The sequence below is a fragment of the Maritalea myrionectae DSM 19524 genome (genome assembly GCF_000423365.1).
Classification (GTDB): domain Bacteria; phylum Pseudomonadota; class Alphaproteobacteria; order Rhizobiales; family Devosiaceae; genus Maritalea; species Maritalea myrionectae.
This window is the reverse complement of record NZ_AUHV01000003.1, coordinates 225,118-282,788: the sequence shown is the minus strand read 5'-3', so window position 1 is coordinate 282,788 and position 57,671 is coordinate 225,118. Positions and strand designations below refer to the sequence as shown.

The following is a 57,671-nucleotide window of genomic DNA, read 5'->3' as shown; positions in this document are numbered from 1 at the left end:
AGGTGATCAGCAGATCAAGATTGGCGGGCATCAGGCGTCGTCTGCCTCGATCGTGTCGATCATGACCGCACTCTATTTTAGCGTGCTCAAGCCCGAAGATCGGGTGGCGGTGAAGCCGCACGCCTCACCTATTTTTCATGCGATCCAATATTTGATGGGCAATCAAGAGCTGGACCGGATGAAAAATTTCCGCGGCTTTGGCGGGGTGCAATCTTACCCCAGCCGCACCAAGGATATTGATGATGTGGATTTCTCCACCGGGTCCGTTGGGTTGGGTGTCGGCATCACGGCCTTCGCCTCCATGATCCAGGATTATATTCAGCACAAAAGCTGGGCCGCCGAAAAGCCAATGGGCAAAATGGTGGCGTTGGTGGGCGATGCTGAAATGGATGAGGGCAATATTTTTGAATGCCTTCAAGAGGGCTGGAAGCACGATCTGCGCAATGTGTGGTGGATTATCGATTATAACCGCCAAAGCCTTGATGGGGTGATCCGCGAAGGTTTGTGGAAACGGCTGGAGCCGATTTTTGAGGCGTTCGGCTGGGAGGTTGTGCGCCTTAAATATGGCGTGAAGCAACGCGCGGCGTTTGAACAGCCCGGCGGCGACAAGCTGAAAGAATGGATCGATAACTGCCCGAATCAGCTTTATTCGGCGCTGACCTATCAGGGCGGGAAAGCGTGGCGTGCCCGTTTGCTGGATGAGATTGGCGACCAAGGCGATGTGACCAAGCTGATCGAGAGCTAGTCCGACGAAGAATTGGCCGAGCTGATGAACAATCTGGGCGGCCAGTGTGTGGAGAGCTTGGTGGAAGCTTTTGAAAGCATCGATCATGATCGACCAACGGTGTTCATCTCCTACACCATTAAGGGTTGGAGCACGCCATTGGCGGGGCATAAGGACAATCATGGCGGGTTGATGACTACAACCCAGATGGATGAATTTAAGCGCCAGATGGGCGTGGCCGACGGCGAAGAGTGGGAGAAATTCTCACTTGTGAAAGACGCGGCGGCGACTCAGAAGTTCTTGGATCAGGTGCCGTTTTTTGCCAAAGGCACGCGCCGCTTCTCAGCGCCATCAGTTGAGGTGGGCGCGGCGGTTGAATTGACCGATCGGGAGATTGCCAGCCAGGCCGGGTTTGGCAAGATTTTGGATGAGATTGCCAAGAATAACCCGACCTTGTCAGAGCGGATTGTGACTACGTCGCCTGATGTGACGGTGACGACCAATTTGACTGGCTGGGTGAACCGCAAGGGTCTGTTTGCCCGCAACGAGCTCAACGATGAGTTTAAAGATCAGCGAATTCCATCGGCACAGAAATGGGCGTTTTCGCCCGATGGTCAGCATATTGAGTTGGGCATTGCCGAGATGAATTTGTTCTTGCTGCTGGGCGCGGCGGGGCTGTCTCACTCGGTGTTTGGCGAGCGCTTGCTGCCCATCGGTGCGGTCTATGATCCATTTGTGGCACGGGGCTTGGATGCGCTGAATTATGCCTGTTATCAGGATAGCCGCTTTATGATTGTGGGCACGCCTTCTGGCGTGACGCTGGCCCCGGAAGGTGGCGCGCACCAATCCATCGGCACGCAATTGATCGGCATGAGCCAAGATGGGCTGGCGGCGTTTGAGCCTGCCTATGTGGATGAACTGTCGGCCATTATGCACTGGGCCTTCGACTATATGCAGCGTGATGGTGAGGGCGATCCGGACGAGCGCACATGGTTGCGCGATGAAACGGGCGGTTCGGTGTATCTGCGCCTGTCGACCAACCCAATTGAGCAACCGCAATGGCGCAAGGATGACGCGTTCAAGCAGGGCGTGATCGACGGCGCCTATTGGATGCGTGAGCCGGGACCAAACGCTGAGATCGTGATCGCCTATCAAGGCGTGGTGGCCCCGGAAGTGATCGAGGCTGCTGGCCGCATTGGCGAAGACCGTCGCGATATTGGCGTTTTGGCCTGCACCTCAGCTGACCGGCTGAATGCGGGGTGGACCGCAGCGCAACGGGCGCGGCGGCGCGGGCAGACTGATGCCCAATCCCACATTGATCGGCTCTTGGCACAACTGCCGCCTCATTGCACGATCATCACGGTGACAGACGGGCATCCGGCGACTTTGGGCTGGTTAGGCGCAGTCGCTGGCCATCGCACGGTGCCGCTTGGCGTGGAGCATTTTGGGCAAACGGGCACCATTGCGGATCTTTACGCTCATTATGGCATCAATGCCGATGCGATTGTGAGCGTGGCGCAAAATATTGTGCAGGGGCGTCCGGTCCGGCATTTGCGAGAAGTCATTTAGGCGCTTTCGGGGCTTGATAAATCAAGGTGAGGCTTTAACACTAGAGCCTCACGATTGTCCCTGTCTGTCCCAAAGAGTTTAAAATGAAACGTTCCCGCATTAATGAAATTATGGCTGAAGCCGATGAGATGATCCGGTCTTTTGGCTTTGTGCTGCCGCCCTTTGCTTATTGGACGCCGGAAGAATTTAAGGCCAATGCCGAAAAGGCGCGGGCCTTGATTGATGCGCGGTGCGGTTGGGATATTACTGATTATGGCGCGGGTCGTTTTGATGAAATGGGCCTGTTTCTCTTTACCCTGCGCAATGGCCGCCTGGCGGACCTGCAGCGCGGTGGCGGCATGTGTTATGCGGAAAAGCTATTGATCTCGCGGCAGGATCAGCTTTCGCCCATGCACACCCATGTGATCAAAGCCGAAGACATCATCAATCGCGGCGGCGCGACAATGGTGATTGAGCTATTTGGCTCCGACGATGAGGGCAATTTTGCCGAAGATCGCGGTGGCGTGGTGCTGTGTGACGGCATTGAACGGCCTTTTGAACCGGGCGAGAAGCTGAAATTTGCGCCGGGCGAAAGCGTGACCCTGATGCCGGGCGACTGGCATGCCTTTTGGGGCGAGGGCGGTGATGTGCTGATTGGCGAAGTCTCCACCGTCAATGACGATGAGACCGACAATATTTTCCGCGAGCCGATTGGGCGGTTTGCCGAAATTGAAGAAGATGAAGCGCCCACGCATTTGCTGGTGAGTGATTATAAGAGCTATTTGGGGTAGTTTGCGCCACGCCCGGCGTCATCCTCGGGCTTGGCCCGGGGATCTAGTCAGGGGCTAATCAAGACGCACAAAGCTGATGAATTGCCAGTGGATAATCCAATCTGGATTCCCGCCTTCGCGGGAATGACGGCGTTGTGGCTTGTTGCGGCCCCCGCGTCACCCCAAGACTTGATCTTGGGGTCCATTTCACGCTGGCCGGGGTGCAGGGAAGTGGCGATGGGGGTGCGTCGGCTTTCCGCATCATAGCACTAGGTGCTGAGCCGTTGCCCTCAAATGGATTGCAAGATCAAGTCTTGCAATGACGTCGGTGCGATTGGCAAGTGAAGTGCTGTCGCCTGCGAGTTTCCAATTAAAATACCGTCGATTTCACCCGTGCGATGTGGGCGCGCATTTCGGCTTTGGCGCCTTCGACATCTTTGTTTTTGATGGCGTCGACGATGCGTTTGTGGCCTTCCAGTGAAATCACTTGGCGTTCGCGGTTGTCGTAGATTTTGGTTTTGGGGGGCAGAAGCGAGCGGTTGATGTTTTGCGCTAGCTCATAGAGGGTGGCATTGCCGGTGGCGGCGGCGAGGGTTTCGTGAAACTCATGATCGAGTTTTCGTAGCTCAATCCCATCACTTGTCTGGCCCTGTTTATCGAGAATCGCTTCCAGCATTTCGATATGTCGGGCTTCGCCCATTTCTGCGGCGAGGGCGGCCAATTGGGGCTCCATGATTTCGCGCAGTTGGAAAATTTCAAGGGCGCGCCGAGACCCTGTGTTGGTGGTGACGGCCAAGGTGCGCATCAGATCGCCGCGGGTGGCGGATTGGATGTAGTTGCCGCTGCCTTGACGAGCAGAGAGCACACCTTTTTCCTGCAGTACGCGGATGGCTTCGCGCAATGAATGGCGGGACACATTGAAGATTTCAGCCAATTGCCGCTCAGGGGGCAAGGTGTCTCCCGGGCCGAGATTTTTCTCTTCGATCATGACGCGAATTTTTGCGATCACTGCCTCATAAGCGCGCTCTGGCGCTGGCTTTTGGGCAGTATCTTGCATGTCGGGCTTTGGTGAAGGTGCCAAATTGTTCCCCGCTTTCAATTGGTTTTTATGATTTTTAGCGTAAATCCAATGAAATGCAATGTTTGCATGAGCTTAATTCACAATCCGAGTTCTCCAGTGGCTCAAAATCGAGCTTGTGGTGTGTTGACGCGAAGGGCTTTGCAGTCAATATTGGTGCAACCAATTCAATAAGATACCTGCTCGAAAGGGCGATAGGGAGGCCAAGCCATGCAAGCATTTACAACCCGACCAGAAATTCGTGGTGATTTTGGCGTTGTGGCCAGCACGCACTGGATTGCCAGTGCTGTTGGCATGGCGGTGCTGGAACGCGGCGGCAACGCGTTTGATGCGGCGGTGGCCACCGGATTTTTGCTGCAGGCTGTGGAGCCACATTTGAACGGGCCGGGCGGCGAGGTGCCGATGATTATCGCCAAGGCAGGCGAGGCGCCACAGGTGGTGTGCGGGCAGGGTGTTGCGCCGGAAGGGGCGACCATCGCCCATTACCGCAATGAGGGCTTTGATATTATGCCGGGCTCGGGGCTGCTGTCCGCGGTGGTGCCTGGGGCGTTTGACGCCTGGATGATGGTGCTGCGCGATTATGGCACCATGAGCGTCGAGGATGTTTTGAGCTATGCCATTCATTATGCCGAGGCGGGCATTCCGCTGGTGCCCAATATTGTGGGCACGATTGGCAAGGTGAAAGATTTGTTCACTGATCATTGGAAAAGCTCCGCCGCCATCTATTTGCCAAACGGCAACGTGCCAAGCTTGAACGGCAAATTCACCAACCCGCAATTGGCGGCGACTTATCGGCGGATTATTGAGGAATCGAAAGTGGTGAGCGGCCGTGAGGCGCAAGTGGATAAGGCGCGGGACGCGTGGTATCGCGGTTTTGTGGCCGAGGCCATTGGCGATTTCTTTGCCAATAATGAGTTGATGGACACATCTGGCCGTGCACACAAGGGCGTGTTGACCGCCGATGATATGGCCAACTGGCAGGCCAGTTATGAAGCGCCGCTCAGCTATGAATATGGCGGCTATGAAGTGTTGAAAGCCGGGCCGTGGACGCAGGGGCCCACCTTGTTGCAGCAATTGGCGCTGCTCAAGGGCTTTGATCTGGACTCGCTGGATGAACGCGACCCGCAATTTGTGCATCTGGTGACCGAAGCCAGCAAATTGGCCTTTGCCGACCGCGAAGCCTATTATGGCGATCCGGACTTTGTGGATGTGCCGATGGATGTGTTGCTGAGCGATGACTATAATGATGCGCGGCGGCAATTGATTGGCGATATGGCCTCCCTGCAATTGATGGCGGGGCAAATTGGCGATGCAGCGCCGTTCACCATTGATCGCCCCAAGGGCCAGACCGAAGAGGGCCGCAACAATACCAGCATGGGCGAACCGACAGTGGCCAAATTCGACCATCAGGAATTGGGCGAGAATGGCAGCGTGAAGGGCGATACCTGCCATCTGGATATTATCGACCGCTGGGGCAATATGGTGACCGCCACGCCAAGCGGTGGCTGGTTGCAAAGTTCGCCTGTCGTGGAGGGCTTGGGCTTTTGCCTGACCAACCGGGCGCAAATGTATTGGCTTGATGAAAATGCGCCGAGTGCCTTGGCGCCGAAGCGGCGGCCGCGGACAACGCTTTCGGTCAATATGGCGCTGAAGGATGGTCAGCCGGAGCTGATCTTTGGCACCCCGGGCGGGGACCAGCAGGACCAATGGTCGCTGCATTTTTTCCTGCGCCATGTGCATTTCGGCCTGAACTTGCAGGAAAATATCGATTCACCGGGCTTTTTCACCAACCATATTACCTCCAGCTTCTATCCGCGTGAGATCGATGCCGCGCATTTGGAGGTGGAAACCCGTTTTGGCCCGCAAACTATTGAGGCCCTGCGCGCGAAGGGCCACAATGTGGTGGCTGATAGCGACTGGGCCATTGGCCGGATGACCGCAGCGCAGACCAGCGGCGGCTTTTTGCGGGCGGCGGCCAATCCGCGGCAAATGCAAGGCTATGCGGTGGGGCGCTAATTGGCGCCGATTAGGGCGGAATTCATGGTGGAAATATGCCGTGATAAATGCCATGCTTTGCACGTCGGTGGGATGACACTTCCAATCAAGGGACAGTTTTAAAATTGGCAGAGAAGTATGATGTGGCCATTGTCGGCGCAGGGATTGCGGCGGCAGGCATAGGTGCGCAACTGGCGCAGCGTGGGCTGAAAATTGTTCTGCTCGAATCAGAGGACCGACCCGGCGTGCACAGCACGGGCCGATCCGCTGCGATTTTCGTGCAAAATTATGGCAATGACACCATTCGGGCGCTCAGCCGCGCGTCATTCCAATATTTCCAAAATCCGCCGAAAGAGATTTTCGATTATTCCGTTTTGGGTGATCGGGGCATTTTGTTTGTGGCCAATGAAGCGCACAAACCGCATTTGGACGAGTTGCTGTCGGCCGGCGAGGGGTTGATCCCTATCAGCGTGGAGCAGGCGATCGAGATGATGCCGCTGCTGAACAAAGAGCAGCTTGTGGCCGCAGCGCACGAACCCAATGCGAAAGATCTGGACGTGGCGGGCCTGCATCAGGGCTGGCTAAAGCAGATCAAGCAAAATGGTGGTGAGGTGCGCACGGACAGCGAAGTGCTTTCCGGCAGTAATGCATCGGGCCATTGGGTTTTGGAGACAAAGTCCGGGCCAGTCGAGGCGGACAAAATCGTCAATGCTGCTGGTGCGTGGGGTGATGTGGTGGCTGAACGGTGTGGCGTGCGCCCGGTTGGTTTGCAGCCCAAACGGCGGTCGATTGGTGTTTTGCCCTCGCCACAGCCGGAACAATCCATGCATTGGCCAATGCTGGTTGATGCCGGGGAGACTTGGTATATGAAGCCCGATGCGGGGCAGTTTCTGGTGTCGCCCGCCGATGAGGATCTGGTCGAACCGCATGATGCCTTTGTTGACGATATGGTGCTGGCCGAAGGGCTTTTTCGCTTTGAAGAGATGATGAATTTTGAAGTGACCCGGCTGGAGCATAGCTGGGCCGGACTGCGGGTGTTTCCGCCAGACGGTACCCCAATTTCTGGTTATTCAGCGGACCAAAAAGGCTTTTTCTGGCTTGCAGGGCAAGGTGGATATGGCATTCAGACCTCCGCGGCCCTGTCAGAATTGGCAGCCTGCCAATTGATGGAAGTGGAATTACCTACATTTGCAGAGCAATGGCTGGTGGACAGCCTTTCGCCTGCGCGATTTGAACACTAAGAGGAAGAAAAAATGAGCATTAAACGCATCGAACCCGGTTCACGCATGAGCCAAGCTGTTATCTTTGAAAATATGGTCTATTTGGCGGGCCAAGTGGGCACGCCTGCTGCGAGCATTGAAGAGCAAACCAAAAGCATTTTGGACAAGATTGACCGTTTGCTGGCTGAATCTGGCACGTCTAAATCAAATGTGCTGAAGGCGGAAATCTGGCTTTCAGACATGAAGCATTTCAACGAAATGAATGCAGTTTGGGATGCATGGATCGATCCAGCCAACCCACCTGCGCGCGCGTGTGGCGAAAGCAAGTTGGCGACGCCTGATTTTGATGTAGAGATCATGATCACCGCCGCTAAAGTTTAGCAAAAATAGGGCTGCTGATGCCAATTGCGCATTTGTTTATGCAAAAGGGTCAATTGGCAGCCCGGTTTGTTTGCGGTATGACTTGCTTTAGGGTTTAAATAATGCGCGTTGCGCACAACCTAAAGGCATAAGGTTTCAGGGGAACAGCATGGCAGAAATCGAACGCGAAGCAATGGAATATGATGTGGTGATTATTGGCGCGGGGCCCGCGGGGCTTTCGGCGGCGATACGCATCAAGCAAAAAGCGGGCGATGATGTTTCTGTGGTGGTGCTGGAAAAAGGCTCCGAAGTTGGCGCGCATATTCTGTCCGGCGCGATTTTGGATGTGTCCGGCCTCAATGAATTGATCCCTGATTGGCAGGAAAAAGATGCGCCGATCAAAACCGCCGTCGGCACGGACCATTTCCATGTGTTTTCCGATAATAGCAAAAAGACCATTCCGCACGCGTTTATGCCGCCGCTTTTGAGCAATAAGGGCTGCTATATCGTGTCCATGGGCAATGTGTGCCGGTGGATGGCCGAGCAGGCTGAAGCGATTGGCGTTGAGGTGTTCCCAGGTTTTGCGGCGTCTGAACTTGTTTATGGCGAGAATGGCGAATTGGCGGGCGTTGTGGCCGGCGAATTCGGCCTGAACCCGGATGGCACGCCGGGGCCAAACTATGAGCCGGGCATGGAGTTGCGCGGCAAATATGTGTTTTTCTCAGAAGGTGCGCGCGGGTCTCTGTCGCAGCAATTGATTGAGAAGTTTGATCTGGCGAAAGATGCTGACCATCAGAAATATGGTCTGGGCATGAAAGAGATTTGGGAGATTGATCCGGCCAAGCACAAGCTTGGGCATGTGGAACACTCCATGGGTTGGCCGCTGGACAAGGATGCGGGCGGCGGCTCCTTTATCTATCATTTGGAAGATAATCAGGTTTATGTCGGGTTTGTGGTGCATCTGGATTACAAAAATCCGCACTTGTTCCCGTACGGTGAGTTCCAAAAATTTAAGCACCATCCGCATGTGGCCGAGCTGCTGAAAGGTGGTCGCCGCACCGCCTATGGCGCGCGGGTGATTTCCGGGGGTGGTGTTCAATCGCTGCCAAAAATGGTTTTCCCCGGCGGCGCGCTTTTGGGCTGTGCGGCAGGCACGCTCAATTTTGCGCGACTTAAAGGCAATCATAATGCGATGCTGTCTGGCATTGCGGCGGCTGATGCTGTGATTGAGGCCTTGGCTGATGGGCGCGCGGGCGACGAGTTGACCGCTTACGAGACTGAAGTGCGAACTGGCCCGATCTACAAAGATATCGACAAGGTGCGCAATGTGAAGTCTTTGGGCAAAAAGGGCACATTGGGCGTTATGCTTTCGGGCATGGATATGTGGTGGGCCTCACTGTTCGGCAAGCCGCTGTTCGGCACGCAGAGTCACGGTGTTTCCGATGCGGAAGCCACGGGCAAAGCGGCGGATTATCCAAAGCTGACCTATCCAAAACCGGATGGGGAACTGAGCTTTGATCGGCTGACCAATGTGAGCTTTTCGTTCACCAACCACGCGGAAGAGCAGCCTTGTCATTTGAAGCTCAAAGATCCGTCAGTGCCGATTGAAAAAACGCTGCCGGAATATGATGAGCCCTCGCAGCGCTATTGCCCGGCCGGGGTTTATGAAGTGGTGGAGCAGAAGGGCGACGATGGCCCGAAATTTGTGATCAACGCCCAAAACTGCGTGCACTGCAAAACCTGCGATATCAAAGACCCGGCCCGCAATATTGTGTGGACCACCCCGCAAGGCGGTGAGGGACCGAATTATCCGAATATGTAGGTTGCGATTTCGGCCAGAGGCGCACTTGCTGTGTGGATTGGCTTGAATGACGCTGCCCGTCATTACAAACCCATGTCATTACCGGACTTGATCCGGTAATCCATTTGCGTTTGGCCAGTTGGCGCAGACATGGGCCAAGACCATAACTTTCGATCACAAGACTACAAATGCTGCATGGACCACCGGATCAAGCCCGGTGGTGACGGGTGAGGGGAAATGCGCGTGTGGGGGCTTCGCCTTAGGTTCCCAAATGGTGACCTTTTGGCCACCATTTTTTCTTTCCAAACACCTTTGGCTTATTTTTGATGAAAATTTTTAGATCACATCTTGCCAAATCTAAATCCGGCTGACAGATTTTCAGCCATACTAATTTCTGGCCTCACGCGCGATTTGCGCCTCTCAGGCGATCCAGAACTATATGATCGAGGGATTTAGCTGTGGCACAAGTGCAAAATGCCCAGGGCGCGGGCAATATGTGGACGGATGAGGCGCGGGCGACGTTTAAGTTGGCGTGGCCGTTGGTGTTGGCGCAATTGGCGCAGATCGGGTTGAGCACGTCAGATGTGATTATGATGGGCTGGCTTGGGCCTGAATTTTTGGGCGCCGGGGCGCTGGCGCACTCCTTTATGTTTTTCTTCCTGATTTTTGGCATGGGGCTGGTGACAGCTGTTGCGCCCATGATGGCGAAAGCCATTGGTGAGGAAGATGAGGTTTCGGTGCGCCGCACGGTGCGTCAGGGCTTTTGGGTGTGCATTGCGTTCAGCACAATCGTCATTCCCTTCATGCTGCAAATTGATCATATCTTTTTGCTGCTGGGGCAGGAGCCAGACATTGCCGTGTTGGCGGAGACCTATGCCCGGGTTGGGGCCTTTCAGTTTTATCCCTTCCTGCTGTTCGCGGTGATGCGTTCGTTCTTGGCGGCGCATAATATCACCATGGTTGTTCTGTTTGCCACGTTGGTGGGGATCGTGCTCAACATTATTGGTAATTATGGCCTGATGTTCGGCAATTTTGGCCTGCCGCGGCTGGAGCTGTTGGGGGCTGGTATCTCAACTGTGATTGTGCACAGCGCCACCTTCCTGTTTGCGCTGTTTTATGCGCTCGCGCTCAAGCGCTTTAAAGATTACAATTTGTTGCAGCGCTTTTGGAAACCGGATTGGCAGCGCTTTTTCGATGTGATCCGCGTGGGCGTCCCCATCGGTTTTATGTTGATGGCGGAGGTCGGCATGTTTTCCGTGGCCGCCTTTATGATGGGCTGGCTGAGCAAGCCGGAGCTGGCCGCCCATGCGATCGCGCTACAGATCACCGCGATTTCATTTATGGTGCCACTGGGCATTAGCCAAGCCACAACGGTGCGTGTTGGCATTTGCCATGGGCGTCGGTCGCCCATCGGGGTGATGGTTGCTGGCTGGACCAATATCGCCATGGGTGTTGGCTTTATGGTGTTCACCTGCATGTTGTATATTCTGTTTCCTGGGTTTTTTGTCCAGTTCTTCCTGAATCCGGCCGACCCGGAGAATGTTGCGGCGTTCAACTTTGCGGTGACCTACATCATGATTGCCGGCGTTTTCCAATTAGTGGATGGCGGGCAGGTGATGGCTGCGGCCTCCTTGCGTGGCCTTTCAGATACCAAAGTGCCGATGGCCATAGCTTTGTTTGGCTATTGGGTTGTGGGCATTCCCGTGGGTTATTTGCTCGGCTTCGTGTTTGAATGGCGCGGCATTGGCGTGTGGGCAGGCATGGCGCTTGGCCTTGCGGTGGTGGCTGTGTTGTTGACCATACGGTTTGCGCAGCGCGATCGGCTGGGCTTGGTGCGATATGGGTAAGTTGCTGCTCAACCAATTGTCATTTGGTTGCGTGGCAAATTCGATGTAGAATTGGATTGCGCCCACATTTATTTTAAGGTTAAAATGATTTAGGGCGCATGCGGCTTAGAATTTCGGCTGCCCTGAACAAAGGTATGACGCATCAACCGCTTGACGGTTGCACGGGGGAGGGGGAAGCTATCGCCATGACAGAGAAGTTGCACAACATTATTGCGCCCTATGTGGGCGAAACAGGCGGCCTGATTTCGGCGATGCACGCGGTGCAAGCAGAGTTGGGTTATTTGCCTGAGGATGTGCTGCCCGTGGCGGCAGACCTTTTCAACCAAACCAAAGCCGAAGTGAAAGGCGTGATCAGCTTTTATGCTGATTTCCGTGACCAGCGGGCGGGTGCAAATCATGTGCGCGTTTGTGTGGCGGAGAGCTGCCAGTCTGTAGGGTCACGTGAGCTGGTGACGGCGCTGGAGGAGCGCTTTGCCCTGAAGCTGGGCGAAACGGATTTGGCGCGGGATCTGACGATTGAGCCGGTTTATTGCCTTGGGCTTTGCTCGGTGTCGCCTGCAGCCGAAGTGAACGGCAAATTGGTGGCTAAGGCTGACGCAGACAAAATCGCCAAGCGGGTGGAGGCATAGCATGATCAAAATTTATGTGCCTTTAGACAGCGCCGCCGTTGCCCTTGGGGCCGACGAGGTGGCCGAAGCGATTTTGAGCGAAGCGCAAAAGCGCGATGCCTCTGTGCAATTGGTGCGCAATGGCTCGCGCGGGATGCATTGGCTGGAACCGCTGGTTGAGGTTGAGCAGGAAGGCAAGCGGGTCGGCTTTGCCAATGTGGATGAGGGCGATGTGGCCGCTCTGTTTGAGGCGGACTTTTTGACCAAGGCTGAACATGAAAGTTGCATTGGAGAAGTGGATGAACATCCATTCCTGGCGAAGCAGGAACGGCTGACCTTTGCGCGCTGCGGCATAATCGATCCGTTGGATATAGACGCTTATGAAGAACATGGCGGCTTAGCCGGGTTGAAGCGGGCTATTGAATTGAACCGCGAGGAAATTGTTGGCGATGTGATGTTGTCCGGCTTGCGCGGGCGCGGCGGTGCTGGCTTTCCGGCGGGCATCAAATGGAAGACCGTGAGCGAAGCCGAGGCCGACCAGAAATATATTGTTTGCAATGCCGACGAAGGCGATAGCGGCACTTTTGCCGACCGGATGATCATGGAAGGTGACCCGTTTTGCCTGATCGAAGGCATGGCGATTGCCGGGTTGGGCGTGGGCGCCACCAAGGGCTATATCTATCTGCGCTCGGAGTATCCGGTCGCACTTAAAGTATTGAATCAAGCGATCAAAATTGCCCAAGAAAACAATCTGTTGGGCGACAATGTTCTGGGATCGAATCAGGCATTTGATCTCGAAGTGTTTGTCGGTGCGGGCGCTTATATTTGCGGTGAAGAGACCTCGTTACTCGACAGTTTGGAAGGTAAGCGCGGACAGGTGCGGGCGAAACCGCCGCTGCCAGCGCTGGAAGGCCTGTTCGGCAAGCCGACCCTTGTGCACAATGTGATTTCCCTGTGCAGTGTGCCGATCATTCTGGCCAAAGGCGGTGAATATTACGCCGATTATGGCATGGGCAAATCCAAAGGCACATTGGCATTTCAACTGGCGGGCAATATTGCTCAGGGCGGTTTGGTGGAGAAAGCCTTTGGCCTCTCGCTGCGCACTTTGATTGAAGATTTTGGTGGCGGCACGCGGAGCGGTCGACCGTTTCGCGCCGTGCAGATTGGTGGGCCATTGGGCGCTTATTTGCCGGAGGACCTGTTAGATCTACCGATGGATTATGAAACGCTGGCCGAACATGGGGCAGGCGTTGGTCATGGCGGGCTGGTGGTTTTTGATGATCAGGTCAATCTGCGCGAGCAGGCGCATTATGCCTTTGAATTCTGTGCGGAAGAGAGCTGCGGCAAGTGTACGCCGTGCCGTGTCGGCGCGGTGCGCGGCACCGAGGTGATGGAACGCATTGCCAAAGGCGAGGATTGGGCGCAAAATATGGTGCTGCTCGATGACCTTTGCGAGTTGATGGTGGATGGCTCTTTGTGCGCCATGGGCGGGATGACCCCGATCCCCGTGATGAGCGCGAAAAAGCACTTTCCAGACGATTTTGAGCCAGACCAAGCTGTCCGTGCAGCGGAATAGGAGGACGATATGTCGATCCTGAAAGAAAAAGATTTTGGCACCCCCGCATCGAAGTCCGACAAGCAAGTGTCGGTGACCATTGACGGGTTTGAGGTGAATGTGCCGGAAGGCACCAGCGTGATGCGCGCGGCGGCGACGGTGGGCTTGGATATTCCCAAACTCTGCGCCACCGACAGCATGAACTCGTTTGGCTCATGTCGCTTATGTCTGGTGGAGATTGAGGGGCGCAAAGGCACCCCGGCGAGCTGCACCACGCCTGTGGCCGATGGCATGAGCGTGTCCACCCAAACGCCGCGCCTCGAAAAACTGCGCCGCGGGGTGATGGAGCTTTATATCTCCGACCACCCGCTCGATTGTTTGACCTGCGCCGCCAATGGCGATTGCGAATTGCAGGATATGGCGGGCGAGGTTGGCCTGCGCGATGTGCGCTATGGCTATGAGGGGGCAAATCATTTTGATGCGCCCAAGGATGAGAGCAATCCCTATTTCACCTTTGATCCGAGCAAATGCATTGTGTGTTCGCGCTGCGTGCGGGCGTGTGACGAGGTGCAGGGCACTCTGGCACTGACCATTTCTGGTCGGGCGTTTGACAGCAAAGTGGCGTTGGGCACCGAAGATTTCTTCTCCTCTGAATGCGTGTCTTGTGGCGCTTGTGTGCAGGCCTGCCCGACCGCGACCTTGGAAGAAAAGGCCGTGATTGACCATGGGGTGCCAAACCGAACTGTGTTGACCACGTGCGCCTATTGCGGCGTTGGTTGCTCGTTCAAGGCGGAGATGCGTGGTGATCAGGTGATCCGCATGGTGCCGTATAAGGACGGCAAGGCCAATCATGGCCATTCCTGCGTGAAGGGCCGTTTTGCCTGGGGCTATGCCACCCATAAAGACCGGATCACGCAACCCATGATCCGCGACAAGATCACCGATCCATGGCGCGAAGTGAGCTGGGACGAAGCGATCAAATTTGCCGCTGACGGCTTGAAGAAGGCGCAAGAGAAATATGGGCGTAAGTCCATTGGCGGCATCACCTCATCACGCTGCACCGCGGAAGAAGTGTGGGTGGTGCAAAAAATGATCCGCACCGCTTTTGGCAACAATAATGTGGATACCTGTGCACGCGTCTGCCATTCGCCCACCGGCTATGGCTTGAAGCAGACATTTGGCACGTCCGCCGGGACACAGGATTTTGACTCAGTTGAAGAAGCCGATGTGATCATGGTGATCGGGGCCAACCCGACCGATGCGCATCCGGTTTTTGCGTCGCAGATGAAGCGGCGGCTGCGCCAGGGGGCGAAGCTGATCGTGGCTGATCCGCGCAAGATCGATTTGGTGCGGTCTGCGCATATTGAGGCAGATTACCATCTGCCACTGAAGCCGGGCACCAATGTGGCCCTGATCAATGCGATCGCCCATGTTGTCGCAACAGAAGGCTTGATGGATCAGGGTTTTGTGGATGAGCGCTGCGATTTGCAGAGCTATAAGGAATGGTTTGATTTCATCACCGATGAGATCAATTCGCCCGAAAGCGTGGCCGCGGAATGCGGCGTGGATGCGGATGCGATCCGCGAGGCGGCCCGGCTATACGCTACGGGCGGCAAGGCTGCGATTTATTATGGCTTGGGTGTCACCGAGCACAGCCAAGGCTCCACCATGGTGATGGGCATGGCCAATCTGGCGATGGCCACTGGCAATATTGGCGTGCGCGGCGTGGGCGTGAACCCGCTGCGTGGGCAGAACAATGTGCAGGGCTCATGCGATATGGGTTCCTTCCCGCACGAACTTCCTGGTTATCGCAGTATTGAGGATAACGAGGTGCGCGGCAGCTTTGAACAGGCTTGGCAGCGCGAGTTGGATGGGGAACCGGGTTTCCGCATTCCCAACATGTTCGATGAAGCCATTTCTGGCCATTATAAGGGCATGTATGTACAGGGCGAGGATATCGCTCAGTCTGATCCCAACACCAAGCATGTGGAGGAGGCTTTGCGCTCGCTCGATATGCTGATTGTGCAGGACCTGTTTTTGAATGAAACAGCGCGGTTCGCCCATGTCTTCTTGCCGGGCACCAGCTTTTTGGAAAAAGACGGGACGTTCATTAATGCGGAACGTCGGATCAACCGTGTGCGGCCGGTGATGAAGCCTGCGACTGGGCTGGAAGAATGGGAAGTGACGCAGCGGCTCGCCAATGAGATGGGCTATGCTGAAATGAACTATGCTAATGCCAGCGAGATCATGGATGAGATTGCGGCGCTGACGCCGACATTTGCCGGGGTGAGCTTTGAGCGACTGGATCGCGAAGGCTCAGTGCAGTGGCCATGCAATGATGATGCGCCGGACGGTACGCCGATCATGCATGTCGATGGCTTTGTGCGCGGCAAGGGGGCCTTTGTGGTCACTGAATATGTGCCGACCACTGAGAAAACCAACCGCAAATTCCCGCTGATCCTGACCACGGGTCGGATTTTGAGTCAGTATAATGTCGGCGCGCAGACGCGCCGGACTTCCAACATTGATTGGTGGGGCGAGGATGTGTTGGAAATCCATCCCAGTGATGCCGAAACGCGGGGCATTCGCGATGGCCATTGGGTGTCCTTACGGTCACGCAAGGGTGAAACCAGCCTGAGGGCTGTGATTTCCGAGCGGATGGCACCGGGTGTTGTTTATACCACCTTCCACCATCCGGAGACGGGCGCAAATGTGATCACCACGGAAAATTCAGACTGGGCCACCAATTGTCCGGAATATAAGGTGACCGCGGTGGAAGTGGCCCCGGCCAACCACAAGTCCGAGTGGCAAGAGCAATATGAGTTGGAAACGCCAAGTTTGCGCCAATTGATGGACGAGTCGAAAGAGCCGGCTGAATAGTGGCGGACCATGAGCAAGAGGTGGCGCGGGCTGTCGAGATCGACATTGATGGCACGCGCGATCAATGGCAATTGGCGAATGAGTGCCCGTTGGCCCTGGTCTATCACCAGCGCAATTATGCCGTGATGCTGGCCAGTCCGCAGGATTTAACCGACTTTGCCTATGGTTTTTCCATCAGCGAACGGGTTGTGTCCGGTGCATCCGAGATCAAATCTGTGCGGGCCGAGACAAATGTGCTGGGCATTGATTTGCATATGGAGATTGACGAGAAGCGGCTGGAGCGGCTGGATTTAACCCAGCGACGGCGGCATCTTGTGGGCGCATCCGGGTGCGGGTTGTGTGGGCTGGACAATGCGGACCAGTTTTTGGCGAAATTGCCCAAAGTGACTGCGGTGACGCCAGCCAAGGACGCGATGGACAAAGCCATGGCCGCCTTCTCGGCGCATCAACAGCTTAATCAGCAAACCCACTCGGTGCACGGCGCCGCGTGGGTGTCGCTCGCCGGCGACATTGTTGCGGTGCGTGAGGATGTGGGCCGCCACAACGCGGTGGATAAGCTGCTCGGGGCACGGGCGCGAGCTGTGTCGGCGGGCGAGGCTTTTCCTGACGGATTTTTGATGGTCTCCAGCCGTTGTTCCTTTGAAATTGTGGAAAAGGCGGCGCGGCATAATGTGGGGGCGTTGCTGTCGATTTCCGCACCGACCGCATTGGCGCTGGATAAGGCGGAAGAGGCGGGGCTGCAGCTTTATGCGCGCGCGCCGAGTGGGATTGCGCGGTTTTAGGCTCACACCGCCGCTTCAGCTTACTTCCACGTCATTCCCGCGTAGGCGGGAATCCAGATGGGACTATCTGCGGGCAAGTCGTTGGCTTTGTGTGCCTTGGGTTGCGCTTGACTGGATCCCCGCCTGCGCGGGGATGACGAATGTGGGTTGAGGAGGGCCTAACTATGATTCCAATCATCCGGATCGTCGGAATTGTTGGGCGACAGGCCGATAATGTCGCCATCGGTGGAGCAGCCGAGGCCGAGCACGGTGCGGTTGGCATAGCCGAAATAGGCGGTCACTTGGTTGATCTCTAAAATCTCCCCGTCATCATAGCCTGCATCACGCAAGGCGGCGACATCGGCTTCCACCATTTCGCCGGGCTGGTTGTTGAGCTTTTGCGCGTAGGCGAGGGCGGCCAATTCTTGATGGGAAAGCGGGGCGCTTGAGATGTCATGGCGCGCAATAGCGGCTTTAATCGCGTCCGCGCGGTCGTCATGATTGAGATTTCGCTTCATGCCGACGAAATGATGTTCGAAGCAGTAATTACACTTATTGAGGAAACTGACATAGGTGCCGATGCATTCCAAAAACCACTTTGGAATGGTGTTGTTGGCGTGGTGGAGCACATATTTATAGATCGCCATATGCCCTTCCATCGAATGGGGGCGCAAAGAGTGCATCATCATGATGTTATCGACATTATTGTCGGGCCCGGTCACACGTTGATAAAGCTGCTTTAACCGACCGGTTGCCTGATCGAATGGAATTGTCTTGATCCATGCCATAAATCTATCCCCCCAATGGTATTTCTATCGTTTGGCTATATTGTCGGACAATAATGTAGATTTTTACGCATTTATACTGAAAAATTCACTGAAAACTGGTAGAATTGCATTGCAATTTGGTTGCAAAGAGGACTCTTTCTTTTTAGCGTGCGCGCTAGGGCGAAAATTTTTGGGGGTAACTGGTGTCAGAATCCAGCGTAGAATCTGTTGTGCAGATGATCACTGATGCGGTGCGGACCGGGCGTTTGGCGCCGGGGATGCGGTTGGTCGAGGCTGAGTTTACTCAAAATCTGGGTGTGAGTCGCAGTACGGTGCGTGAAGGCTTTCAGCGTTTGATTGCTGCGGGGTTGCTGATTTCAGAGCGCCATCGTGGCGTGAGCGTGCGGCAATTTTCGCGTAAACAGGTGCAGGACCTATATGTTTTGCGCGGCACGTTGGAGGCTTTAGGGGTTGAATTGGCCACGCCATTTGTGCAGGCGTCGCCGGATCATGTGCTTGATTTGCAGCGCCAAATGGATGCGGCGGAAGAGGCGCGTGACCTGACTGCATTTTCCCAACTCAATACTGAATTTCACCATTATTTGGCGGAGCTGGCTGATAATGAATATCTGCAAAGTGTGATTTTGCAGTTTGAAACGTCAATCTATTGGCTGCAATTTCGCGTGTTGGTGGACCAACAATCTGTGTTTCGCACCAACCAAGATCACCGCGTTATTGTGGAGCATATGGTGGCGGGGCGCAGTCTTGAAGCGGCAGCCGCCATGCGCCAGCACATTCTGAATGCGGGCGACATGGTGCAAGCCTTGCCCAGCAGTCATTTCAAGCTAGAGCCCGCGTCCCAAGCCTAATATCGATTTTGAGTGGTGGCGTTCGGTCTCTGCTTGACAGAAATGTGGTTTTTGATATTGTCAGACAATAATGGTAGACAATAAATTGGGGGATGGGATGGTTGACCAGCAATTCGGGCAGGATTTTGAGCCGATTGACTTACCTGACTACAAAGAGATGCCGGTGGCGGACATGCGCGAAGCGGCAAAGGCTTTTTATGAGGACATTAAGCAGCGGCACACGGTGCGGGAATTTTCTGACCGGCCTGTGCCGCGCGACATCATCGAAACGTGCTTGAAGGCTGCGGGCACGGCGCCGAATGGCGCCAACCATCAGCCGTGGCACTTTGCGGTGATTGGTGATGCAGACATGAAAAAGCGCATCCGCGAAGAGGCTGAGATTGAAGAAACAACCTTTTATGCCGGACGCGCGGGCGAAGAATGGCTGAAAGCGCTAAAGCCTATCGGTACGGATCGGTCCAAGCCGTTTTTGGAAAAAGCACCTTGGCTGATCGCTATCTTTGGCGAGCGGCGCAGCTATGGCGCAGATGGCAAGAAATATAAGAATTATTATGTGCCCGAATCTGTATCCATCGCCACGGGCTTTTTGCTTGTCGCTTTGCACAAAGCTGGCTTGGCCACGTTGACCCACACGCCCAACCCGATGAGCTTTTTGAATGAGATTTGCGATCGGCCGACATCGGACAAGCCGTATATCTTGTTGGTGGTGGGGTATCCGGACGAAAACGCCAAGATCCCCCGTCACGCGACGGAGAAAAAGCCCTTAGAAGAGATCGCGACCTTTTATGAATAAAGGTTTGGCCTGATCAGCCATTGAGCCTCGGCTCTAAGCGAAGAAAGGTCAGCTCTGGACAGCTGACCTTTTTCATTTACAGGTCGGAAAAATTCTCGACCATAAAGTCGATGAACACACGTGTTTTCAGCGGCAATCGACGACGGTGGGGATAGAGCACATAAAGCGGTGTTGTATCGATCACTTCATCTTCCAGCATTGGCACGAGGCTGCCCCGCTCCAACGCTGGGTTGAGGATGAAGGTGGGCAGATAACAATAGCCAACACTTGCTTCGGCCAAGGTGACAATGGTGTCGCCATTGTTGGTGCTGGTGCGGATGGTATCCGGCGCGACGCGGAAATTTTGCCAGTTTGGCGAGTTTTGGCGCAAGGAATAGGTGATCGAAGGCCAGTTTTTCAGTTCGCTCACATCCTTTGGCTTGCCGCCCATTTTCTTTATCAGCTCCGGTGAGGCGGCCAGCTTATGGTGTGTTTCGGCGAATTTGCGCACGATCAGCGAGTCCGATCCTGTCGCGCCAATGCGGATGGCCATATCCATGCCTTCCTCAATGATGTCGACATAGCGGTCAGACATGTGCAAATCGACCTGCACCTTATTGTGGCGCTCGAGAAATTTAGGCAATAGCGGGGCGACATATTGTGACCCGAAAGTGACCGGCACCGCGATGCGTAGGCGGCCTTGTGGCTCCAGGCTTTTTTCGGCAAACCGGCTTTCGATTTCGGCGTTTTGTTCCAAAATATTGCGGCAATGCTCGAGATATTCGCTGCCCGCTTCGGTGAGTGAAACGCGCCGTGTGGTGCGATTCAGCAGCCGGACATCCAGCCGTTCTTCCAAAAGGCTCAGGGTGCGCGATACGATGGCTTTTGAACACCCAAGCCGTTCTGAGGCGGCCGTGATCCCGTGGTTTTCGGCAACAGCGACAAATGTCTGCATTGCGTTGAGCATGTCCATTATATTACCCCTTCAAACAAAAGGTCAGGATTAATTATTATTCAGCTAATCTTCGCGAACAATGTCAATTGGACGATTTGCTATATTGCTCTTTAATCTAATGCGTAAAATTAGCTTATCTGTTCACATATACGGAACAATAGAACGGTCGGATCAGTTCCATAAAAAAACCGCTCAGGAATTTCCCGAGCGGTTTCCAATGCTTTGTTTTTGATCGGTCAGGCTAGACCAAAAAGCTATCCGCGCTGACGAAATCATAGCCCAAATCGCGGGCCACTGGCGCGCAGGTGACTTTGCCATCGCAAACGTTCAAGCCGTTTTTCAAATGCGCGTCGTCTTTCAACGCTTGCTTCCAACCTTTGTTGGCGATTTGCACCGCGTGGTGCAATGTGGCGTTGTTCAACGCGTAGGTTGATGTGCGGGCAACCGCGCCGGGCATGTTGGCCACGCAATAGTGCACCACATCGTCGATGATATAGGTTGGGTCAGCATGTGTGGTGGCTTTTGATGTTTCAAAGCAACCGCCTTGGTCAATCGCCACATCCACCAACACAGCACCTTGCTGCATGGTTTTCAACATTTCGCGGGTCACCAATTTCGGTGCTGCCGCACCGGGGACCAATACGGCGCCGACCACCAGATCAGCCTCTGCCACCAGTTCTTCCAAAACCGCTTTGGTGGAATACACCACTTTCGCACTGGCTTCGAAATGGTTCGACAAGCGCTCGAGTTGCGCTGGGTTGCGATCCAGAATGGTCACGTCAGCGTGCATGCCAACAGCCATTTGCGCGGCGTTAAAGCCAACAACGCCACCGCCAACAACAACGACTTTAGCCGGATGTACGCCAGGTACGCCGCCCATCAAAACGCCGCGACCGCCATGTGCTTTTTCCAAAGCGGCAGCGCCGGCTTGAATGGACATGCGACCAGCCACTTGGCTCATTGGCTTGAGGAGGGGCAAGCCGCCAGCGCTGTCGGTTACGGTTTCATAGGCGATGCACACGGCGCCACTCTCTACCAAGTCTTTTGTTTGCTCGGGATCGGGTGCCAAGTGCAGATAGGTGTAAAGGATTTGGCCGGGCTTGAGCATGGCGCGCTCATTGGCTTGTGGTTCTTTGACCTTTACGATCATATCGGCAATGTCGAAAACTTCTTTTGCCGTGCTCAAAATTGTCGCGCCAGTTTGGGCATAAACTTCATCAGCTGCGCCGATGCCGTCGCCTGCGTTGGTTTGGACATAAAGCTCATGGCCGTTTGCGATCAACTCAGCCACGCTCTCTGGCGTCAAACCAACGCGATATTCATGGTTTTTGATTTCCTTGGGTACACCGATTTTCATTGGAAACTCCTCCGCATTTGAATTTGAGGACAAGTATAGGTCAACTTCAACCGGAAAAAATTGCAATTTTGTGTACGTACAACTACAATACCTGTAAAATTTCTCGTCTTTATGGAGTAAATCGGCATTTTTTCCCTTGATCAGCTAGATAAGCGAATAATTCGGTCTTTGCAGGCAGATTGCCGAATTTCAATGCAGGAACTTGGCGAGCAGGTCGGGTTATCGACCTCTGCATGCCACCGACGTGTGAAACTGTTGGAAGAGCGAAAGCTCATCTCCGGTTATCATGCCCACCTTGATCCCGATATTTTGGGCTTCGGCATGTTGTTTTATGTGGAGGTGAGTTTAACCGACCAGAGCGAGGCGACTTTGGTTGAGTTTGAGGATGCGGTGCGCTCGGCACCGGAGATTCTTGAAGCATCGTTGGTGGCAGGGGCGTCCGACTATTTGTTGCGGCTGGTGTGCGAAGATGCAGATCACTTTGAACGCCTGCACCGTACGCGCCTTTCGCGTTTGCCTCACGTGGCGCGCATTCAATCAAACCTGGCCATTCGGGTGGTGAAACCCATGACTGGCTTGCCGGTTTAGCGCCTCGCCTGTGCGCGGGGGCGCGTGCGCCCCTCACGCCGTATTGTTGCTATCGGCCAGCCACGCGACCTTCGGGGCGATATTTATCCATCACCTGATCCAGCATATTGTTGGTGATGTCGGCATTGGCCTCTTGTAAGCAAGGGAGCAGGATCGCCTTGTTTGCTTTTTCCCGTGCACCGGTTGGATTTGTGCCTTTGGGGGCCGGGTTCACATCATTAAAGCAGGCAACGAATTGGTCGGCGGTGATGTTGAGGTCGGCGGCAATGGCCGCAACGGGGCGCTTTGGATCATTGTCCAACATGCCCGGGCCTGCGGCAAATGCAGGGGAGGTAAGCGCGGCGACACAGAGGGTTGTTGCAACGAGTTTTTTCACATTGATTGATTTTTGCATTTCAGATTTCCTTTTTTCGCCCCTTGGCAAAAACCTAGGGGGAACGCGGGTTGGGCACAACTTAAGGATTGGTCATTTTGCGGTAAGGTTGCGGCAATGTTGGGCGCAATCTGCGTGAGGAAATCTTGGTTTGGCCATTGCTCTTAGCCCCGGTTTCGCTTAACAGAGGGGCAATATTAAAGCGGTTTTCGGAGTTACATTCTCATGGCGCGTCAATTTATCTATCACATGCATGGCATGTCCAAAACCTATGCCGGCGGCAAGAAGGTGTTGGATAACATTCATCTGAGCTTTTACCCGGACGCCAAAATTGGTGTTTTGGGCCCAAACGGTGCGGGTAAATCTACACTGTTGAAAATTATGGCTGGCATCGACACAGAGTTTCAGGGTGAAGCGTGGGTGGCCGATGGCGCCAAGGTTGGCTATTTGCCACAGGAGCCGCAGCTTGACCCATCTTTGGACGTGCGCGGCAATGTGATGCTCGGCGTTAAAGAGAAGCAAGACATCATCGAACGTTATAACGAATTGATGATGAACTATTCGGACGAGACAGCGGAAGAGGGCGCTCGCCTTCAGGACCAGATCGATGCGGAGAATCTGTGGGATTTGGATTCACAGGTTGAAATGGCGATGGAAGCCTTGCGCTGCCCGCCAGCTGATGCGGCCGTTGAAAACCTTTCCGGTGGTGAAAAGCGCCGTGTGGCTTTGTGTCAGCTCCTGCTTTCAGCGCCTGATTTGCTGCTGCTCGACGAACCGACCAACCATTTGGACGCGGAAACCACCGCCTGGCTGGAAAAGCATTTGCGTGAATTCCCCGGCGCCGTGTTGATCATTACCCACGACCGTTACTTCCTCGACAATGTCACGGGCTGGATTTTGGAATTGGACCGCGGTCGCGGCATTCCTTATGAGGGCAACTACACGGCCTATCTTGAGCAAAAGGCCAAACGCTACAAGCAAGAATCTGCTGAAGATGCTGCGCGGAAGCGGGTTTTGGAACGCGAACAAGAGTGGATGGCTGCGTCTCCGAAGGCGCGTCAGGCGAAGTCGAAAGCGCGTATTAAAGCTTATGATGAGTTGGTTAAAGCCAACGAAGCGCGGACCCAGTCCAACAAAGCACAAATCATTGTGCCGCCTGGCCCACGTTTGGGTGATTTGGTGATTGAAGTTGAAGGCTTGAAAAAAGGCTTTGAAGATCGCTTGTTGATTGACGATCTCAACTTCAAACTGCCTGCGGGTGGTATTGTGGGCGTGATCGGGCCGAACGGCGCGGGTAAATCAACCCTGTTTAACATGATCACCGGCCAAGAGCAGCCAGATGAAGGCAGCATCACCATCGGTGAGACGGTTAAGCTGGGCTATGTGGACCAGAGCCGGGATTCTTTGGACGCCAACAAAACGGTGTGGGAAGAAATCTCTGAGGGCAATGACATCATCACGCTGGGCAAGCGCGAAATGAACAGCCGGGCCTACACGTCAGCCTTCAACTTCCGCGGCGGCGATCAGCAGCAAAAGGTTGGCAATTTGTCAGGCGGTCAACGCAACCGCGTTCACTTGGCGAAGATGCTGAAATCTGGCGCGAACGTGCTGCTGCTCGATGAGCCGACCAACGATTTGGATACGGAAACTTTGGCGGCGCTGGAAGAGGCGTTGGAAGAGTTTGCCGGTTGCGCCGTGATCATTTCTCACGATCGGATGTTCCTCGACCGCTTGGCAACGCACATGTTGGCGTTTGAAGGCGATAGCCATGTTGAATGGTTTGAAGGTAACTTTGCGGATTATGAAGAAGACAAAATCCGCCGTTTGGGCCCCGATGCGGCAAACCCAAAACGTGTGTCGTATAAACCGCTTACGCGATAAATCGGTTATTCTGATTCAATGAGACGCCCCGCATTTGCGGGGCGTTTCTTTTTAAAACACCACCATGTTTTTAAAGTAGCTCGGCAAGTCTGCTGTGGCGATGTTGGTCAAATCCTTCGGCACATCATCGTGCAGCTTTTCTTCCAAATGCTTGTTGAAGTGCTTGCGCATTTCGCCAAGGCTTTGGGGTGGCGCCGCGATGATCAAGCGATCAAATTTTTTCTCCTGCGCCGCTTTGTTCATATGCTCAGCGACCTCGCGGGAGAATTTTTGATGCTCCACATCATCAGGATCGGTTTGTTGTTCCATCGCACTGCGTCCCTCACCAGCAGAGGGGAAAGTGCGGCCACGATCATTGGCGACAATGTCGCCAGTTTTTAGCGCTTCGCGCGCATGTTCGTGGTCGGAAAGCGGCGTCAGCCCTTTGTTGGGGCCCGTGTTTTCGTACACTTTCGCTTCGGTGCCGTTGGCAACGAGCAGCCATGTGATTGTCGGTTTCATAGAATTGCCCTTTCCTTTTTGAGTTAAGGTGCACAAGATAAACGCACAGAGTCGGGATCGGGTTTCATTCACAATCGAGATTTACGGCTCGTGTGCTTGGGGATGTTCATCATGGCAGAATTTACGGTTGAAACCAATGGTGCAGCTCTGTTCGGCGTTGAACAGGGATATGGCGCACCGATTGTGTTTCTGCATGCCGGGGTGGCTGATCACCGTATGTGGCAACCGCAATTGGATGCGTTGGGGCTTGAGCTGCAGGCTATTGCCTATGATCAGCGCGGTTATGGCCGCACCCAAAGTGCTGATGTTGCCTATTCTGACGTCGATGATTTGTTGGCCGTGCTGGATCATTTCAAAATTGGACGTGCCATTTTGGTGGGGTGTTCGCTCGGCGGTGGTTTGGCGCTGGCCTTCGCTTTGACACACCCGGATCGGGTGGCGGGGTTGATGCTGGTTGCAGCGTCTATTCCCGGTGCGCCCGCTGTTGAGCGTGATGAAGCTGAACTGCAGCTCGCGACAGAATATCAGGCCAAAAAGGATTTAAACGACCTTATTGTGCTCAACCATTTTGAAGCACGTTTATGGCTGGATGGGGCGCATGGTGCCGAAGGGCGGGTGCAAGGGCAATTGCGTGAATTGTTTTTAGATATGAATGAGTTGCAGCACAATCATCTCCCATTGAATCATGCAACGCCACGGCCTGAATGCTATTCGCGTCTGGGGGAGCTTCGTGTGCCGGTATTGAACGTGGCTGGAACGTTGGATTTGACCTATTTCGCGTGGTTGAATGACCAGATTTCAGATGCACATCCGCATATGCAAACCGAACTCATCGCTGATGCGGGGCACTTGCCGAATTTGGATCAACCCGAAGTTTTCAATGCGGTGCTGAGTGAATTTCTGGCCGGGGTGTGAGCCACCGATCGTTTCCATTGATGGGGACTATTTAACAGTTTGATTGGTCAAACCAGTGAAAAAGGTGTAATCGGACCGCACACCCTTTGAAAGGCTCATTGATGACCACTGATGAAACAGCACGCCAGACGCAACTGGGCGCCATGGCGGCGATTTCTGCTTACACCTCTTGGGGCGTTTTCCCGCTCTTTTTTCGACTGTTGGGCGACGTAAGCCCCTATATTGTCGTGGCGCACCGGGTCTTGTGGTCCGCCCTTGTGGTGGCGTTGTTTTTGTATGCCGTGAAGCGGTTGGGTGAAATCACGGCTGTTTTCAAATCAAGAAAATCGGTGCTCTTGCTGATTGCATCGACCATCGCGATTTCAATCAATTGGGCCATTTTTGTGGGCGCGGCGGGCACCGAGAATGTGCTTTCAGTCAGCTTTGGTTATTTCATGACGCCACTGGTGAATGTGGCATTGGGCATGATTTTGCTGGGCGAGCGTCAAAATAAATTTCAAACCGCTGCCATTGGGCTGGCGGTGATCGCGGTGGTTGTACAGGCCATTGGGTTGGGCGGTATTCCCTGGATTTCCCTAGCGCTGGCCAACAGTTTCGCCTTTTACGGCTATTTCCGCAAAACAGTGGATGTCGGCGCTGCGCCGGGTTTGTTGCTCGAAACCTTGCTGATCGCGCCATTTGCTGTGGTGCTGTTGATGGTGATGGGGCCAGCCTATCCCATGGCGACGCCAGAGGCCGGGTTGCTGATCTGGTTCTTATTGTTCATGAGCGGGCCGTTAACCGCGGGGCCGTTGATCTTGTTCTCCTTTGGCGCAAAACGTTTGCGCATGACCACGATTGGCATTTTCCAATATATCGCGCCCTCCATGCACTTTGTGTTCGCCGTTTGGCTGTTGGGTGAGCCGCTAAATGCGGCGCGGATGTTTAGTTTTGTGTTGATTTGGATATCATTGGCCATCTTTACCTATGACTCATTTACCCGCCAGCGACAGGCGTCGCGGGCGCGCAAGAAAGTGCTTTTATGACCAAGCTGCCTGCCCAAAAATTTACCGCCGAAATCGCAGATTTGTTTTTGGCCGCCGGGGACGATTTTATCTCCGCGTCGGTGCCTGAACTCGAACTGAGTTTTGAAGGGATTGTGGGCGATCATCATGCTGGGTTGACGCGCAAGTCTGGCGGACGCGAGCCTTGGTATAAGCGCGGCACTGAAATGCGCAATGAGCGGCAGGTGTCCCTGTTGTCAGTTGAAGAAGTTGCCATCATTGCCGAGCGGTTGGATGTTGAGCAAATCGATGCCGGGCGTATTGGCGCGAATATGCTGGTGCAGGGATTGCCGCAATTCTCGCAAGTGCCGCCGCGCACGCAAATCTTTTTCCCGTCAGGTGCCGTGTTGCGGATTGATGGCTATAACGCGCCCTGCAAAATCGCGGGCGCCGCGTTACAGGCAGACTATGAGGCGCGCGAGGATATTGAACTCGGATTTGTAAAAGCGGCTGAAGAATTGCGTGGGTTGGTGGCTTGGGTGGAGCGGCCAGGCATTGTGCGCCAAGGCGATGAGATCAAGGTGCGGGTGTGGCCGCAACAGATTTATAATCCACGCGTTTAGCAGGCATGGTTAGGCAAGCGCTGGCCAATGCGCTGCCAAGCGTTGCGATTTGACGCAATTGTTGCTTTTGGGTTGAGGTGCGGCGCCACACCATCGAAATGGTGCGGTGTGCACCGGGCGACTGAAGCTCGTGCAACGCAATATTTTCACTGCGAATTTCGCGATTTAGGCAAAGGGCAGGTAAAAGCGTGACCCCGAAGCCCTTGGCGACCAGTTCAACAATTGTGGCCAATGATGTGGCGGCAAAGGGGTGGTTCTTGTCGTCGCGCTCGGTCGATAGGCTACATGCTTCAATCGCTTGATCGCGAAAACAGTGCCCCTCAGATAGTAAGAGCAATTCTTCTTTTTGCATCGCATTCAGATCGATGGGGCTTTTGAGCTGTTTTTGGCGCGCGGCCGCCAGCACAAACGGATCGTCAAATAGTACCTGGGCTTCAAACCGCTCAAGGGGTGGTTTGGTGCCAATAATGCCGAAATCCAGCTCCCCATTGGCCAGTTGATCTAAAAGCGGTTCGGTTTGCATTTCACCTAAATTGAACAATTGGGTGGGAAAGTTTTCCGCCAATGTGGTCAAGAAGTGGGGCAGGAAATAGGGTGCAATGGTTGGGATCAGCGCCCCGCGTAGCGGCGCGGACAAGCCAAAGCGGGCTTCGTGTGCCGCTTCTTCAAGGCTATCCACCTGATCGATGATCCGCGCGGCCTCTTGCAAGAACACTTCGCCAAATCGCGTGGGAATGACATTTTTGCCCAGCCGCTCAAATAGCTTTTTGCCGCAATGATTTTCCAGTACCTGAATCTGTTGCGAGAGGGCAGGTTGCGTCACATGGCACTTTTCGGCTGCCGTGCCAAAGTGCCCATGTTTTTGCACAGCGAGTGCGTAGCGCATCTGTTTTAATGTCATTGTTGCCATAAGAAAAACTTATCAGAATATAAAAATTAATCAATTTGAATTTACGCGGTGGGGTGCCTACCTTTTAGTCAGACGAACAATTTTGGATGACGAAAGGGAGAAACATGAGCAAGAAAACATTGACCACCACAGCGGGTGCGCCGATTTCTGACAATCAGAATTCGATTACTGCTGGGGAACGCGGGCCGCTGCTGATTCAAGATTATCAGTTGATTGAAAAGTTGGCACATCAAAACCGGGAGCGTATTCCGGAGCGCGTTGTGCACGCCAAAGGCTGGGGTGCATTCGGCACTTTGAAGATTACGGGCGACATTTCCAAATATACCTCGGCCAAAGTGTTGCAGCCGGGTACCGAGACGGACATGCTGGCGCGGTTTTCCACAGTGGCTGGCGAATTGGGCGCAGCGGATGCAGAGCGCGATGTACGTGGTTTTGCGCTGAAGTTTTATACTGAGGAAGGCAACTGGGATCTCGTCGGCAACAATACGCCGGTGTTTTTCGTGCGTGATCCGTATAAATTCCCTGACTTTATTCACACCCAGAAGCGTCATCCGAAAACCAATTTGCGTTCGCCAACAGCGATGTGGGATTTTTGGTCCCTGTCGCCAGAGAGCTTGCATCAGGTAACGATTTTGATGTCTGACCGCGGGTTGCCGACGGCGCCGATGCACATGAATGGCTATGGGTCGCACACCTACTCCCTTTGGAATGAAAAAGGGGAGCGTGTGTGGGTGAAGTTCCACTTTAAGACCGAACAGGGCCACGCGCATTTCACCAATGAAGAAGCTGCGAAAGTGGTTGGCGACAGCCGTGAGACCTATCAGGAAGCGTTGTTTGGCAGCATTGAGGCCGGGCATTATCCGCGCTGGAAAGTGCAGGTTCAGATCATGACGGAAGAGCAGGCGGCAACGTTTGAACACAACCCATTTGATTTGACCAAGGTGTGGCCGCACAGTGATTTCCCACAAATTGATTTGGGCGTGATGGAGCTTAACCGCAACGCCGAAAACTATTTTGCAGAGATTGAGCAGGCAGCCTTCTCGCCTTCAAATGTGGTGCCAGGTATTGGCTTTTCTCCTGATAAGATGCTGCAAGCACGTATCTTTTCATATGCTGACGCCCACCGTTATCGTTTGGGCACGCATTATGAGGCCCTGCCAGTGAACCAGCCAAAAAATGGGGTGCATCACTATCACAAAGATGGCCAGATGAACTTTATGGGTCAAAAAACGGGCCATGTGGATGCTTATTATGAGCCGAATTCAATTGATGAAGCGGCGAAGGAAGCACCGGAATATAAGGAACCAGCGCTGCCAATAAGCGGCGATGCGGACCGATACAACCATCGGGACGGCAATGATGACTTTTCACAGCCTCGCGCTCTGTTTGAATTGTTCGATGCGGGTGAGAAAGAGCGGCTCTACTCCAACATTGCAGATGCGATGGGCGGCGTGCCGCAGCATATTATTGATCGACAATTGGCCTTGTTTGATCAGGTGCACCCAGACTATGGCAATGGCGTGCGCAAAGCATTGAAGGGCTAGGTCGCCACATAATAAATAACAAATTGCTGAAACGCCGTCCCGCCCTGGGGCGGCGTTTCGTCGTTAATGAAAGATGAATCTATTCGATCAAATTTGCTGCAAACTTTATCTGAAACGCCAGCATTTACTTTAATCCACCTAAGGTAGTGTGAGAGGAATGGCGCAAAGCGCTCAAGGAGGTAGCAATGGAACTTGATCATTCCAAGGGGACAGCGTTCGCGAATTTTAGAGCGCTGACAAGCGAAACCAATACGGCGGAATGCGAGCAACTCATCCGCAATATGGCCACTTTGTTTAGCAATGTGGTTGATCGCTGCGATGATGAACAAATCGCCCAATATGACGAAGTGCTTTGTCAATTGGCCGAAATGGTAGAAAAAGAAGCCCGCGCCGAGGTTGCGCAGATACTGGCGCCGCTTTCGCGAGCGCCGGGCACTGTCGTGATCAAGCTGGCGCACGATGAAGTTGAGGTGGCTACGCCTTTGCTCGAGTTTTCTTCTGTCCTTTCAGACGATGATCTTATCGAAATCATTGAGTCGCAGACCGAGGGGCATCGCTTTGCAATTGCAGGGCGAGAAGCCGTTGCGGATCGCGTGAGTGGATCCATTTTCAACCATTCTGAAAAGACGACAATCGTTAAATTGATGGAAAATGAAAATGCAGAGATCGGCCCTATCGCTGGTCCCGCATTGATCCAGCGTGCCGCAAAAGACGATTCGATTGGCGAAAAGCTGGCCTACCGCAAAGATGTGGACTGGCGTTCAATCTATGAAACGCTTGATAATGCGAGCAAACGGGTGTTTTCGACCTTGGCGCGCACGCATATGCAGGTGGACCGGGCAAATGTTGACGAAGCCAAAAAGGTGGTGGTCAACAAAATTAAAGAGCGCGTGGGCTTCAACGCAACCGAATGGACGATTGCTTGGGGACAGGTGCGGGCACTGCAGGATCGCCGCAAACTTGATATGGTGGCATTGGAGCGTTTTGGACGCTTTTCATATGGGCACCATTCAGCGGCAGCCATTGCATTGCTGTTGCGCATTCAGCCTGAAGTGATGGTCAAATGGTTTGCCAGCCAGGATGTTGGCGCGTTTACCGTTGCGGCGCGGGCGTTGAATATGACGCCAGCGAGCTTTGCGAAAGCGATTGAAGTTGTGCCTTGGCGTGAAAAACTGAGCCCAGAAGATTTGGAGCTGGCCTCTAAGCGCTATGAATCACTTTCATTTCATGATGCACGCGAAATTTTCGAAATGTGGCGGGCGCATAGCTTTCGCCGCCCACAGCAAAATAGGCAAGTAGCCTAAAGCTGCGGTGCGATAGCAAAAGCATCTATTGGCTTAGTCAATTAGGCCTTGAGCCCAATCAATTACATTTTGGATGGTAGTTGTTTGGAGTGAGCAAATTCGCCATTGCCGATCAATGCGGCGTTCAATAACGCCAGCAGATTCCAATACACGTAGATGACGCGAGATCGCCGGAGCGGTAATGCTGTGTGGCGAAGAAATCGCGCCAACAGGCAATTCGCCTTTTTCTGCCAATTGTTCAACAATTGACAATCTAACTGGGTCCGCAAGTGCACTCAGAATCACACACATTTTGTCGCGATTTTTTGACGAGTTATTTGCCGTAGTGTGACGTTCGTTTGTCATCTTTTTAACGACTCTTATTTGTTTGTTGGTTTAATTGAAGAGAACCTTCACGTGGGGTAATAAAATTACCTCCCCCGCTTTAACCTATTTCATTGCCAAATTCTGTATTTAGGATATAAAGAAACCTTTATATCATATGAGGTAGTTGTGGCGAATCTGCGCGAAATGGTGGAAATCTTGAGGTCTGCGGGAGAGTTTACCCGTTTAAGGCTGCTTGCTCTTTTGTCAGAGGGTGAACTTTCGGTAAAGGATTTAACCGAGATTTTAGATCAAAGCCAGCCTCGGGTGTCTCGGCACCTCAGATTATTGACCGAATCGGGTTTGATTACGCGACACGCCGAAGGGGCGTGGGCGTTTTTTCGGCTGTCAGACGAGTTAGAGTCCTCGGCATTGGTGCAGCATATTCTTGGCCGCTTGGATCTTGAAGACGAGCTCTTGGTCACTGACCGGCAGCGCTTGGCGGCCGTGCGACGGGACCACCAGGCGCGGGCAACCACCTTTTTTGCCAAGGTCGCGAAGGACTGGGACCGATTGCGCACATTGCATGCGCCAGATGAAGCGGTGGAAGCCAGCATCCAGCAACTGCTTGCTGGTGCGCATTTTGATATGTTTCTGGATCTGGGCACGGGCACGGGCCGCATGTTGGAATTGTTGGCTGATCAGTTCACGAAAGGGATCGGGCTTGATGCCAGCCGCGAGATGATCTCGGTTGCCCGCACCAAGTTTGAAAAATCCGGACAAAAGAATGTGCAGGTGCGGCTGGGGGATATTGGCGATCTTTCGGAATATCGCGACAGTGCCGATTTTGTGATGCTGCATCAGGTGCTGCACCATTTTGATGACCCCGGCCTTGCGCTGCAAAATGCGCGTTTATCGTTGAAGCCGGGCGGCGCGATCATGGTGGTGGATTTCATGCCGCACAAATTGGAGTTTCTGCGGGAAGAGCAGGCGCATCGTCGCCTCGGTCTTTCCCATGTTCAAATGCAGGCCTGGGCGCGCAGCGCGCGATTGGAAGTGATGCAGTCGCGGGAGATACCTCATCCCGGACCCGACGATGGACTAACCGTGTGCATTTGGCACCTAACGGACAATAGCAAGAATTGATTTTATTATGAGCGATACACCTATTTTTTCGACCCCAGACCGTTTGTCTCGCCAATCCGAAGAGGAATTGGCCAAGCTGGACCTATCATTTGAATTTTTCCCACCAAAAACCGACAAGATGGAAGCGCGGTTTTGGGAAACCTTGGAGCGATTGGCGCCATTGTCGCCGCGTTTTGTTTCAGTGACCTACGGGGCAGGCGGCACCACCCGTGGCCGGACCACAAAAATGGTCTCCCGGATCGAAAAAGAAACTGGCGTAAAGGCCGCCGCGCATTTGACGTGCGTGGATGCCACCAAAGACGAAGTGAATGAAGTTGTGCGCGGCTATAAAGAGGCTGGCATTTCCCGCATTGTTGCGCTGCGTGGCGATCCACCGGAAGGGGTTGGGCAGCCATTTCAGCCGCACCCACAAGGCTATCGCAATGCCGCTGATCTGGTGGCAGGCATTCGCACGATTGGCAATTTCGACATTTCGGTGGCGTGCTATCCAGAAAAGCACCCGCAAAGCCCTGATTGGTATGCGGAATTTGAGAATTTAAAGCGCAAGATTGATGCGGGTGCCAGCCGTGCCATCACCCAGATGTTCTTCGATAATGACCTTTATTTGCGATTTGTCGATCGGGCGCGCAATGCGGGCATTGAAGCGCCGATTGTGGCGGGTATTCAGCCGATCCATAATTTTACGCAAATCTCCAATTTTGCCGGTCGGTGCGGCGCAACAATCCCCAATTGGATGGCGGAGCGATTTGAGGGATTGGAAGATGATCCAGAGACCCATGCGCTTGTTGCGGCAGCCGTTGCGGCGGAGCAGGTGACTGAATTGGTGGACCGTGGGGTTACTGAATTCCACTTTTATACCATGAATCGGTCGCCTTTGGTTTACGCATTGGCGCGTCTATTGGGGCGCCGTCCGCAAATTTCAAGGGGCTAAAACCTCGTTTTAATGTCTGGAATCGGACATAATGTCGCCTATATCTGGCAACCAGTTGGCTGCGGGAGGGTAAAAATGTCTGTTTGGACAGTAATAGCGCATAAAATTGGGTCGTTTTCAGAGCGCACGGGGTTGGCGGGTTCGCTTGCCTCGTTGCTTGACCCTGAGACGTGGCTTTTGGGCGGCAAGGAAGCCGCCTTTACCCTTTCGTTGGTGGCTCTTTCGGCGAAAATGGCCGCAGCGGATGGCGTGGTCACGGCTGACGAAATCCGCGCCTTTCGCGAAAATGTTGAAATTCCCGCCGGGGCGGAAGAGCAAGTAGCACGGGTGTTTGATTTGGCGCAGCAAGATGTGGCCGGGTTCGAGACCTATGCCCGCCGCGTTGCCCGTTTATTCCAAGACAGCCCAGAAACCTTAGAACATGTGATGGATGGGTTATTTCATATTGCTGAAGCTGACGGGCTTATTCACGAAGACGAGTTGGCCTATCTCGAAACCGTCGGCGTCATATTCGGTTTGACCGAGGATGAGTTTGATCGGTTAAGCGCCCGGCATATGGTGGCGGGCGATAGCGATCCTTACTTTGTTTTGGGTGTTGATCGCGACATTGCCGATGATGAATTGCGGGCCGCTTATCGCAAATTGGTGTCGGAGCACCATCCGGATCGCCTGATGGCGAAGGGGGTGCCCGCCGAGTTGGTGCAACTAACGTCGAAAAAGATGGCGGCGATCAACCATGCATATGACCAGATTTTAGAAAGTCGTCAGGCCAATTCGCCAGAATCTGCATAATGCTTGACCCGGCGCACATGCGTCCCTATTGAAAGCGGGTCAGTTGGTCGGGCAGTCGCTCCTTTTTAGGGAGAGGAAAGTCCGGACTCCATGGAGACACGGTGCCGGATAACGTCCGGCGAGGGCGACCTTAGGGAAAGTGCCACAGAAAGCAAACCGCCGCGTTTATCGCGGTAAGGGTGAAAGGGTGCGGTAAGAGCGCACCGCGAAGCTGGCAACAGGTTCGGCATGGTAAACCCCACCGGGAGCAAAACCAAATAGGGATGGCATAGTGCAGGCTTGCCTGTGCGGATCGGTTTCCAGATCAGTCATCCGGGTTGGTTGCAACAGCCACTTGGCAACAAGGGGCGCAGATGAATGGCTGCCACGCAGATTTTTCTGCCTTACAGAATCCGGCTTATAGACCAACTGACATTTTCCATACCAATTTCCAAATTCGGTGAAATTTGAAACCTAATCTTAAGGCTCAGTTAGCTATATTTTGCCGATAGGTCAAAAGCGCTTATTAGGTGCTGTGCCGCGTATTTGGTTCAACAGGAGTATCACAACTGATGGTTCAACATCAGGACGAGAATAATTTGTCGTCAGATCAATCGCATATTCCTGTTCTCATTCAAGAAGTTATTGAAGGTCTGGCGCCTGTTGCCGACAAGTGCATTGTTGATGGCACATTTGGCGCGGGTGGATATTCACGTTCGTTTTTGGATGCGGGTGCGCGGGTGATCGGGATTGATCGTGATCCGTCCGTGATGCCGTTTGTTGATCAGTTGAAAGCTGATTTTGGTGATCAATTCCAGTTTTTAGCCGGACAATTCGGACAAATGCAGGCGCTGCTTACTGACGCCGAGCTAACCGATATTGACGCGATTGTGCTTGATATTGGTGTGAGTTCGATGCAACTCGACCAAGGTGAGCGCGGCTTTTCCTTTATGCGCGACGGGCCGCTGGATATGCGCATGGAGCAACGTGGCGCAACGGCCGCAGATATGGTCAATGGGTTGGAAGAGCGCGAGCTTTCCGATTTGATTTTCGGTTTTGGTGAAGAAAAACGGGCGCGGGCTGTGGCCAAAGCAATCGTTGCGGCGCGGGAAAATGGCCCGCTGACCACCACCAAAGAATTGGCTGATTTGATTGAAAAAACGCTGGGGCGCGGCAAGCCGGGCAAGGCGGCGCATCCTGCCACCAAAACGTTCCAAGCCCTGCGGATCGCCGTGAACGCCGAATATAATCAATTGGTGCATGGGCTCTTTGATGCAGAAGCATTGCTTCAGCCCGGTGGAAAATTGGCTGTCGTAACCTTTCACTCAATGGAAGACCGCATTGTGAAGCGCTTTTTTAAGCCGCAGGTGCAGCAGTCTCGCCATATGCCAATGTCTGAGGCTGCGCCACAGACGTGGGATGACATTTCGAAGCCGGTACGGCCATCAAAAGAAGAGTTGAACCGCAATCCCCGCGCAAGGTCAGCCACGTTGCGTTATGCAACGCGCAATGATGTGCCTGCGCGTCCATTCAATATTGATGGGCTTGGGGTGCCGGGAATGGCGAAAAAGCAAGAGATAGGGGCGAAAACGTGATGCGTTGGGTGAACCTTGGTTTGTTGCTGACGAGTTTTTGCGCGCTCATTTTGGTGTATGCGCAAAAATATCACGCAGAGGATTTGAGCGTGCAAGTGGCTGCGCTTGAAGATGACATTGCCGAGAAAACACAGGAATTGAGCACATTGAAAGCAGATTGGGCCTATTTGAACCAGCCCGGTCGCTTGCAGCCGATTGTGGAGCGCCACGCGGCGGTGCTTAATCTTGAGCCGATTAAGACTGAACAATATCAACGCATTGAAGATATTCCGATGCGGCCTGCGGGCCCGGACCAAGATGGGTTGGAAGCGCTGCTGCTGTCACTTGAGGCGGGTGTTGATCCAAATGAGATGTCTGAATTGCCCAGCGTTGGTCCCACCCCACCGGAGCGTCGCCCATGAGTGATTTAGGGACAACACATAGCTCGACCATCACCCTTGAGGGTGCGCGTAAGGCACGTCGTCATATGACCCAGAGCCGCATTCGGCTCTCGCTGATTGTGGCGCTTTTACTGTTTGGTGTGGTCGGTGCAAGATTGATCAATATCGCCAACACCGAAGTGGCTGAGAATAATTCCGGCCACGAACGTCCCGCTTTGACCGCGACACGGCCAGAAATATTGGATCGTAGCGGCCGTCAATTGGCCGTGGACATTCAGGTGCCCAGCCTTTTTGCGGAGCCGCGCCGCATTGTGGATGTGGATGAGGCTGTAGATGCCTTAAGCGCTGAACTGCCGCAAATGGACAAGAAGCTGTTGCGCGAACGGCTGGATGGTGACGAAGGTTTTGTGTGGTTGCAGCGCGAGCTGACGCCGCAGCAAAAAGCGCGCATCTTGCGATTGGGCATTCCCGGGGTTGATTTTGTTACCGAAAGCCGTCGCTTTTATCCCGGTGGCGCTGTGGCATCACATATTTTGGGTGCCGTTAACGTCGACAATGTAGGCATTGCTGGAATTGAGCGCTATTTGGATGGCCAAGACGTTGCCTTGCTGCAAGAGCTGGGGTTGGCGCGCAATCGGTCATTGCAGCCGGTCAATCTTTCGATTGATCTGCGGGTGCAGCACATTATGCACAACCAATTGATGGACGCTTTGGATCGTTACCAAGCCATTGCCGCCGCTGGCGTGATGATGGATGTGAACACCGGTGAGATCGTGGCGCTGGTCAGCTTGCCGGATTTTGATCCGAACGAGCCTGCCAGTGCGCTGGAAGAGGGGCGATTGAACCGCATCACTGCCGGTAAATTCGAGCTGGGGTCTGTGTTTAAAACCATGACCATGGCGGCCACCTTGGACAGCGGCAAAGTGCAAATCACGGATAAATTTGATGCCACAAAGGCTGTTCGGTTCGGGCGCTTTTCGATTGGTGACTTCCACGGCAAAAACCGCGTGCTGAGTGTGCCGGAAGTCTATAAATACTCGTCCAACATCGGCACAATCAAAATGATGCAAATGATCGGCAAGGATGCATATCGGTCCTTTTTGGGTAAAATGGGCTTTGAGGGTGCGCCAACCATCGAATTGCCGGAGCGGACCTCATCAAAGATTGCCGACAGTTTTGGCGAAGTGGAAGCCGCCACCGCGTCGTTCGGGCATGGCTTTTCTGTAACGCCGTTGCACCTTGCAACCGCCATCAGCGCCTTGGTCAATGGCGGCAATTATGTTGAGCCGACCTTGTTCCCGCGCGATGAAATTGCGGCGCTTTCCAGTGCAAAACAGGTCGTGAGTGAACGAACCAGTAACTATATTCGGTATTTGATGCGTTTAAATGCATTAGAAGGCTCCGGCCGTAAAGCCTCTCCTGATGGTTATCGCGTAGGTGGTAAGACAGGAACGGCGGAAAAAGTGGTTGATGGCAAATATTCCAGCGATAAAAGCTTGGCTGTTTTTGCCTCAGCGTTTCCCATGGATGCGCCAAAATATGCAATGGTCATTCTGGTGGATGAGCCGAAACGAGAAAATGAACAAAGTGGTCGCACCGCCGCATGGAATGCGGGCGAGGTGACAGGTCGGATCATAGAAAAGGTTGCGCCCATGTTGGGGGTTATGCCAAACCATGATCCGGAAATAGATGCTCAGCTTGTGCCTGTTGAGCTTCGCCAGTTGGGGGAAATATGAGTTTTTCCATTAAAAAGCTTTTGGTTGGTGCTGAGAGCGCTCAGGAGTTTATGGATCTTGATATTGAAGGGATTACTTCTGATTCCCGACATGTGACTAAAGGTGATGCCTTTTTTGCCCTGCCTGGTGAAAAAGTGCATGGCAATGAGTTTGTCAAAGATGTGGTGCGGCTTGGCGCGGTTGCCATCGTTACAGACCGGGGCTTGGACTATAATCCGGGCGTCCCGATTTATTTGGTCAACGATGTGCGCGCTGCCTTTGCGCGCGCTGCACGTCGGGTTAATGAACCGCAGCCGGCCTACCCCGTGGCCGTAACGGGCACCAATGGCAAAACGTCAGTGGTGTCTTTCCTGCGTCAAATTTGGATCGACAATCATTTGAATGCCGCTTCCGTCGGCACCTTGGGCATCGCCACCAAAGATAAACACATCGAAGGTGAGTTGACCACGCCCGGGCCGATGCAATTGCATCAGGAATTGAGAAAACTCAAAAATGAGGGTGTCGACCATATCGCGCTTGAGGCGTCTAGCCACGGGTTGGACCAGCGCCGTTTGGATGGCATGAAATTTCGTGTTGTTGGCTTCACCAATTTGTCTCGGGATCATTTGGATTATCACGAAACAATGGAAGCCTATCACGACGCAAAATTGCGTTTGTTCCGTGAACTTTTGACCGAGGGCGGCACCTGCGTCATCAATATGGATGATGATGAGGCGATGCCGTTTATGATGGCCGGACTGGAGCGCGGCGGCACCGTGCTGACCGTCGGCGAAAATGGCGCTTATTTTGAAGTGTTTTCCGTCGAACCCGAAGGTTATTCCCAACGGGTCAAGGGCCGCTTGGTGGGGGAAGATGTTGAGTTTTTGCTGCCAATGGCTGGCAAGTTTCAGGTCAGCAATGCGTTGGTTGCCTTCGCCATGGCCGTGGCCACAGGCGTAGATAAAGATGACGCGCTTGAATCGTTGTCAAAGCTTGAAGGGGCCAAAGGGCGGTTAGAAAAAGTGGCTGAACACAAGGGCGGCGCGGCATATGTTGATTATTCACATACGCCAGATGCCCTCAAGACCGCTTTGGAAAGTCTGCGGCCGTTTGTGACCGGCAAGCTGATTGCTGTGTTCGGTTGCGGTGGCGATCGCGACAAGGGCAAGCGTGGCCCTATGGGCAAAATCGCCGTAGAGTATGCGGACGTGGCCATTTTGACTGACGACAATCCGCGTACCGAAGACCCGCAAGCCATTCGCGATGAAGTGATGAAGGCCGCACCTGAATGTAAAGATGTGCCGGATCGTCGAAAAGCCATTGAAATGGGCTTAGAGATGATGGGCGAGGGCGATGTGCTGTTGGTGGCAGGCAAGGGCCACGAGGATTATCAGATCATTGGCACTGAGAAGCACGATTTTTCAGATCATGAAGTTATTTTGAAGGCTATTGGATAGACGTGGCAAGTTTGTGGACCATTGATGAGATTTGCCGGGCGACAGGGGCGCCCCTAGGCAATCTCGCACCGGACCGCGAAATTTTTGGCGTTTCCATAGATAGTCGAACGGTTGCCGCCCACGATTTGTTCGTGGCGATCAAAGGCGATCAATTCGATGGGCACGACTTTGTTGTGCAGGCGTTGGAAAAGGGCGCAGGGGCGGCTTTGGTCAACGCAAAGTTTGCGCAGGCGCATCCGAAGATTGAAGGCCTTCTTGTTGTTGATGACGCGCTACAGGGGCTGGAACAGCTAGGTATTGCTGCCCGAGCCCGCGTGTCGGGGCATGTGATTGCGATCACGGGCAGCGTGGGCAAAACGTCCACCAAAGAAGCCGTTCGGATCACGCTCGAGCAATTTGGCAAGACCCATTATTCGATCAAATCATTCAACAATCATTGGGGCGTGCCGCTGATGCTGGCGCGTATGCCGGCGGACACCGACTATGGCGTGTTTGAGCTGGGCATGAACCATGCGGACGAAATCCGCCATTTGGTTGCTATGGTACGTCCGCATATGGCTGTGATCACCAAGATTGCGGCCGCACATTTGGAAAACTTCCCCGACCTTTACGGCATCGCTGATGCCAAGGCCGAGATTTTTGAAGGTTTGGAGCCGAACGGCCAAATCTTTTTGGGCGCTGATCATGATTATTTGCCCTATTTGCAAGGCCGCGCGGCGGGCTTGGGGCGTCACGAGGTAACAACTTACGGTTTTGCACCTGGGGCCGATTTGCGTTTGGGGGCGCCCAAGCTGGCCGATGGGCAAATATCCTCGAAATTTTGTTTTCGCGGCAATGAAGGCACATTGCTGGTGCCGCAACTTGGCGCGCATGCGTTGCCCAATGCGGCTTGCGCCTATTTGATTGGTCGCGCGTTTGACTTGAATTCGGACAGCTTGATCGATGCGTTGCGTGCCTATGTGGCGCCGCCGGGACGTGGCGAAGTACTTGAGATGGCCATCGACGGCAGCACATTTGTGCTGGTTGACGAGAGTTACAATGCGAACCCCTCGTCAATGCAGGCTGCATTGGACACGTTGGCGCAAACAGCGCATCAGGGCCGCATTTGCGTGATCCTGGGGGATATGCTTGAGCTTGGCGAAAAATCGCCTGAGCTGCACCGCGCGTTGGCAACACCCATTCTAACGCTTGGTCCGGCACAATGTTTTTTGGTGGGGCCGATGATGGCGCATCTACGCGATAAATTGGATGCGCAGGTGCCTGTGGATTGGGCGGAAAACCGCGAAGGGCTTTTGTCAAAATTGGCAAATTGGCTTGCACCGGGCGACTTAGTTATGGTCAAAGGGTCGAACGGGATTGGACTGGGGGCGCTGGTTCAGGCGTGTCGCGAGAAGTGGCCGCCGGTTAAAGTTTAAGCGCAGTAGAAGGGTTAAAGCCTACACATGTTCTATTTTCTACAGCAATTTGGCGATGTTTTTGCGCCATTTAATGTGTTTCGCTATCTGACCTTTCGCACAGGCGGCGCAACTATTACAGCTCTGTTTTTCGTGTTCTTGTTTGGGCCGCAATTGATCAATGCTTTGCGCCTGCGCCAAGGCCATGGCCAGCCCATTCGGGAGGATGGACCGGCCAGCCATTTGATCACCAAAAAAGGCACCCCAACCATGGGTGGGTTGATGATTTTAATGTCATTGACCGCTTCGACCTTGTTGTGGGCAGATTTGACCAATGGCTATGTGTGGATCGTGCTTGGCGTAACGGTCGGTTTCGGCGCCATTGGGTTTTATGATGACTATTTGAAGGTCAGTAAGGCCACCAATTCTGGCTTTGGCGGGCGTCAACGCTTGGCATTGGAAGCCGCCATTTCCGGCCTGGCTTGTTTTTTCGTGACCCAATTGGGTGACGCGCCGTTTTCAACGTCGCTGGCCTTCCCGTTCATCAAAGATTTCATGCTCGATCTGGGCTGGTTTTTCATCATTTTTGGTGGCTTTGTGATTGTCTCTGCGGGCAATTCAGTCAATTTGACGGACGGTTTGGATGGCTTGGCCATCGTGCCGGTTATGATTGCGGCGGGGTCCTTCGGGTTGATCGCCTATTTGGTGGGTAACGAAATCTTTTCCGGCTATTTGTTGATCAATTTCGTGCCGGGCACCGGTGAATTGGCGGTGCTCTGTGGCGCTTTGATTGGTGCGGGCTTGGGCTTTTTATGGTTTAACGCGCCACCAGCTTCAATATTTATGGGCGACACAGGTTCGCTGGCGCTGGGCGGCATGTTGGGCGCGATTGCGGTGGCCACAAAGCACGAAATCGTCTTGGCCATTATTGGCGGCCTGTTCGTTTTGGAAACGGTCTCTGTGATTGTGCAGGTGATTTCCTATAAGACCACTGGCAAACGCATTTTCAAGATGGCACCGATCCACCACCATTTCGAACATTTGGGGTGGACAGAAAGCCAGATTGTGATCCGTTTTTGGATTATTGCTTTTGTTTTGGCCATGGTTGGCCTCAGCTCATTAAAGCTTCGTTAAGCAAAATCATCATCATTTTCTTTACCAAACGGCAAATGGTTGCGAGTTGGTAACCACTTTTGGTGTAATTTTATTCACCTAAAGTTTTTTGATTTGATTTGGTGATGGCATTTGATGTTTTCCCGCGAGTTTTCACGAGAGCGTAAAACACCCTTGGCTGAATGGTGGTGGACGGTGGATCGTCCGTTGCTGGCAGCTTTCTTTGCCTTGATGGGGGCGGGGGTGATCATGTCCTTTGCGGCCTCGCCAGCGGTTGCATCCCGCTTGGGTTTGAGCGAATGGCACTTCATTGTGCGCCACATCTTCTTTTTGCTGCCGGCGACAATTGTAATGATTATGGGAAGTTTCCTGACCCCACGCATGGCGCGGCAAGCGGCCCTTTTGGTGTTGGCCTTTGGGTTGATAGCGCTGGCAGGCACCTTGCTAGTGGGCTATGAGGCGAAAGGGTCTCAACGCTGGATTGCGGTTGGTGGTTTTTCTTTTCAACCGATTGAATTTGTGAAACCAGCCTTTGCGGTGATTGCAGCGTGGTTGATTTCGGAAAAAATGCGGCTGCAAGATGTGCCGGGTCATTCGATGACCATTATGCTGCTGACGATCATTGTTGGCATTTTGTTGTTGCAGCCCGACATTGGCCAAACAGCGCTGGTGGTGTTCACATGGGCAGGGCTTTTGTTTATTTCCGGCATTAGCTGGTGGCTGATTTCGCTTTTGGGCGGCTTGGCACTGGCCGCGATCACCGGGGCCTATTTCTTTTTCCCCCACGTGACGCGGCGGTTTGATGCCTTTTTTAACCCGGAAACCGGTGACAATTATCAGGTTGAGAAGGCTTTGCAGTCTTTGCTGGAAGGGGGCTGGTTTGGCCTTGGCCCGGGGGAAGGCGTTGCCAAGCGTTCATTGCCGGATGCCCACGCCGACTTTGTGTTCTCTGCGGCGGCGGGTGAGTTCGGCATTTTGTTCTGCTTGGTGTTGGTCAGCCTGATTGCCTTTATCGTGGTACGTTCCTTGTTGCTGGCGCAGCAGCAAACAAACCTGTTTGCGCGGTTGGCTGTGAGCGCGTTGGCCATTCAGTTTGGCGTGCAATCGGCGATTAATCTGGCGGTGAATTTGAACCTTATTCCGCCGAAAGGGATGACGCTGCCGTTTGTTTCTTATGGCGGCACCTCAATGATTGCCGTTGCTTTTGGGATGGGGCTTTTGATAGGGCTAACCCGCAGAAAACCACAGGAGACCATTCCGTCCGGTTTGCCGATTTCGCGGCTGACTGTTCGGCAGGAAGCACTATGAGCAAATTTGTGATGGTTGCCGGGGGCACCGGGGGGCATTTGTTTCCCGCTCAGGCATTGGCAGAAGAATTGTTGCGCCGAGGGCATACGATCTATTTGATGACTGATGCCCGCGCCAAAAATTATGGCGGGGATTTCCCAGCGGTCGAGACGATCATTGTGCCCGCAGCCACACCAAATTTGCGCCATCCGATCAAGGCTTTGAAAGCCGGGTTCACCATTCTTGGCGGTGTGCGCAAAGCGCATAAAGCGCTCAAGCGCATTGATCCCGATGCGATTGTCGGATTTGGCGGCTACCCGACATTTCCGCCTTTTTTGGCGGCCTCATTGTTGGGCATTCCCGGTGTATTGCACGAGGCCAACTCAGTGCTGGGGCGTGCCAATCGCGCATTGGTGCGGTTTTGCGAAAAGCTGGCGCTGGGGTTTGATGAGACAAAATATGCGGAGCCCTATAGCAACAAAGTTGTGCTGACCGGCAATCCTGTGCGCGACATGGTGCATAAGGTTGCTGAAACGCCCTATCCACCGCTCGGCCCGGATCACGATGTGCGCATTACCGTTTTTGGCGGATCGCAAGGGGCGCAGGTTTTTTCGGATGTTTTGCCGGGGGCGATTGCGGCGCTACCGCGGGAATTGCGCACACGGCTGAAGCTGGTGCAGCAATGTCGTGATGAAGATTTGCAGCGCATGGTTGAAGTCTATGCGCAGGCGCGGGTGAGTGTAGAAGCGGCAACCTTTTTCAAGGATTTGCCGCGATTGATCTCGAAAAGCCATTTGGTGGTTTCGCGGGCGGGAGCCTTGACGGTCGCGGAAATGGCCGCGATTGGGCGCCCATGTATCTATGTGCCATTGCCAGGTTCAATCGATCAGGACCAGTTGAACAATGCCAAGCGCATGGAAGCGGTGGGCGGCGGCGTGGTGATGGAGCAAGCCGCACTTTCACCGCATTCACTTGCCACAAAGATTACAGAATTATTGGCCGATCCTGCCCAGCTGCAGCAAATGGCAGCAAATGCCAAGCAAGTCGGGGTGCCAGACGCGGTTCAGCGCTTGGCCGATCTCACAGAACAGACCGCAAAAGCGGGATAAAGGAGAGCATTGATGAAGATGCCACAAAATATAGGTCCAGTGCACTTTGTGGGCATTGGCGGGATCGGGATGAGCGGCATTGCAGAAGTGTTGCACAATCAGGGCTATCAAGTGCGCGGTTCAGACCTGACGCAAAACCCGAATGTGACGCGCTTGCAGGAAAAAGGCATCGCCGTTGAAATTGGCCAACGGGCAGAAAACCTCAAAGATGCGGCAGTTGTTGTGATTTCGTCGGCCATCCAAAAAGATAATCCAGAATTGATGGAAGCGCGGGCGCGTGCCCTGCCGATTGTGCGGCGAGCCGAAATGCTGGCCGAGATTATGCGCTTTAAGAACGCCATTGCCATTGGCGGCACGCACGGGAAAACCACAACAACTTCGCTGGTCTCCACTTTGCTTGAGGCCGGGCGCATGGATCCGACCGTTATCAATGGCGGCATTATTAATGCCTATGGCACCAACGCGCGGCTGGGCGATGGCGAATGGATGGTTGTTGAAGCCGACGAAAGCGACGGCACCTTTGTCAAATTACCTGCCGATGTGGCGGTGGTGACAAATGTCGATCCTGAGCATTTGGACCATTATGGCTCGTTTGAAGAGGTCAAAAAGGCCTTCATTACCTTTGTGGAAAATGTGCCTTTTTATGGCTTTGCGGTGATGTGTATGGATCATCCCGTGGTGCAGGCCCTGGTGGGGGAAATCACCGACCGCCGTGTCATCACCTATGGGCAAAACCCACAGTCTGATGTGTTGCTGAAAAATGTGCGGGTGAAAAACGGTCACAACGTGTTCGATGTGACCATTCGGCACCGCATTCAGGGTGGTGAAACGCAGATTGACGGGCTCGAATTGCCAATGCCGGGCATTTACAACGCGTTGAATGCGACAGCGGCGATTGCCGTGGCCAATCGGTTGGGCGTGTCGCCGGAAGATATCCGCAAGGGCTTGATGAATTTTTCGGGCGTGAAGCGCCGATTTACAACGACGGGCATTGTCGACGGTGTCCGCATAATCGATGATTATGCGCATCACCCTGTAGAGATTTCTTCTGTTTTGACCGCGGCACGCAGCGCCGCCAAAGGCGATGTGATCGCCGTGATGCAGCCGCACCGTTATTCGCGGCTTGATGATTTGTTTGAAGAATTTGCGGGTTGTTTCAACGACGCCAACACCGTGCTGATTGCGCCGGTGTTTGCGGCAGGGGAAGAGCCACGCGAAGGTGTTTCCAACGCTTCACTTGTGGAGCGGATGCGGGCGAAAGGCCATCGTGATGCCCGTATCTTGGAAGGACCAGAGCATCTGGCCAAAGTGCTTTCTGAGCGCGTGAAGCCGGATGATTATGTGGTGTGTCTGGGGGCAGGCAACATCACCCAGTGGGCAGCAGCGCTGCCTGACGAACTCAAAACTTATATCGGTGAGAAGTAACTTATGAGCTTTCCAGATTTATTGCCCCAACTTGGTGACTGGACGAATGACATTCGTGGTCGTTTGATTCCGAACCAACCCTTGAATGAAATTACCTGGTTTCGTGTCGGCGGCCCGGCACAACTTTATTTCCAGCCTGCAGATGAGGCCGATTTGCAGCTGTTTTTGAAAAATCTGCCCAAAGACATCAAGCTGACGGTGATGGGGCTTGGCTCCAACCTGTTGATCCGCGATGGCGGTTTGGACGGTGTTGTGCTGCGGCTTTCTGGCAAAGGCTTTGGCAAGGTTGAAGCGTTGGGTGACCACAAATTGCGCGTGGGCGCGGCCCTGCCTGATGTGAAGGTGGCGACAGCCGCTGCCGAGCATGGCATTGATGGCTTGACCTTTTATCGCGGCATTCCCGGCGGCATTGGCGGGGCGCTTTATATGAATGCGGGGTGCTATGGCACCGAAACCAAAGACCGCATGGTGGAGTTGCGCGGTGTAAACCGAGACGGCGAGATCGTGACGCTGACCAATGCGGATATGGGCTATAAATATCGCAAGAATAATGGCCCGCGTGGCGTTGTCTTCACCCAAGCTGTTTATCAAGGGTTTGAAGGCGAGCCTGACGACATTAAAGCGCGGATGAAAGAAATCACGGAAACCCGCGAAGGGTCGCAACCCACGCGTGCGCGCACCGGCGGTTCAACCTTTAAAAACCCTGAAGGGCATTCTTCTTGGAAATTGGTGGATGCGGCGGGTTGTCGTGGCCTTAAGGTTGGCGACGCGCAAGTATCGGAAAAGCACTGCAACTTCTTGCTCAATTTAGGGGAAGCAACGGCGCACGACATCGAAACCCTTGGTGAAACGGTGCGCAATCGCGTGCGGGAAAATTCTGGCATTGAACTGCGCTGGGAAATTCGCCGCATGGGCCACTTTGTGCCCGGGCAAGAGGTCAAGGAATTTCTAGATGGTGATGTGTTCACCGGGCAGGTGTAAGCATGACCAAACATGTCGCAGTTTTGATGGGCGGCTGGGCCAGTGAGCGCGAAGTGTCGCTCTCATCTGGTAAAGCCTGCGCCGATGCGTTGGAGCGGTGTGGTTATCAAGTGTCCCGCGTTGATGTGGACCGTGATTTGGGCCACGTTCTCGAAGAGCTGAAACCTGACGTGGCCTTTAACGCGCTGCATGGTCGTTTTGGTGAGGATGGCACGGTGCAAGGGCTGCTGGAGATTATGGGCATTCCCTATACCCACTCTGGCGTTTCCGCGTCATCCATTGCGATGAATAAGCATTTGTCGAAAGTGTTTTTCAAAGCCAACGGCATTCCAGTTACGGACCATTTCGTTGCCTTGCGCGACGAAGTGGCCCGCAAGCATCAGATGGAGCCGCCCTATGTGATCAAGCCTGTGGCGGACGGATCAAGCGTTGGCGTGTTTATCGTCAAGCAGGGCACAGAACATCCGCCGCAAGAAATCTTGCGCACCGATTGGAAGAGCGGTGAAGAGCTGATGGTCGAGCGTTACATTGCTGGCCGCGAGCTGACATGCGCTGTGATGGGCGGTGTGGCCCTGGCCGTGACCGAGGTGATCACGGATTTAAACTTTTACAATTATGAAGCCAAATACGCACAAGGGGGATCAAAGCACATATTCCCTGCCGATGTTTCATCGAATATTTACCAAACTGCGCAGAAACTAGCGCTAAAGGCACATGAGAGTTTGGGGTGCAAAGGGGTGACCCGCACAGACTTCCGTTTATCCATGCATGGTGGTGAAGAGGGCGATTTGATTTGCCTTGAAATCAACACGCAGCCGGGTATGACGCCCACCTCGCTCGTGCCGGAAATGGCCGCACATGCCGGGCATGATTTTGAAGATTTGGTCCGCTGGATTTTGGAGGACGCCTCTTGCGAGAGATAAAGAAGCCACAATCGCGCGCGCTGGCACTGCCAGCGCCTATGCACTATTTGCCAGCCCTGCGCAAAACCAACCAGTTGGTGGCGCGCGGGCAACGCACTTGGGTGTTGCATAAGCGATTGGGTGTTCAGCTTTTGGCGTTGTTTATCGTGGTGTTCGTGTTGGGCGTCGGCATGATCAATCGCAACCATTTGGTGAATGGGGCAACGGTTGTGACAGAGCGCGCCGCCAGTTTGTTTGCGTATGCGGGCCTTGCGGTGTCCGAAGTGTCGCTCTCTGGATATGGTCTCACCAAAGAGGCTGCGCTTTTTGAAGCGATCGGTTTGCAGGGCAATATTTCCTTGGTCAATTTTGATGCAGAAGCAGCGCGGCAGCGCATTGAGGCTTTGCCCTCCATAAAAAGTGCGACCATTCGCAAGATCTATCCCAATTCTTTGAACATCGAGTTGGTGGAGAAAACGCCGATTGCGGTGTGGCGCATTGATGGGGTGAGCTTTGCCATTGATGCCAAAGGCGACAAGCTGGTGAGCTTGGAGCAGGGGGGCATTGACGGATTGCCGCTGTTCATTGGCGACGGTGCTGCTGACGATGCGGCCAGCTTGATTAAAGCGCTTGAGCCATACGAATTGTTGCAGCAGGATTTGCTGGCAGTGAGCCGCATTGGCGATCGTCGCTGGGATTTGATCTATGATACGGGCCTGCGCATCATGCTGCCTGAAAAAGATGTCGATCAAGCACTGGCAAAGATCGTGGCATTGGATACTGAAAAGCAATTGCTGTCTCGCGACATTGAAATTTTAGATTTTCGTTTGAAAGATTTTATCGCTGTGCGTCCCGTAGACCGCGCAGTAACCGATCAGGATGAGGCCAACACCCAATGATCTCTGAGGCAATGACGGCGCGGCTCAAGCCGGTGCAACCAGGCAAAGCAAGCTTGGTGACCGTTTTGGATATTGGCTCGACCAAGATTTGCTGCATCATTGCACGCCTGACGCCGCAGCCTGAAGGCAAGGCCTTGCGAGGACGCACGCACCAGGCCGAAGTGCTTGGTTTTGCGTTTGGCCCCTCTGCGGGCGTTAAAGGTGGCATCGTGACCGATTTAGACGCGGCTGAGCACGCTGTGCGGTCGGTGGTCGGCATGGCCGAGCGCAATGCCGGGGTGACCGTACAATCCTTGATCGTCAATATATCAGCAGGGCGTTTGGGGTCGGAAACCTTTGCCGCCACTGTGTCACTTGATGGCCACGAGGCGGAAGCGCGGGATCTGGCAAAAGTGCTGCAAACCGTGAATGAGCGTTCGATCCGGGATGAACGGTCCGTGTTGCATGCATTGCCCATCGGCTATTCGTTGGATGGCCACAAGGGCATTCAAGATCCGCGTGGCATGGTGGGCGATATGCTCGGCGTTGATGTGGCGGTGGTGAGTGCTGAAACACTTTCAATGCGCAATATTGAGCTGGTGCTTAATCGCTGTCATTTGCAAGTTGAGGCCTTTATGGCCACGCCTTACGCCAGTGGCTTGGCATGTCTGGTTGATGATGAGGCACAGTTGGGTGTGGCGATTGTCGATTTTGGTGGCGCCACGACCACGATGAGCGTTTTTAAAGATGGCTATCTTGTCTACGCTGATTCGATTGCGGTTGGCGGACAGCACATTACACACGAAATCGCGCGGCAATTGTCGGTTAGCTTTGAAGATGCAGAACGGCTCAAAACGCTGTTTACCTCCGTGTTGCCTGGGCAAAGTGATGAACGTGATATGGTGTCCATCCAGCCTGTCGGATCGACGCCAGACGAAGCGCCGACGCAAATCCCGCGGACCACGCTTACCCGGATTGTCCGTCCGCAAGTGGAAGACATATTGACCCTATTGCGCGACCGGATGGTCGCGACAGGTATGATGGATGTGTGCGGTCGTCGATTTGTGTTGACGGGCGGGGCCAGCGAAATGACAGGCTTGCCCGAAATCGCTCGCCGTGTTTTGGCGCGCAATGTGCGGCAGGGGCGGCCATTGGGCGTTGCCAAGTTGCCCACCGTCGCCAAGGGGCCTGCTTTTTCAACAGTTGTGGGCATGTTGATCTATCCGCAAGTGTGCGAACTTGAATTTGTAGAGCCCACCGCCAAGTCTGGCGAACACGGCAAATTCGGCTGGTTCAAAAATATCGGCCACTGGCTTAAGTCCAGCTTCTAATCCCTGATTAAAAAATACAGTTGCGCTTTTGGCTTAAGCTGCGCCTTTAACACTCTGTTATGCTAAACAAATTCTTGCCTAGTCGGTCACAAAGTGACCCAAAATGCATTAAAGTTAATAAAAATGATGCAATTGTTAGGGAGTGCTTAACGTTCTGGCAGTAATTTTAGACCCAACGGAGCACAATGGGGCCAGAAATGAGCATCAAACTTCAAATTCCAGATATTCAAGAACTCAAGCCACGTATTACGGTATTTGGCGTTGGCGGTGCCGGCGGCAATGCGGTGAATAATATGATCGATTCGGGCCTAGAAGGGGTCGAATTTGTTGTGGCCAACACAGACGCCCAAGCGCTTGCACTGTCTAAGGCAGAGCGGGTCGTGCAACTCGGCGTTGGCGTCACCGAGGGTCTCGGTGCAGGCTCGCATCCCGAAGTGGGGCGCGCAGCAGCTGAAGAGACAATTGACGAAATTTCAGATCACCTTAACGGGTCGCACATGTGCTTTATTACCGCCGGTATGGGCGGTGGTACCGGTACAGGTGCAGCGCCTGTCGTTGCCCGCGCAGCCCGCGAGCAAGGTATTTTGACCGTTGGTGTCGTGACCAAGCCTTTCCAATTTGAAGGCGCACGCCGCATGCGGTTGGCCGATGATGGCATTGATGAGCTACATCGCCATGTTGATACGCTGATTGTGATCCCAAACCAAAATCTCTTCCGTGTGGCCAATGAGAAAACGACATTTGCGGATGCGTTCTCCATGGCTGACGAAGTGCTCTTTTCCGGCGTTGCCTGCATCACCGATTTGATGGTGAAAGAAGGCCTGATCAATCTCGATTTTGCTGACGTTCGTGCCGTGATGCGCGGCATGGGTAAAGCCATGATGGGTACAGGCGAAGCCGAAGGCGAAGATCGTGCGCGTCACGCCGCTGAAGCTGCGATTGCGAACCCATTGCTGGACGATATTTCCATGCAGGGCGCCCGCGGCCTGTTGATTTCGATCACTGGTGGTTCAGACCTCACACTTTACGAAGTTGACGAAGCAGCCAGCCGTATCCGTGAAGAAGTTGATTCAGACGCCAATATCATTTTGGGTGCGACCTTTGATGACAGCTTGGATGGTCAAATCCGCGTTTCGGTTGTGGCGACTGGCACAGATGCTGCCATGGTGCAGGCGATGGACCCAGTTGAGCCAAATGCCGATCGTGCCATTCGTGTGAACCGTGAGGCCCCAGCGACAGCGACAAAGCCTGATCATGAGGTAAAAGCGGAAGCACCAAAAGCCGAAGCGGCACCTGCTGATGAGTTGGATATCGCCATGCAAAAGGCGGTGAACCAGGCTTTGGGATCGAAACCAAATCATAAGGCACCGCAAAAGGATGATGTGACCGTTGAGCCATATCGCCCGAGTGCAGAGCCTGTCGCGAATATTGACGACGAACCTGCTCCTCGCGATGTGGAGCCACGTCAGACCTATGTGCCTCAAAGTGCAGAGCGAGTTGCACCGCGTCGTATGCCGCGTGCGGATGAACTGCCCCGGGTCGCACAAGAAAGCGTTGCCCAAGCGCAACAAGAGGTACAAAAAGAGCCAGGCAATGCTCGTGCCCTTTTCCGCCGCTTGGCCAGCAATGTAGGGCTGCAAGGCAAGGAAGAATTTGACGAGAAAAAAGCTGATGATGCAATGGCGCGAAATGCTGTGGAAGCTAGTCCTCAACGGCCTTCCAAGCCCCAAGGTGCGCAGGGTCAGCTTGACCAAACTGGGCGTCCAGCACCCCAGCCAACTGCACAAAAAGAGCAGCTAGAAATTCCAAGTTTCTTAAAACGCCACGGATAGTTTTAAGGGCATAAAAAGAAAAAAGGACCCGAGGCGGCTTTCGTCTCGGGTCTTTTTTGTTTATCAAGTTTTAAAAAAGGCTGGGATATAAAACCCGATAAGCCGGAGTAGTAGATGAACAGATTTGCAACCAAGCAGTGCACCGTGGGGCGTGTATTAAGCTTTACGGGCATTGGCGTACACAATGGAAAGCCATCCAGCTTGACCATTGAAGCCGCTGCCGTGGACAGTGGATATGCGATCCGTCGAAAACTTGATGACGAATCCTATTCAGCCACGATGCCCTTGCATCACAATCGTGTGTCGCGCACCTATTTGTGCACTGCAGTTGATTTGGGTGACGCTGGCACCGTGTCCATGATCGAACACATGGTTTCCGCACTTTCCGGCATGGGGATCGATAATGCCTTGATCACCGTCGAAGGCAATGAGTGTCCTGTGTTGGACGGCAGTGCTCGCAAATATGTGGAAGCAATCGTTGCCTCCGGCATCGAAACCCAACCTGCCGAGAAAATGTTCATTAAGATCAAACGTAGTGTTACCGTGCGTTCGAATGATGCGTTTGCCGCACTCGAGCCCTATAATGGTCGCGCCTTTGATGTGGAAATTGACTTTGAAAGTGATGTCATCGGTCGTCAGCGGATGATCTTTGATTGGTCGCCCAAGCGTTATGTTGATGATGTGTCGCAAGCGCGCACATTTGGTTTTATCAAAGACGCGAAAGTGCTGCGCCAGGCTGGCTATGCACTGGGCTCATCCTTGGAGAACTCCATCGCCGTTGATGAGGGTAAAATTCTCAATCAAGATGGCTTGCGCTACGAAGATGAGTTTGTACGCCATAAGCTACTGGACGCGGTTGGCGATCTCGCGTTGGCTGGAATGCCGATTTACGGCAAGTTCCGGTCTTACAAAGGTGGCCACGGATTAAATGCACTCGTGTTGAACTCTTTGTTCGCGAGCGAGCAAAACTATGAGATTGTACCTGCAAGTGCGTTGCCGCTTGAATTTGATGCCCTTGAGGAACTGCCTGCAGGGCTGGAATTGCGCGGCTATATCCGTTCAGTTGGCTAATTCGGCATATTCAATCTTGTATCTTGCCTTAGTTTCGTTCATTTTCCCCCCTACATCGTGCTGATGAGTGTGGGTTTCGGTTGATAAAGGCTTTTTAATTATGGGTATTGCAAACCTTCAAAACGGCGTTGCAAAAACTTTGATACGCGCAGCATTGGTTGGCGTTTTGGCCACATCATTGACTGGTTGTGCAGGCATGAGCCTGTTCGGCAAGCCCAAGATCACCGAAGAAGAAATTATTCCCGCCGAAACGCTTTACGATAAAGCGATCGATTATGTGGAGCGTGAACGCTTAAAATCAGCACTTGAGACCTTCGAAAAGCTAGAGCGGCAACACCCATATTCTGAGTTTACCGAGCGTTCGCGGATGATGACCACGTTCATCTATTTCCGCTTGGGTGACTATGATCGTACGATTTTGGCCGCAGACCGTTTCTTGGCGCTTTATCCCTCTTCGCCCGAGGCACCATATGCGATGTACCTGAAAGGGGCGTCGCAGTATAATCAGATCAAAGATTTGACTCGGGATCAGCAGACTGCGCAGGACGCAATTGCGACATTCCAGTCTATTATCAACAATTACCCCGACTCACGTTACGCCAAAGATGCGAAAGAGCGGATTTTGGTTGCGCAGGATCAGCTTGCCGGCAAAGAGATGTCTGTTGGGCGTTATTATTTGGGCAACAAGCAGTATACTGGTGCCATCAACCGTTTCCGGACTGTGGTAGAGGATCATCAGACCTCAACACATGTGGAAGAGGCGCTGTTGCGCTTGACCGAAGCCTATATGGCGTTAGGACTGGTACAAGAGGCGCAAACCGCTGCTGCTGTTTTGGGACACAACTATCCCTCTAGCGAATGGTATCAGGATGCGTATAAACTGCTGCAAAAGCAGGGTTTGGCCCCTGAGGTAAACGAGGGTAGCTGGTTGGCAGGATCGCTGAACGGCTAGCCCAAAATATGGGTTAATCGGGCATGCTATCAGCCATTTCAATACAAAATATTGTACTGATCGATCAGCTAGATTTGCCGTTAGAGGGTGGCATGACCGCCCTGACTGGTGAAACGGGCGCCGGTAAATCCATTCTGCTTGATTCGCTTTCATTGGCCCTTGGTGGGCGTGGCGACAATGGTTTGGTGCGCAAAGGCACCGAACGTGGTCAAGTCGTGGCCAGTGTCGAGTTGCCCATAGACCATGCGGTCATGAACATGCTCAAAGAAAATGAGCTGATGAGCGATGGCGAGATTATTTTGCGCCGGGTTCAATATGCCGATGGGCGCACGCGCGGCTTTGTAAATGATCAGCCGATTTCTGCCAAATTGATGCAAAAGATTGGCCAAGAGCTGATCGAAATTCACGGACAACATGATGATCGCGCTTTGGTTGATCCCTCAACCCACCGCCATCTGCTCGACGCCTTCGGTGGGCACCAGAAGCTGCGCGCCGCGACCCAAGATACCTATAAAGCGCTCACGGCGGCTCAGGATGCCTTAAATCGCCAGGAAGCAGCAGTAGAGAAAGCGCGGGCCGATGAGGATTACGCACGCCACGTGGTGGCTGAGCTGGAAGAGTTGAACACCGAAAAAGGCGAAGAAGAAGAACTGGCGGCACAGCGGCAACGCTTGATGGAGCTTGAAAAAGCCGCCGATGAAGTGCGTGACGCCGATGAGGTGATCAATGGTCCTTCTGCCCCTTCTTCTGCTTTGGCAGGGCTGATGCGGCAATTGATGCGCAAAGGCGATGGCGAACAGAACCTATTTGGCGCTGTGGTGGAAAATATTGATGCGGCGCTGGTGGCGCTTGATCGCACCTCGGAAGCCCTCGAAGACATTAAGCGCCAAATGGAGTTCGATCCCATGGAGCTTGAGGGGGCAGAAGAACGTCTGTTTGCTCTCCGGGCCGCCGCACGCAAGCATCAATGTTTGGTGGATGAGTTGCCGGATATTTTGACCAAATATCAAAAGGCCATTCATGACCTTGAGCAAGGTGATGAAGATTTGACCCATCTGCGCGAGGCGTTGGCCAAGGCGGAAGCTGAATATCGCGGCGCGGCGATTGAGTTGAGCGAAGCGCGGGCAAAAACAGCTGCTGACCTCATCAAAGCTGTGGAAGCTGAATTGCCCGATCTGAAATTGGGGCAGGCGCGGTTCTTGGTCGATCAAAAGATTGATGAGGAGCGTGTCAGCGCAAGTGGTTTTGACGTGATTGAATTTCATGTGCAAACCAACCCTGGCACCAATCCCGGCCCGATGATGAAGGTGGCCTCTGGTGGTGAGCTTTCACGATTTTTGTTGGCGCTGAAGGTGGTGCTGGCGGACAAGGGGTCAGCGCCTGTGCTGATTTTCGATGAGATTGATACTGGTGTCGGCGGCGCGGTGGCGGATGCCATCGGCAAGCGCTTGGCGCGGCTTTCGGAAAAAGTGCAGGTTTTGTGCGTCACCCATGCGCCGCAAGTGGCCGCACGGGCTAGCCAGCATTTGCTGATTGAAAAGCAGGTGGTGGACGAGGGGAGCCTGACCCGCACCCATGTGAAGCCCTTGGATGAGGCGGCACGCCGCGAAGAGATTGCCCGCATGTTGGCGGGGTCAGAAATTACAGATGAGGCCCGCGCTGCGGCCAATAGATTGCGTGATGAGGTGGTGGCGTGAGCGACAAAAAGCCCGTTGAGGAGCTGACCCGGCAAGAGGCCATGGAAGAATTGGCACATTTGGCGGAAGCCATTGCCTATCATGATGAACGCTATCATCAACAGGATGCACCGGAAGTCTCAGACGCAGAATATGACGCGCTGCGCCGTCGCAATGATGAGATTGAGGAACGGTTTCCCAATCTGGTGCGGCAAGACAGCCCGACCAACCGGGTGGGCTTTGAGGTCGCTGACGGCTTTAAAAAAGTCACCCACCGGGTGCCTATGCTGTCGCTGGGCAATGCCTTTTCTGATGAAGATCTCGAAGATTTTGTCGATCGGGCAAAACGTTATTTTGCCCGCGATGCCGGTCTGGAACTTGGATTTACGGCAGAGCCGAAAATTGACGGCCTTTCCGCGTCGCTGCGCTATGAAAATGGCGTATTCGTGCAGGGGGCCACGCGGGGCGACGGCACCGAAGGTGAGGACATCACCGAGAATTTGAAAACCATCGCTGACATTCCGAAAAAGCTTGAAGGCACTGATGTGCCGGATGTGTTTGAAGTGCGTGGCGAAGTTTACATGTCTCACGCCGAATTTGAGCGCCTGAACAAAGAGCTCGAAGCGCAGGGCAAAGATACCTATGTCAATCCGCGCAACACAGCTGCTGGGTCTTTGCGCCAGTTGGACTCGCGGGTCACGGCGTCGCGCAATTTGAACTTCTTTGCTTATGCTTGGGGCGATGTATCCGCATTGCCCGCCGAGACGCAATATGAGGTGGTGCAAAAGCTGGGTGACTGGGGATTCAAGATCAATCCGATGATGAAGCTGGTGACCAGTGTCGAGGAAATGATTGCCCATCACACCATGATTGGTGAAGAGCGGGCGTTGCTCGGCTATGACATTGACGGGGTGGTTTACAAGCTTAACCGTCTGGATTTGCAGCAGCGGTGGGGCTTTGTGGCCCGCGCGCCACGGTGGGCCATTGCCTATAAATTCCCGGCGGAAAAAGCGGTCACGCGCCTCAATGATATTGAAATTCAGGTGGGGCGCACGGGCGCACTGACCCCGGTGGCGAAGCTGGAGCCGGTGACTGTGGGTGGCGTGGTTGTGTCCAACGCCACCTTGCACAATGAAGATGAGATTGAGCGCAAAGGCGTTTTAATCGGCGATATGGTGACCATTCAGCGGGCGGGTGACGTAATCCCGCAAGTGTTGGGGCCAGTGCTCGATCATCGCCCGGACGATGCGCGTAAGTTTGAAATGCCTGAAACCTGTCCGGTTTGCGGATCGCCCGCGGTGCGCGAAGTGAACGAAAAGACAGGCAAGCTGGATGCGGTGCGGCGCTGCACGGGCGGCCTGATCTGTTCGGCGCAGGCGGTGGAGCATCTCAAGCATTTCGTGTCGCGCAACGCGATGGATATTGATGGGCTTGGGGCCAAGCAGGTTGCTGCCTTTTTTGAAGAAGGCCGGGTGAAAACCCCCGCGGATATCTTCACGCTGCAGGAGCGCGACGAAGCGGCGCTGCAAAAGCTGAAAGACCAGGAAGGCTGGGGCAGCACTTCGGTTCGCAAGCTGTTCGAAGCCATCGACGAGACACGCACGCCAGAGCTGGATCGGTTTATCTTTGCGTTGGGCATTCGCCACGTGGGGGAAACCACAGCGGCCATGTTCGCCCGCAATTTCGGCAATTTTGCAGATTTTGAAAAAGCAGCACGCGACGCTGCTGCTGGTGATCAGGGTGCGCGTGAGAGCTTTATCGCCATTGATGGCATCGGCGAAACCGTGGTGAATTCGTTGGTCGACTTTTTCGCCAATGAGCAAAATGTGGAAGCGCTTGATAAATTGCTCGAACAGGTCAATCCCAAGACCTATGAAGTGGCCAGCGCTGACGAGAGTCCCGTAGCGGGCAAAACCATTGTCTTTACCGGCAG

The 57,671-nt window shown here is 53.8% G+C and carries 48 protein-coding genes, 1 other RNA gene and 1 pseudogene (2 of these 50 only partly in view); 42 read left to right on the top strand and 8 right to left on the bottom strand.

Features of this window, described 5'->3' with window-relative positions; genetic code table 11:
• Window positions 1-2,293, top strand: a pseudogene (locus G549_RS19420) (1-deoxy-D-xylulose-5-phosphate synthase N-terminal domain-containing protein) (it extends 95 nt beyond the left edge of the window).
• A gap of 83 nt (window positions 2,294-2,376) precedes the next feature.
• Window positions 2,377-3,063 (top strand): D-lyxose/D-mannose family sugar isomerase, encoded by a 687-nt coding sequence (locus G549_RS0107310; protein WP_027834482.1) that lies wholly within the window; start codon window positions 2,377-2,379, stop codon window positions 3,061-3,063.
• Window positions 3,064-3,412: 349 nt separating this feature from the next.
• Here G549_RS0107310 and G549_RS0107305 read toward each other — a convergent pair whose 3' ends face one another.
• Window positions 3,413-4,099 carry a FadR/GntR family transcriptional regulator gene (locus G549_RS0107305; RefSeq protein ID WP_027834481.1) on the bottom strand — a complete coding sequence of 229 codons (687 nt, stop codon included), beginning with the start codon at window positions 4,097-4,099 and terminating at the stop codon, window positions 3,413-3,415.
• A 231-nt stretch (window positions 4,100-4,330) separates the two neighbouring features.
• Here G549_RS0107305 and G549_RS0107300 point away from each other — a divergent pair, with 231 nt between their 5' ends.
• The 9 genes from G549_RS0107300 to fdhD all read left to right on the top strand — a co-directional run bounded on the left by G549_RS0107300 (window position 4,331) and on the right by fdhD (window position 17,168).
• Window positions 4,331-6,136 (top strand): gamma-glutamyltransferase family protein, encoded by a 1,806-nt coding sequence (locus tag G549_RS0107300; protein ID WP_027834480.1) that lies wholly within the window; start codon window positions 4,331-4,333, stop codon window positions 6,134-6,136.
• 104 nt (window positions 6,137-6,240) lie between these two features.
• Complete coding sequence (locus tag G549_RS0107295) at window positions 6,241-7,356, top strand: NAD(P)/FAD-dependent oxidoreductase (protein ID WP_027834479.1); 1,116 nt, start codon at window positions 6,241-6,243, stop codon at window positions 7,354-7,356.
• Between the two features lie 12 nt (window positions 7,357-7,368).
• Window positions 7,369-7,716, top strand: a complete 348-nt coding sequence (locus G549_RS0107290; protein ID WP_027834478.1) for a RidA family protein — start codon at window positions 7,369-7,371, stop codon at window positions 7,714-7,716.
• Between the two features lie 148 nt (window positions 7,717-7,864).
• Complete coding sequence (locus tag G549_RS0107285) at window positions 7,865-9,517, top strand: electron transfer flavoprotein-ubiquinone oxidoreductase (protein ID WP_027834477.1); 1,653 nt, start codon at window positions 7,865-7,867, stop codon at window positions 9,515-9,517.
• Between the two features lie 437 nt (window positions 9,518-9,954).
• Complete coding sequence (locus G549_RS0107275) at window positions 9,955-11,343, top strand: MATE family efflux transporter (RefSeq protein ID WP_246778355.1); 1,389 nt, start codon at window positions 9,955-9,957, stop codon at window positions 11,341-11,343.
• Between the two features lie 185 nt (window positions 11,344-11,528).
• On the top strand, window positions 11,529-11,972 hold the full coding sequence (locus G549_RS19410) for an NADH-quinone oxidoreductase subunit NuoE family protein (RefSeq protein WP_036222056.1): 444 nt from the start codon (window positions 11,529-11,531) through the stop codon (window positions 11,970-11,972).
• Window position 11,973: 1 nt separating this feature from the next.
• Window positions 11,974-13,527, top strand: a complete 1,554-nt coding sequence (locus tag G549_RS0107265) for a formate dehydrogenase beta subunit (protein WP_027834475.1) — start codon at window positions 11,974-11,976, stop codon at window positions 13,525-13,527.
• A gap of 9 nt (window positions 13,528-13,536) precedes the next feature.
• Window positions 13,537-16,386, top strand: a complete 2,850-nt coding sequence (gene fdhF / locus G549_RS0107260; protein ID WP_027834474.1) for a formate dehydrogenase subunit alpha — start codon at window positions 13,537-13,539, stop codon at window positions 16,384-16,386.
• A complete protein-coding gene (fdhD, locus tag G549_RS0107255; RefSeq protein ID WP_051213525.1) occupies window positions 16,386-17,168 on the top strand; it encodes a formate dehydrogenase accessory sulfurtransferase FdhD in 783 nt (260 codons plus the stop codon). The genes fdhF and fdhD overlap by 1 nt, the downstream gene beginning before the upstream one ends.
• Before the next feature lie 158 nt (window positions 17,169-17,326).
• Here fdhD and G549_RS0107250 read toward each other — a convergent pair whose 3' ends face one another.
• Complete coding sequence (locus G549_RS0107250) at window positions 17,327-17,935, bottom strand: carboxymuconolactone decarboxylase family protein (protein ID WP_027834472.1); 609 nt, start codon at window positions 17,933-17,935, stop codon at window positions 17,327-17,329.
• 182 nt (window positions 17,936-18,117) lie between these two features.
• Between G549_RS0107250 and G549_RS0107245 the strand changes: the two genes are divergently transcribed.
• Window positions 18,118-18,783, top strand: coding sequence for a GntR family transcriptional regulator (locus G549_RS0107245; RefSeq protein WP_246778354.1), 666 nt, complete (start codon window positions 18,118-18,120; stop codon window positions 18,781-18,783).
• 97 nt (window positions 18,784-18,880) lie between these two features.
• Window positions 18,881-19,576: a nitroreductase family protein gene (locus G549_RS0107240; protein ID WP_051213524.1), complete on the top strand. Its 696-nt coding sequence runs from the start codon at window positions 18,881-18,883 to the stop codon at window positions 19,574-19,576.
• A gap of 76 nt (window positions 19,577-19,652) precedes the next feature.
• Here G549_RS0107240 and G549_RS0107235 read toward each other — a convergent pair whose 3' ends face one another.
• Window positions 19,653-20,528: a LysR family transcriptional regulator gene (locus G549_RS0107235; protein ID WP_027834469.1), complete on the bottom strand. Its 876-nt coding sequence runs from the start codon at window positions 20,526-20,528 to the stop codon at window positions 19,653-19,655.
• Window positions 20,529-20,751: 223 nt separating this feature from the next.
• Entirely contained in the window at window positions 20,752-21,867 is a 1,116-nt protein-coding gene (ald, locus tag G549_RS0107230) for an alanine dehydrogenase (RefSeq protein ID WP_027834468.1), read from the bottom strand.
• Window positions 21,868-21,987: 120 nt separating this feature from the next.
• Here ald and G549_RS0107225 point away from each other — a divergent pair, with 120 nt between their 5' ends.
• Complete coding sequence (locus G549_RS0107225) at window positions 21,988-22,455, top strand: Lrp/AsnC family transcriptional regulator (RefSeq protein ID WP_343251107.1); 468 nt, start codon at window positions 21,988-21,990, stop codon at window positions 22,453-22,455.
• A 49-nt stretch (window positions 22,456-22,504) separates the two neighbouring features.
• Here G549_RS0107225 and G549_RS0107220 read toward each other — a convergent pair whose 3' ends face one another.
• On the bottom strand, window positions 22,505-22,849 hold the full coding sequence (locus G549_RS0107220) for a hypothetical protein (protein ID WP_027834466.1): 345 nt from the start codon (window positions 22,847-22,849) through the stop codon (window positions 22,505-22,507).
• Window positions 22,850-23,053: 204 nt separating this feature from the next.
• Here G549_RS0107220 and ettA point away from each other — a divergent pair, with 204 nt between their 5' ends.
• A complete protein-coding gene (gene ettA / locus G549_RS0107215) occupies window positions 23,054-24,709 on the top strand; it encodes an energy-dependent translational throttle protein EttA (RefSeq protein WP_027834465.1) in 1,656 nt (551 codons plus the stop codon).
• A 51-nt stretch (window positions 24,710-24,760) separates the two neighbouring features.
• Here the strand turns inward: ettA and G549_RS19405 are convergent, their stop codons facing one another.
• Window positions 24,761-25,210 carry a host attachment protein gene (locus G549_RS19405; protein WP_051213523.1) on the bottom strand — a complete coding sequence of 150 codons (450 nt, stop codon included), beginning with the start codon at window positions 25,208-25,210 and terminating at the stop codon, window positions 24,761-24,763.
• A 111-nt stretch (window positions 25,211-25,321) separates the two neighbouring features.
• Here G549_RS19405 and G549_RS0107205 point away from each other — a divergent pair, with 111 nt between their 5' ends.
• The 3 genes from G549_RS0107205 to G549_RS19400 all read left to right on the top strand — a co-directional run bounded on the left by G549_RS0107205 (window position 25,322) and on the right by G549_RS19400 (window position 27,731).
• Window positions 25,322-26,125, top strand: coding sequence for an alpha/beta fold hydrolase (locus G549_RS0107205; protein WP_036222047.1), 804 nt, complete (start codon window positions 25,322-25,324; stop codon window positions 26,123-26,125).
• Window positions 26,126-26,226: 101 nt separating this feature from the next.
• Complete coding sequence (rarD, locus tag G549_RS0107200) at window positions 26,227-27,150, top strand: EamA family transporter RarD (protein WP_027834463.1); 924 nt, start codon at window positions 26,227-26,229, stop codon at window positions 27,148-27,150.
• Window positions 27,147-27,731 (top strand): MOSC domain-containing protein, encoded by a 585-nt coding sequence (locus G549_RS19400; RefSeq protein WP_036221671.1) that lies wholly within the window; start codon window positions 27,147-27,149, stop codon window positions 27,729-27,731. Before rarD ends, G549_RS19400 begins: the two co-directional genes overlap by 4 nt.
• On the opposite strand, the gene G549_RS19395 is transcribed toward G549_RS19400, so the two are convergent.
• Window positions 27,685-28,617, bottom strand: a complete 933-nt coding sequence (locus tag G549_RS19395) for a hydrogen peroxide-inducible genes activator (RefSeq protein ID WP_051213521.1) — start codon at window positions 28,615-28,617, stop codon at window positions 27,685-27,687. The genes G549_RS19400 and G549_RS19395 overlap by 47 nt on opposite strands.
• Before the next feature lie 128 nt (window positions 28,618-28,745).
• On the opposite strand from G549_RS19395, the gene G549_RS0107185 reads away from it, so the two are divergent.
• Both G549_RS0107185 and G549_RS0107175 read left to right on the top strand, forming a co-directional pair.
• Window positions 28,746-30,185: a catalase gene (locus tag G549_RS0107185; protein WP_210162409.1), complete on the top strand. Its 1,440-nt coding sequence runs from the start codon at window positions 28,746-28,748 to the stop codon at window positions 30,183-30,185.
• Window positions 30,186-30,370: 185 nt separating this feature from the next.
• Window positions 30,371-31,489 carry a DUF2336 domain-containing protein gene (locus G549_RS0107175; RefSeq protein ID WP_027834460.1) on the top strand — a complete coding sequence of 373 codons (1,119 nt, stop codon included), beginning with the start codon at window positions 30,371-30,373 and terminating at the stop codon, window positions 31,487-31,489.
• Window positions 31,490-31,522: 33 nt separating this feature from the next.
• Here the strand turns inward: G549_RS0107175 and G549_RS22150 are convergent, their stop codons facing one another.
• On the bottom strand, window positions 31,523-31,780 hold the full coding sequence (locus G549_RS22150) for an ArsR/SmtB family transcription factor (RefSeq protein WP_036222042.1): 258 nt from the start codon (window positions 31,778-31,780) through the stop codon (window positions 31,523-31,525).
• A gap of 219 nt (window positions 31,781-31,999) precedes the next feature.
• On the opposite strand from G549_RS22150, the gene G549_RS19385 reads away from it, so the two are divergent.
• The 22 genes from G549_RS19385 to ligA form a co-directional block, all read left to right on the top strand.
• Window positions 32,000-32,938 carry an ArsR/SmtB family transcription factor gene (locus G549_RS19385; RefSeq protein WP_036222039.1) on the top strand — a complete coding sequence of 313 codons (939 nt, stop codon included), beginning with the start codon at window positions 32,000-32,002 and terminating at the stop codon, window positions 32,936-32,938.
• A 7-nt stretch (window positions 32,939-32,945) separates the two neighbouring features.
• Window positions 32,946-33,869 (top strand): methylenetetrahydrofolate reductase [NAD(P)H], encoded by a 924-nt coding sequence (metF, locus tag G549_RS0107160; protein WP_036221667.1) that lies wholly within the window; start codon window positions 32,946-32,948, stop codon window positions 33,867-33,869.
• A 75-nt stretch (window positions 33,870-33,944) separates the two neighbouring features.
• On the top strand, window positions 33,945-34,661 hold the full coding sequence (locus G549_RS0107155) for a J domain-containing protein (protein WP_027834458.1): 717 nt from the start codon (window positions 33,945-33,947) through the stop codon (window positions 34,659-34,661).
• 39 nt (window positions 34,662-34,700) lie between these two features.
• An RNA gene (gene rnpB / locus G549_RS21415) (RNase P RNA component class A) lies at window positions 34,701-35,077 on the top strand.
• Window positions 35,078-35,212: 135 nt separating this feature from the next.
• Window positions 35,213-36,235: a 16S rRNA (cytosine(1402)-N(4))-methyltransferase RsmH gene (gene rsmH / locus G549_RS0107150; protein ID WP_036221664.1), complete on the top strand. Its 1,023-nt coding sequence runs from the start codon at window positions 35,213-35,215 to the stop codon at window positions 36,233-36,235.
• Window positions 36,235-36,636 carry a cell division protein FtsL gene (ftsL, locus tag G549_RS19380; protein ID WP_051213519.1) on the top strand — a complete coding sequence of 134 codons (402 nt, stop codon included), beginning with the start codon at window positions 36,235-36,237 and terminating at the stop codon, window positions 36,634-36,636. Before rsmH ends, ftsL begins: the two co-directional genes overlap by 1 nt.
• The gene (locus G549_RS0107140; RefSeq protein WP_027834456.1) at window positions 36,633-38,351 is read left to right on the top strand and encodes a peptidoglycan D,D-transpeptidase FtsI family protein; all 1,719 of its coding nucleotides are present in this window, start codon (window positions 36,633-36,635) and stop codon (window positions 38,349-38,351) included. The genes ftsL and G549_RS0107140 overlap by 4 nt, the downstream gene beginning before the upstream one ends.
• Window positions 38,348-39,787 (top strand): UDP-N-acetylmuramoyl-L-alanyl-D-glutamate--2,6-diaminopimelate ligase, encoded by a 1,440-nt coding sequence (locus G549_RS0107135; protein WP_084634070.1) that lies wholly within the window; start codon window positions 38,348-38,350, stop codon window positions 39,785-39,787. The genes G549_RS0107140 and G549_RS0107135 overlap by 4 nt, the downstream gene beginning before the upstream one ends.
• 2 nt (window positions 39,788-39,789) lie before the next feature.
• Entirely contained in the window at window positions 39,790-41,202 is a 1,413-nt protein-coding gene (locus tag G549_RS0107130) for a UDP-N-acetylmuramoyl-tripeptide--D-alanyl-D-alanine ligase (RefSeq protein ID WP_027834454.1), read from the top strand.
• Window positions 41,203-41,229: 27 nt separating this feature from the next.
• Entirely contained in the window at window positions 41,230-42,315 is a 1,086-nt protein-coding gene (mraY, locus tag G549_RS0107125; RefSeq protein ID WP_027834453.1) for a phospho-N-acetylmuramoyl-pentapeptide-transferase, read from the top strand.
• A 114-nt stretch (window positions 42,316-42,429) separates the two neighbouring features.
• Window positions 42,430-43,602, top strand: coding sequence for an FtsW/RodA/SpoVE family cell cycle protein (locus tag G549_RS0107120; RefSeq protein WP_036221660.1), 1,173 nt, complete (start codon window positions 42,430-42,432; stop codon window positions 43,600-43,602).
• Complete coding sequence (murG, locus tag G549_RS0107115) at window positions 43,599-44,690, top strand: undecaprenyldiphospho-muramoylpentapeptide beta-N-acetylglucosaminyltransferase (RefSeq protein WP_027834451.1); 1,092 nt, start codon at window positions 43,599-43,601, stop codon at window positions 44,688-44,690. Before G549_RS0107120 ends, murG begins: the two co-directional genes overlap by 4 nt.
• A gap of 12 nt (window positions 44,691-44,702) precedes the next feature.
• Window positions 44,703-46,115: a UDP-N-acetylmuramate--L-alanine ligase gene (gene murC / locus G549_RS0107110; protein WP_027834450.1), complete on the top strand. Its 1,413-nt coding sequence runs from the start codon at window positions 44,703-44,705 to the stop codon at window positions 46,113-46,115.
• A gap of 3 nt (window positions 46,116-46,118) precedes the next feature.
• Window positions 46,119-47,096, top strand: a complete 978-nt coding sequence (gene murB, locus G549_RS0107105; protein WP_027834449.1) for a UDP-N-acetylmuramate dehydrogenase — start codon at window positions 46,119-46,121, stop codon at window positions 47,094-47,096.
• A 2-nt stretch (window positions 47,097-47,098) separates the two neighbouring features.
• A complete protein-coding gene (locus G549_RS0107100) occupies window positions 47,099-48,019 on the top strand; it encodes a D-alanine--D-alanine ligase (RefSeq protein ID WP_027834448.1) in 921 nt (306 codons plus the stop codon).
• Window positions 48,007-48,897: a cell division protein FtsQ/DivIB gene (locus tag G549_RS19375; RefSeq protein ID WP_051213518.1), complete on the top strand. Its 891-nt coding sequence runs from the start codon at window positions 48,007-48,009 to the stop codon at window positions 48,895-48,897. The genes G549_RS0107100 and G549_RS19375 overlap by 13 nt, the downstream gene beginning before the upstream one ends.
• Window positions 48,894-50,207 carry a cell division protein FtsA gene (gene ftsA / locus G549_RS0107090; RefSeq protein WP_036221656.1) on the top strand — a complete coding sequence of 438 codons (1,314 nt, stop codon included), beginning with the start codon at window positions 48,894-48,896 and terminating at the stop codon, window positions 50,205-50,207. The genes G549_RS19375 and ftsA overlap by 4 nt, the downstream gene beginning before the upstream one ends.
• Before the next feature lie 197 nt (window positions 50,208-50,404).
• Window positions 50,405-52,039: a cell division protein FtsZ gene (ftsZ, locus tag G549_RS0107085; protein WP_027834446.1), complete on the top strand. Its 1,635-nt coding sequence runs from the start codon at window positions 50,405-50,407 to the stop codon at window positions 52,037-52,039.
• Between the two features lie 114 nt (window positions 52,040-52,153).
• Window positions 52,154-53,110, top strand: a complete 957-nt coding sequence (lpxC, locus tag G549_RS0107080) for a UDP-3-O-acyl-N-acetylglucosamine deacetylase (protein WP_036221653.1) — start codon at window positions 52,154-52,156, stop codon at window positions 53,108-53,110.
• Between the two features lie 139 nt (window positions 53,111-53,249).
• Window positions 53,250-54,062 carry an outer membrane protein assembly factor BamD gene (locus G549_RS0107075; RefSeq protein WP_169449620.1) on the top strand — a complete coding sequence of 271 codons (813 nt, stop codon included), beginning with the start codon at window positions 53,250-53,252 and terminating at the stop codon, window positions 54,060-54,062.
• A 23-nt stretch (window positions 54,063-54,085) separates the two neighbouring features.
• Window positions 54,086-55,759 carry a DNA repair protein RecN gene (gene recN / locus G549_RS0107070; RefSeq protein WP_027834443.1) on the top strand — a complete coding sequence of 558 codons (1,674 nt, stop codon included), beginning with the start codon at window positions 54,086-54,088 and terminating at the stop codon, window positions 55,757-55,759.
• Window positions 55,760-55,800: 41 nt separating this feature from the next.
• A protein-coding gene (ligA, locus tag G549_RS0107065) for an NAD-dependent DNA ligase LigA (protein ID WP_051213658.1) crosses the window boundary here: on the top strand, window positions 55,801-57,671 show its 5' portion. It continues 196 nt past the right edge of the window; only the first 1,871 of its 2,067 coding nucleotides appear in the window; it begins with the start codon at window positions 55,801-55,803; its stop codon lies beyond the right edge, outside the window.

What these genes read in the sequence shown, in the direction of transcription:
- G549_RS0107310 (WP_027834482.1), top strand. Translation starts at nt 2,377, where the DNA reads ATGAAACGTTCCCGCATTAATGAAATTATGGCTGAAGCCGATGAGATG.
- G549_RS0107305 (WP_027834481.1), bottom strand. Translation starts at nt 4,099, where the DNA reads ATGCAAGATACTGCCCAAAAGCCAGCGCCAGAGCGCGCTTATGAGGCA.
- G549_RS0107300 (WP_027834480.1), top strand. Translation starts at nt 4,331, where the DNA reads ATGCAAGCATTTACAACCCGACCAGAAATTCGTGGTGATTTTGGCGTT.
- G549_RS0107290 (WP_027834478.1), top strand. Translation starts at nt 7,369, where the DNA reads ATGAGCATTAAACGCATCGAACCCGGTTCACGCATGAGCCAAGCTGTT.
- G549_RS0107285 (WP_027834477.1), top strand. Translation starts at nt 7,865, where the DNA reads ATGGCAGAAATCGAACGCGAAGCAATGGAATATGATGTGGTGATTATT.
- G549_RS19410 (WP_036222056.1), top strand. Translation starts at nt 11,529, where the DNA reads ATGACAGAGAAGTTGCACAACATTATTGCGCCCTATGTGGGCGAAACA.
- G549_RS0107265 (WP_027834475.1), top strand. Translation starts at nt 11,974, where the DNA reads ATGATCAAAATTTATGTGCCTTTAGACAGCGCCGCCGTTGCCCTTGGG.
- fdhF (WP_027834474.1), top strand. Translation starts at nt 13,537, where the DNA reads ATGTCGATCCTGAAAGAAAAAGATTTTGGCACCCCCGCATCGAAGTCC.
- G549_RS0107250 (WP_027834472.1), bottom strand. Translation starts at nt 17,935, where the DNA reads ATGGCATGGATCAAGACAATTCCATTCGATCAGGCAACCGGTCGGTTA.
- G549_RS0107240 (WP_051213524.1), top strand. Translation starts at nt 18,881, where the DNA reads ATGGTTGACCAGCAATTCGGGCAGGATTTTGAGCCGATTGACTTACCT.
- G549_RS0107235 (WP_027834469.1), bottom strand. Translation starts at nt 20,528, where the DNA reads ATGGACATGCTCAACGCAATGCAGACATTTGTCGCTGTTGCCGAAAAC.
- ald (WP_027834468.1), bottom strand. Translation starts at nt 21,867, where the DNA reads ATGAAAATCGGTGTACCCAAGGAAATCAAAAACCATGAATATCGCGTT.
- G549_RS0107220 (WP_027834466.1), bottom strand. Translation starts at nt 22,849, where the DNA reads ATGCAAAAATCAATCAATGTGAAAAAACTCGTTGCAACAACCCTCTGT.
- ettA (WP_027834465.1), top strand. Translation starts at nt 23,054, where the DNA reads ATGGCGCGTCAATTTATCTATCACATGCATGGCATGTCCAAAACCTAT.
- G549_RS19405 (WP_051213523.1), bottom strand. Translation starts at nt 25,210, where the DNA reads ATGAAACCGACAATCACATGGCTGCTCGTTGCCAACGGCACCGAAGCG.
- G549_RS0107205 (WP_036222047.1), top strand. Translation starts at nt 25,322, where the DNA reads ATGGCAGAATTTACGGTTGAAACCAATGGTGCAGCTCTGTTCGGCGTT.
- rarD (WP_027834463.1), top strand. Translation starts at nt 26,227, where the DNA reads ATGACCACTGATGAAACAGCACGCCAGACGCAACTGGGCGCCATGGCG.
- G549_RS19400 (WP_036221671.1), top strand. Translation starts at nt 27,147, where the DNA reads ATGACCAAGCTGCCTGCCCAAAAATTTACCGCCGAAATCGCAGATTTG.
- G549_RS19395 (WP_051213521.1), bottom strand. Translation starts at nt 28,617, where the DNA reads ATGCGCTACGCACTCGCTGTGCAAAAACATGGGCACTTTGGCACGGCA.
- G549_RS0107185 (WP_210162409.1), top strand. Translation starts at nt 28,746, where the DNA reads ATGAGCAAGAAAACATTGACCACCACAGCGGGTGCGCCGATTTCTGAC.
- G549_RS0107175 (WP_027834460.1), top strand. Translation starts at nt 30,371, where the DNA reads ATGGAACTTGATCATTCCAAGGGGACAGCGTTCGCGAATTTTAGAGCG.
- G549_RS22150 (WP_036222042.1), bottom strand. Translation starts at nt 31,780, where the DNA reads ATGTGTGTGATTCTGAGTGCACTTGCGGACCCAGTTAGATTGTCAATT.
- G549_RS19385 (WP_036222039.1), top strand. Translation starts at nt 32,000, where the DNA reads ATGGTGGAAATCTTGAGGTCTGCGGGAGAGTTTACCCGTTTAAGGCTG.
- metF (WP_036221667.1), top strand. Translation starts at nt 32,946, where the DNA reads ATGAGCGATACACCTATTTTTTCGACCCCAGACCGTTTGTCTCGCCAA.
- G549_RS0107155 (WP_027834458.1), top strand. Translation starts at nt 33,945, where the DNA reads ATGTCTGTTTGGACAGTAATAGCGCATAAAATTGGGTCGTTTTCAGAG.
- rsmH (WP_036221664.1), top strand. Translation starts at nt 35,213, where the DNA reads ATGGTTCAACATCAGGACGAGAATAATTTGTCGTCAGATCAATCGCAT.
- ftsL (WP_051213519.1), top strand. Translation starts at nt 36,235, where the DNA reads ATGCGTTGGGTGAACCTTGGTTTGTTGCTGACGAGTTTTTGCGCGCTC.
- G549_RS0107140 (WP_027834456.1), top strand. Translation starts at nt 36,633, where the DNA reads ATGAGTGATTTAGGGACAACACATAGCTCGACCATCACCCTTGAGGGT.
- G549_RS0107135 (WP_084634070.1), top strand. Translation starts at nt 38,348, where the DNA reads ATGAGTTTTTCCATTAAAAAGCTTTTGGTTGGTGCTGAGAGCGCTCAG.
- mraY (WP_027834453.1), top strand. Translation starts at nt 41,230, where the DNA reads ATGTTCTATTTTCTACAGCAATTTGGCGATGTTTTTGCGCCATTTAAT.
- G549_RS0107120 (WP_036221660.1), top strand. Translation starts at nt 42,430, where the DNA reads ATGTTTTCCCGCGAGTTTTCACGAGAGCGTAAAACACCCTTGGCTGAA.
- murG (WP_027834451.1), top strand. Translation starts at nt 43,599, where the DNA reads ATGAGCAAATTTGTGATGGTTGCCGGGGGCACCGGGGGGCATTTGTTT.
- murC (WP_027834450.1), top strand. Translation starts at nt 44,703, where the DNA reads ATGAAGATGCCACAAAATATAGGTCCAGTGCACTTTGTGGGCATTGGC.
- murB (WP_027834449.1), top strand. Translation starts at nt 46,119, where the DNA reads ATGAGCTTTCCAGATTTATTGCCCCAACTTGGTGACTGGACGAATGAC.
- G549_RS0107100 (WP_027834448.1), top strand. Translation starts at nt 47,099, where the DNA reads ATGACCAAACATGTCGCAGTTTTGATGGGCGGCTGGGCCAGTGAGCGC.
- ftsA (WP_036221656.1), top strand. Translation starts at nt 48,894, where the DNA reads ATGATCTCTGAGGCAATGACGGCGCGGCTCAAGCCGGTGCAACCAGGC.
- ftsZ (WP_027834446.1), top strand. Translation starts at nt 50,405, where the DNA reads ATGAGCATCAAACTTCAAATTCCAGATATTCAAGAACTCAAGCCACGT.
- lpxC (WP_036221653.1), top strand. Translation starts at nt 52,154, where the DNA reads ATGAACAGATTTGCAACCAAGCAGTGCACCGTGGGGCGTGTATTAAGC.
- recN (WP_027834443.1), top strand. Translation starts at nt 54,086, where the DNA reads ATGCTATCAGCCATTTCAATACAAAATATTGTACTGATCGATCAGCTA.